The sequence below is a fragment of the Pseudomonas sp. NFIX10 genome (genome assembly GCF_900111955.1).
GTDB lineage: Bacteria > Pseudomonadota > Gammaproteobacteria > Pseudomonadales > Pseudomonadaceae > Aquipseudomonas > Aquipseudomonas fluorescens_AA.
Genome location: NZ_FOKH01000011.1, coordinates 125,085 through 180,228, shown reverse-complemented (window position 1 = coordinate 180,228; position 55,144 = coordinate 125,085). Strand labels below are relative to the sequence as shown.

Sequence of the window (55,144 nt, the reverse complement as noted above, 5' to 3'; positions counted from 1 at the left end):
CGGCGGATCTCATAGCCGGTGAACGCGCCACGGGCCTGTGGATAAAACGCGTGCAGGCGGATCAGCACCTGGTCGACCATCTGCTTGTCGCCGAAGGCCTGCATCACCCGGGCGTTGTCGCCGGACAGGTTGATGACCACGTTGGCGCCGCCCTTCATGGCCGGCTCGATCCACATCATGCCCAGGCCGGCGTTGCTGTAGATTTCGCCCGACATGCGTGCCTTGCTGTCCCAGACGGGGTTCTTGAACTTGAGCATGATCTGGTCGCGCCAACCGTAGTTGGTGCCCTTGATCGCGCCTTGATGCTGGGCGTCCAGGGCCGGGGTCAACTGGATCTTGTTCAGCGCCCGCAACGGCACCGCCAGCACCACGTAGTCGGCCTGGTAACCCACGCTGCCGACCTTGACGGTCACGCCGTCCTTGTCCTGGGAGATGGCCGACACCGGCGAGTTGGTCTTGATGGTTTTCAGTTGCTTGACGAACGCCTGGGCCAGTACCGGACTGCCGCCGAGCAGGCGCGAGGCACGCAGGTCGCGGTCGGACACGCCCCGATAGACTCGGCTCTGCTGTGCGAAATACAGCAGTGACAAGCGCGAAGGCTCGTCATAACGGGTGCGAATCTCCTGGTTCACCAACTGCCGCGCCGTGGCTGGCAGTTGCAGACGATCGAGCCAGTTGGAGACGGTGATCTGGTCCAGGGCGTGCAACGTGTTGTTGGCCGCCGGGTTCTGCGGGTCTTCGATGGAGCGCGCCAGGTCGTCCAGGGTGGTTTCGTAGCGCTTGAGGGCTTCGGCGGTGGCCGGCTGCTTGGTCGCCAGGTCGGCGGCGGTGAAGTAGGTGCCGTCGATCAGGTAGCTGGGGGTACGCACGAATTCCGGGGCCGGCGTGGTGCTCAGCTTGAAGGTCGAGACGTACTTGTTCAGCACCGGCTGCGTCTTCTCATTGCCGATCCACTCGCTGGTGGCCATGCCCGAGCGACCGCCCAGGTCCGGCTTGGCTTCCAGCAGCGTCACGGCCCAGCCTTTGTTCTGCAGCTCATAGGCCGCGGTGAGTCCCGCCAGGCCGCCGCCGATGACGATGGCCGTCGGTTGCTTGTCCTTGGCCAGCGCCGAAACGCTGAACAGCCCTATCATCACCAGCGCACAGGCGCGCAGCCAACCAGCAGACATTCAACGAACTCCGGAGTAAACGTAGGTAGTTTCAGTTTTTCGAGCCAGACAGCTCAGAAGAGCCGCGAAGAATACGACAGCCATCAAAGCGCCGCCAGCGGCGTCTATCGCCTCGCTCAAAGTAGCGTCAACGACACAATGGGTTGTCCCCAGGGCCGCCATTGCATAGGCTTGCGCGATTGTTTTGCCCGCGCCCGCCGCGAGCCGCCTCGAGGAGACTGTAAATGGGCCTGAATAACCAGTGGATGCAACGCGACCTCGCGGTGCTGTGGCATCCCTGCACCCAGATGAAAGACCACGAACAGCTGCCACTGATCCCCATCAAGCGCGGTGAAGGCGTGTGGCTGGAAGATTTCGAAGGCAAGCGCTACCTCGATGCCGTCAGTTCCTGGTGGGTCAACGTGTTCGGCCATGCCAACCCGCGCATCAACCAGCGCATCAAGGATCAGGTCGATCAGCTGGAGCATGTGATCCTGGCCGGCTTCAGCCATCAGCCCGTGATCGAACTGTCCGAGCGCCTGGTGAAGATGACGCCCGAGGGCCTGACCCGGTGCTTCTATGCCGATAACGGCTCGTCCTGCATCGAAGTGGCGATGAAGATGAGCTTCCACTACTGGATCAATCGCGGCCGGCCGGACAAGAAGCGCTTCGTCACCCTGAGCAACAGCTACCACGGCGAAACCATCGCGGCGATGTCAGTGGGCGATGTGCCGCTGTTCACTGAAACCTACAAAGCGTTGCTGCTGGACACGATCAAGGTGCCGAGCCCCGACTGCTACCACCGTCCCGAAGGCATGGGCTGGGAAGAACATTCGCGCAACCTGTTCGCCGCCATGGAGCAGACCCTGGCCGAGCACCACGACACAGTGGCGGCGGTGATCGTCGAACCGCTGATCCAGGGTGCCGGCGGCATGCGCATGTACCACCCGGTGTACCTGAAGTTATTGCGCGAGGCGTGCGACCGCTATGGCGTGCACCTGATCCATGACGAAATCGCCGTCGGCTTTGGCCGCACCGGGACGATGTTCGCTTGCGAGCAGGCCGGTATCACCCCGGATTTTCTCTGCCTGTCCAAGGCCCTGACCGGCGGTTACCTGCCGCTGGCGGCGTGCGTGACCACCGACGAAGTCTACAGCGCGTTCTACGACGACTACCCGACCCTGCGCGCCTTCCTGCACTCCCACAGCTACACCGGCAACCCGCTGGCCTGCGCGGCGGCCCTGGCGACGCTGGATATCTTCGAAGAAGACAACGTCATCGAGAACAACCAGGCCCTGGCCCAGCGCATGGCCAGCGCCACCGCGCACCTGGCCGATCACCCGAACGTCGCCGAAGTACGCCAGACCGGCATGGTGCTGGCCATCGAGATGGTCAAGGACAAGACCAGCAAAACCGCGTATCCGTGGCAGGAACGGCGCGGCCTGACGGTGTTCCAGCATGCCCTGGAGCGCGGTGCATTGTTGCGGCCGTTGGGTAGCGTGGTGTATTTCCTGCCGCCGTATGTCATCACCCCCGAGCAGATCGACTTCCTCGCCGAAGTGGCCAGTGAAGGCATCGACATCGCCACCCGGGACAAGGTCAGCGTGGCGGTGCCGAAGGACTTTCACCCTGGGTTCCGTGATCCGGGCTGAACCCTGAACTGCTCGCTCCCACGCTCTGCGTGGGAACGCATCCCGTGACGCTCTGCGTCACTTTCACAGCGGACGCAGAGCGTCCGTGGCGGCATTCCCACGCGGAGCGTGGGAACGATCGAGAGAACACACATGAGACTGTCCCGCTTCTTCATCAACACCCTCCTGAGCCTCGGCGACCACGAACTGCCCGAAGCCCAGGCCCACTACATCGGCCGGGTGCTGCGCATGGCCGAGGGCGATGCGGTGCAGGTGTTCGATGGCTCCGGTCAGGAGTTTCGCGGCACGTTGGCCGAAGTCGGCAAAAAGCGCGTGCGGGTGCAGTTGGACGAACAATTCGCCGGACAACTTGAATCGCCGTTGCGTATCCACCTCGGCCAGGGCCTGTCCCGGGGCGAGCGCATGGATTGGGCGATCCAGAAAGCCACGGAGCTGGGGGTCAGCGAGATCACGCCGATTTTCAGCGAGCGCTGCGAAGTGCGCCTCAAGGACGAACGCGCCGACAAGCGCCTGCTGCACTGGCGCCAGGTGGCGATCAGTGCTTGCGAGCAGTGCGGGCGCTCGACCGTGCCGGTGATCCATCCGCCGCTGCTGCTGACTGACTGGTTGAAGCAGGCCGAGGCCGAACTGAAGCTGGTGCTGCACCCGGTGGCCGAGCCGCTGGTCAGTCATGAAAAACCGTCGACCCTGGCCTTCCTGATCGGTCCCGAAGGCGGTTTGTCGGATGCCGAGGTCGAGCAGGCCAAGACCGCCGGCTACCAGGCCGCCCGCCTCGGCCCTCGCGTGCTGCGCACCGAAACCGCCCCGGTGGTGGCCCTGGCCGTGGCGCAGCAGTTGTGGGGGGATTTCTGAAGTCAGATGCCCCCTGTGGGAGCGAGCTTGCTCGCGATGGCGGTGGGCCAGTCAACATCGATGCTGACTGATCCGACGCTATCGCGAGCAAGCTCGCTCCCACATTGAATCCAGGTTGCTCAGGGATCAGAGCACATAAAACAGAATCGCCACGAAATGCAGCAGGCTGCCGGCGATCACGAACAGGTGCCAGATACCATGGGCGTGGCGCAACCGGTGGTCGAGGGCGAAGAAGATGATGCCGACGGTGTACAACACGCCGCCCGAGGCCAACCAGACGAACCCGGTGCTGCCCAGGGCCGCCAGCAGGGGCTTGACCGCCACCAGCACGATCCAGCCCATCACGGCGTAGATCACGATCGACAGGATCCGCGCTTCGGAACGCGGCTTGATTTCCTGCAAGATACCAATCACGGCCAGCCCCCAGACGATCCCGAACAACGTCCAGCCCCACGGCCCGCGCAGGGTCACCAGGCAGAACGGGGTATAGCTGCCGGCGATCAACAGATAGATCGAAAAGTGATCGACCTTCTGCATGATTTCTTTTTTGCGCCCGCGCACGCTGTGATAAACCGTCGAAGCGCTGTACAGCACCAACAAGGTGAACCCGTAGATCGCCACGCTGACGATCTTCCACGGATCGCCCGCCATCCCGGCGATCACCAGCAACCACACTGCGCCGATAAACGCCGCCACCGCCCCCACCAGGTGCGTCCAGGCGTTGAGTCGTTCCCCGTGATACATCCAATACCACCTCACATTTAGAAACAGGTGCCCAGGCTCAGGCTTGGCGCTGCAAAGTGCAATGGTTTGCTGCTACCCCTGAGCCCACCACTGATTAACTCCTCCAAAAAGAGTCGATTGGGGCACAATCAAACCATACGAATAAGAGTCCGCCCCATGCTGATCGACGAAGAATTGACCCTGAAGAAACTGGAGGTGTTCCTGGCCTTCATGCGCACCGGCAACCTGGCGCGGGCGGCGGCCGAGTTGCAGACCAGCAACGTCAGTGTGCACCGGGCCATTCACTCGCTGGAAAGCGCCCTGCGCTGCCCATTGTTCAAGCACGAAGGTCGCAACCTCACACCGCTGGAAAGCGCTTACGTGCTGGAGGAGCGGGCGCAGAAGCTGATCCAGGACGTGGTCGAAAGTGTGCGCCTGACCCGCGAGGCCGCCGGGTTCTCCGCCGAGCGCTTCAAGCTCGGTTCGCTGTATTCGCTCACGGTCAAGACCGTGCCGCAGCTGATCATGGGCCTGAAGATCCGCCGCAGCGAACTCAATATCGACCTGATCCTGGGCTCGAACATCGACCTGCTGTACAAGCTCAAGAACATGGAGGTAGACGCGATCCTGATCTCCCTGGACGACAGCGTCAACGACCCGGACTGCGAACATATCGGGCTGTTTTCCGACGACATCTTCCTCGCCACGCCAGCTGATTCACCCTTTGCCCAACGCAGCGAAGTCGACCTGGCCGAAGTGCGCGACGAAACCTTCATCACCCTCACCCAAGGCTTCGCCACCCACCAGGACGGTAACCGGGTGTTCAAGCAGGCGGGGTTCGAGCCGAAGGTGGCGATGCAGGTCAACGACATCTTCACCCTGCTGAGCATGGTCAGCTCCGGGGTGGGCTATGCCTTGCTGCCGGGCCGGATTGCGGCGGTGTATGAAAACCGGGTGAAACTGATCCCGCTGCAGGAAAAGTACCGGTTGCAACAGCACATCGGCGTGGTGTTCCTGAAGGCCAAGGAGCGGGATCCGAACCTGCTGGCGCTGTTGGCCGAGTGCCGGATGTATGCCAATCGCCAGGCATGAAATCGCGCCGCCCCCATCGCGAGCAAGCTCGCTCCCACAAGGTGCGTGGTATACCCAGCATCCAGGTTCACCCCGATCCATTGTGGGAGCGAGCTTGCTCGCGATAGCGTCGGCCCGCTCAGAGCCGATCTGGAGACTTAACCGACAATCCCGCGAACAATGAAGTACAACAACGAAGGCCCCAGCAAACACCCCAGCCCGGTATGGAAGGTCGCCGTCAACGCGCCATACGGCACCAGCCGCCGGTCCGTCGCCGCCAAGCCGGCCGTCACGCCACTCACCGTCCCGGCCAAGCCACCGAATACCATGGCCGAGCGCGGGTTATCCAGGCCCATCCAGCGGGCCGCCATGGGGGTGCCGACCATCACGATGATCGCCTTGATCAAGCCGGTGGCAATCGACAGCGCCATCACATCGGACGTGGCGCCAATCGCGGCCCCGGTCACGGGCCCGACGATATAGGTCACTGCACCCGCGCCGATGGTGGTCATGCTTACCGCGTCGCGATAACCGAACAGCCAGGCAATGCTCGCGCCGACGATGAACGGCAGGATCGTGCCCAGCAGCAACGCGACGGCCCCGATCATCCCGGCCTTCTTCGCCTCGGTGGCCTGCACTTCGAATGCCGTGGCAACGATGGCGAAGTCACGCAACATGGCGCCGCCCATCAAACCGATACCGGAGAACAGAGACAAGTCCGCCAGGCCTTTCTGCCCGCCGGTCATGGTTCCCCCGACCCAAGCCAGCACCAGGCCGATGACGATGGCGATCGCCGAACCGTGGACCCGGCCATACGTCAGGCGCTTGGACAGCACCACTGACACCCACATGATCACGCCCACGAACGCGAATGCCGTGATCAGACCGTTATGCTCCAGGCCTTTCTCGATGAGATCCCACATATCAGCGGCCTCCTGCCGGCGTGCCCAGCGGGGTCAGTTCCGCCGGCTCATCGGGCAATGGCTCTCCTTTATGGGTCCGGCTGATCAGCGCAATGGTGCAACCACAGAGCACCACCGAACCGATGGCCGCCAACACCGCCACCGGGCCACCGTGCAGGGCCGTAACCACGTTCTGCTGCGCGGCCATCGCCACCACCACCGGAATGTACATGGCGCCCCAGAAGGCGACGCCCATCTCACAGTCCTTGGTCATGCCGCCGCGTTTTTGCGTCCACAGCCGTGCGCAGATCAGCAGGATCATCGCAATGCCGACCCCGCCCACGTTGGATTTGACGCCCAGCAACACGCCGAGCATGTCGCCCAGGATCACCCCTGTCAGCGTACAGATCGCCAACAGCGCCACACCGTAAATAATCATTGTCGTAGTCCTCAAAGTGCATCGTCGAAGTTGTTGTTTTTGTGCTTCGCCAGCTTGAGTCGGTGTCTAGGGTTGGCGGTTTCCCTCCTCACGCAACAGCGCCTGCAAGGTATCGAGCCGGGCACCGTCGAAGGCAATGACGGTGCCCTGCTCGAACACCCGGCGCGCCAGCCCGGTGAGTACCGCGCCGGGTGGCAGTTCGATCTGTAGCCGCACGCCACGCTCGTAGGCGCTTTGCACGGTGCCACGCCAATCGACGACGCGGCACATGTTGAAGGCCAGGTCGTCGCGCAGGGCCTCAATGCTGATCACCGGCCGGGCGCGGCTGCCACTGAGATAGCCCAGTGTGGGGGCTTTCAACGGTACCTCGGCAAATGCCTGGGCCAATGTCCGCGCCGGAGCCTCCAGCAACGGGCAATGGGACGGCACGCTCACCGCCAGCCGACAGGCTTTGCCAGCCCCTTGGCGCCGAGCCTTTTCGGCGACCAGGCCCATGGCTTCGTCGCTGCCGGCAATGACCACTTGGTTGTCGGCGTTGATATTGGCCAGGTAGACCGGCGTTGCTTCACCGTGCACCTGCTCCAGCAAGGCTTCCACTGCCGCCAGATCCAGGCCGATGATCGCGCTCATGCCGTAGCCGTGCGGATACGCCTGCTGCATCAGTTCACCGCGCAGGCTGACCAGCCGCAGCGCATCCTCGAAGCCCAGCGCCCCGGCAACGACCGCCGCCGGATACGCACCGATGGACAACCCTGCCACATAATCCGGCGCCGGAGCTTGCTCCAGCAATCGGCGGGCCGCCGCCACGCCGGCGATCAGCAGGCACAGCTGCACAGCACGGGTCGATTGCAACGCCTCGGCGCTGTCCAGCCGCAAGACGTCTTCACCGAGCACATCCCCCGCCTCGTCCAGGACCAGCGGCGCCAGCCCATGGAGCATGCCCACGCGCTGCGCACCCTGGCCGGGAAAAACGAAGAGGCTGCTCACGCGACCTGCTCCACGCAAGGCTGCCAAGGATCACTCACCAGCCGGGCCTGGACGTCATCCTTGAGCAAGACCCGAGGCGACGAACCCGCCCATTCGCGCAAGGCGACGCCGCCACAGGGGGTTTGCAATTGCATGTCCACGGTGCATGCCGAGCCGTCCAGCTGCGCCAGCAACTCCCTGGCCTGAAGGCGATCCAGCGGTTGCGGCGTGCGCAGGATCAGGTCCAGGTCGCTGCGCTCGTGCAGCACCTCGATACCGCTGGCCAGTTCGAACCCGGCGCTGCCACTGATGCCCCAGGTCCAACCGCTGGCGTCGAGCAACGGACGCAGTCGGGACAGCGCGTGCAAGGCCGGCAGGTCGCGACGGGATTCGACGTGACATAGGTCTTCGGGGCGCACCCGGCGTTTGATCGCCGCCACCAGAATCGACGTGGCGTAACGTTGTTCCCGCGATTGCCCGCGCACGCCCACCGCAACGTATCCCGCAGCGCTCATCGCCCTTCGCACCACCACCGGTTGCCCGAGACTCAAGGCTTCAACGACCCAGGCCGGCGCATCCGCAGGCAACCGCTCCGGGGTCAGCCCCCAGAGCAGGTCATGGGCCATAAGGTTGTTCACCACTGCGCGCTCAACAATTGGCGAACGGTGCTGGAGGCTGCCCGATGGGCCGCACCGAGGCGGCTGCTCAGGTCTCGAGATGCACCGGCAACATCGTTGATCGCCTGTTGCAGGCAATCGGTCACCCGCGCCAGATCAGCCGCCGTCGGTTGTTCGATCTGCTCCACCGACAAGGTTTCCCACAACAACCCCAGGCTGGCAAAACTGTCGATGTCGTAAGCCATCGGCGGCACGCTGGCGGCCAAGGCTTCAAGCTCTTCGACACTGCGCAAGGTCACCCGCGCCGCCGAGGCTTTGCCCATGGCGTGGACCATCACCCCCGGGTCGCGCAGGGCGATAAGCCGGTTGGCCTGGTAGCCGTGGGCCAGGAACGCCCCCGACATCGCCTTGCCCACCAGCAAGCCAATCACCGGATGCCCGGCCAGCCGCGCACGGGCATAGCTGTCCGCCGCACCGGCCAAGGCCTGATGAATGCCCAGGGCTTCTTCGCGCCGGCCATAGGCCTGGCTCGGTACATCGACAATGGCGATCAGTGGGCGCTTGGCAGACGCATCGCGGTCGGCGGCGATGGCGTCATCCACCGCCCTGGCCAGGCCCCAGCCTTCCAGCAAGCCGACTTCGCCGTTGCGCGCCCGTGGGAAACGGTTGTCGGGATCGGCCACCACCGCCAGCAGGCGCGCGGTCTGCTCGCCCAGGCGGACATCGGCGACTTTCAACGAAGCAGGCAATCCCTCCAACGGCTTGGCACCGCCACTCAAGGCTTCGAACCAGCGCAAGCCTCTCAATGAATACGCACTCATGGGCGTTCTCCCTGATACAACTGACGAACCGCTGCCGGTTCGATTTGCACGTCAGTGTCCAAGCGGGCCAAGCGCCGCAGGAACAGTTCGGCCTGGCCGCTACGGTGTTGCACGGGCACGCCCAGGTGCAGCAATTGGCTGACCTGTTGGCGGATCTGCGTCACATCGTCGGTCGCATAACGATCCACCAGTCCCGTGGCGAAACGCTGCTCGCCACCCGTCAGGCTCCAGATGAACGGCCGGTCACGGGAGTCGTATTCGTCGAGGCCGGCTTCCTGTTCGATCACTTGTGGACCGTTCAGGCCCAGCCGTGCCTCCTGGGTCACCAGCAGATAACTGCACAGCCCGGCGGCGATGGACATGCCGCCAAAGCAACCGACGCTGCCGGCCACCACGCCAACCACCGGCTGGTACTGACGCAAATCGACAATCGCCGAATGAATCTCGGCAATCGCCGCCAGCCCCAGGTTGGCCTCCTGCAACCGCACGCCACCGGTTTCCAGCAGCAGCACGGCGCGGGTCGGAATGCCTTTGCGGTTGTCTTCGGCGGCCAGCTCCAGCGCACCGGCAATCTTCGCCCCGCCGACTTCGCCGAGGCTGCCGCCCTGGAACGCACCTTCAATGGCGGCGATCACCACGGGCAGGCCATCGAGCGAGCCTTTGGCGATCACCACGCCGTCGTCGCTTTGCGGCACCACGCCCTGACGCAACAACCATGGCGACATGACCCGCTGGAACGGGTCGAGCAACTCACGGAAAGTGCCGTCATCGAGCAAGGCCTTGGCCCGCTGCCGGGCGCCGAGTTCGACAAAGCTGTGCTTGTTGAGCAACGCTGCGCTGTCAGTCATGGCCGATCTCCTCGAAACCTTGCTCCAGTCGCAAGCGCACCACGCCGGGGGTGGCGCCGAAATCATGGATGTCGATGGACAGGGCCGGTGGCGTCTGGCCGTCGAACATGCGGGCAAACAGATGTTGCCAGCGTTGTTCACTGCCATTGACCGAGGTCTGCACCTGGATGGTCAGCTTGCCCGCCAGGCCAGGTTCGATCAGCACTTCCAGGTCGCCCGAGCCGACGCAGCCCACCAGCGCCCGGCCCCGTGGCGGTTGCCCGGCGGGGAATTCAAAGGATAGGGTTTCCATCAGCACACTCCAGGGAAGAGGCCATCGCCGCGCTCGATACGATCGAGGAACAGGCAGGCGGCGAGCAGGTCGGCAGCGCCGCCGGGCGAGGCGTTCAAGGCAATCAGTTGTTGGTCCAGCGCGTGCAATTGGCGACGACCGCCCAGGCTCGCACTGCCACCGGCATCGAGCACCGCTCTGGCGCCTTGTTGCATGGTCTGTAGACCCGCTTCGCCGGCCCGGTAGAGCACGCAGGTGTCGGCCAGGCGAGTCATGATCGCCAGCAAGGCATCGAGCCGGGCGTTCTGCTCGCCCGCCCCCGCCGCGCGGCTGCGCTTGAGTTGCGGCAGGCCCAGGCCAGTCACCGCCGGAAACGCCAGTTGCGCTTCTTCCCGGGCACCGCGCACGCCGTAGCGCTGGGCGACCTGGGCACCGTGGCTCAAGGGTTGGGGCGCATGACGGTCGTTGAGCAAAGCCAGGCGGGCAGCGCGCAAAGTAACGGCGCTGGCAACACTGGATTCAGGTGCCAGCGCCGCTGCAGCGACCAACAGGCCCAAGGCCCAGATCGCACCACGATGGGTGTTTACCCCGCCTGTGGTGGCGAGCATCGCCGCTTCCCCCTCACGGCCGATCCGCCCAAGGGCTTCGCGCAACGGCAAGTCGATTTCGCCGCATTCAAGGGCGGCCTCGGCCATTTCCTTGAACGCCGGCCACAGCGACAGCGCCGACGCATGCATCAGGCCCAGGTGCAGGTCGGTGTGGGCGCCATTGCCGCGACGGTCCACCAAGGCCGGTTTAGGCGACAGGTCGGCTTCGTCGATCAGCGCCTCCACCGCCATGTCCGCCAGATGTTCGGCCAAGGACAGTTTTTTCGGTTGCAGGTTGAAGGCGTGCATTTACCAGCTCCTGAACTTGGCGGGCGGGTTGTAGAGGCCACCGGACCATTCCACCAGATCGGCCACGCTCTTGGCCGCGAGCAACTCGCGGGTGGCGTCGGTGCGACGGATGCCGAGGTCTTCGGGCAAGGCGATCAGCCCTTCGCGGCGCATGCGCGCGGTGTCTTTCGGATCATGGCGCAAACCGATGGCGGTGACCCCGGCCACGGCGGCGATCATCGCCTGGCGTTCTTCCAGGGAACGAGCCTTGTACAGGTAGGCGATGCCCTCTTCGGTCAGCAGGTGGGTGACGTCGTCGCCGTAGATCATGATCGGCGCCAGGGGCATGCCAGCTTTCTTCGCCACATCCACCGCATCGAGGGTCTCGACGAAGGTCGGTTTGCCGCCCTCCTGGAACGTCTCGACCATCTGCACCACCAGCTTCTTGCCGCGCTCGAGCAACGGCGCCTCGCCATCGCCATGGCGCATGTCGAGCCAGGCTGGCGTGCCATGACGGCGACCGCGTGGGTCGTGGCCCATGTTCGGCGCACCGCCGAAGCCGGCCAAGCGGCCACGGGTCACAGTGGAGGAATGGCCGTCACCGTCCACTTGCAGAGTGGCGCCGATGAACAGGTCCACCGCGTACTGCCCGGCCAGTTGGCAGACCATGCGGTTGGAGCGCAGAGAGCCGTCGTGACCGGTGAAGAACACGTCGGGGCGGGCGGCGATGTAGTTTTCCATGCCCAACTCGGTGCCAAAGCAATGCACGCTTTCGACCCAGCCGCTTTCGATGGCCGGGATCAGGGTTGGGTGCGGATTGAGGGTCCAGTTACGGCAGATCTTTCCCTTCAGGCCGAGGGATTCGCCGTAGGTCGGCAGGATCAATTCGATGGCGGCGGTATTGAAACCGATGCCGTGATTGAGGGACTGGACGTTGTGTTTTTCGTAGATCCCACGGATCGCCATCATCGCCATCAACACGTGCACAGGCTTGATGTGGCGCGGGTCGCGGGTGAACAGCGGCTCGATGTAGAACGGCTTGTCGGCCACCACCACGAAGTCCACCCAGGACGCCGGGATGTCCACCCGTGGCAGGTCGCTGACGTCGTCCACCAACTGGTTGACCTGGACAATGACGATGCCGTCGCTGAAAGCCGCCGGCTCGATCAGCGCCGGCGTGTCCTCGGTGCTGGGGCCGGTGTAGATGTTGCCGGCGCGGTCGGCCATGAAGCCGGCCGAGAGCACCACGTTGGGAATCAGGTCCACCACTAGCCGGGCGTAGAGTTCGATGTAGGTGTGGATCGCCCCGACTTCCAGCAGGCCGTCTTCGAGCAACTGGCTGATGCGCAGGCTCTGGGTGCCGGCGAAGGAAAAGTCCAACTTGCGAGCGATACCGCGTTCGAACAGGTCCAAATGTTCGGAACGACCGACACTGGGCATGATCATGTGCAAATCGTGGAGCTTCGACGGATCGGCTTTCACCAGGGAGCGCGAGAGAAAATCCGCCTGCTTCTGGTTATTGCCTTCCAGCACCACACGGTCGCCCGGCAGAATCAACGCCTCCAGCGCCGCGACGATCCTGTCGGTGGGCAACACCACACCGTCGGCAAGCCCCTTCACCAGCCCGAGACGCCGCTGCTTTTCGCTGCGCCGCCGCGTCCAGCGCGAGTCGGGGGATATTGTTGTTGTCATGACCACTCCACGGGTTCGCTGTCGTGGGGGTTACCTTAGGAGTGTTGTGGCGAGGGCATCAATCAAGCTCAGCGGCGGATCGTTACGGTTGGAGTAATGGTGAGGAAAAAGACCCAGTCCCCTGTGGGAGCCGAGCTTGCTCGCGATGACGGTGGATCAGTCAACACTGAGCCGGCAGACAGTCCGCTATCGCGAGCAAGCAAGCCCCCACAAGGATTGCGTTTGGCTTTGGATTTTGTAGCGGCCAGCAGGGATCAACTCATACTCATCAATTGCCGAACCCGCTTGAGCAGTTCTACCGCACTCTCAATCAGTTGGATAAGAAGCGCGTCATCTTCATCCATGTAGCCCTCGTACTCGGCAAGGTTGCGCCGCTCATGGCATAGGGCGAATAGCCGGACCTGCACTTTGGTGACATCCGCCGTATGAACCAGGCATTGAAAGACCAGATAACGCTTGTCCGAACGATAGCCGCTCAAACGTAACGCCGTAAGGGCGGCGGCATGGGCGGCGTTGTACGCCAGGTCGAATCGACTGGCAAACGAAAGAGACACTGTTTGCGCATCTGTCAGGCGGTCCATTGCAGAACGCACCAAGCCCTCGCATTCCTGGCGATCCGGCGGTTCTGCTTTGAGGCTGCCGCTACGTAACAGATTTTCCAGGCTTTCCTGCTTGCCCATCCTTGGACTCCAAAGGGTCTTCACCCAGCAAGTTGATCTTGTCCTGCTGCGCTACCCGAACCACGAAGCTGTTACCCGCCGCAAATTTTGCGGCCCAGTCCTGGGGCGTGTAGAGCGTAGGGTTAAGAGGACGGCCCAGTTTCTCTTCCAGAGGCATAAGCCGCTCCATCACTTCACTGTAGTGCAGGCCTTCGCCGATCAGCATGAGATCTATGTCACTGGATGCGTTCGCCTGGCCTTTGGCGACGGAACCGTAGACGAATGCCCAACTCAACTGCCTGGAAAACGGCTGCAAGGCTTGGCGCAACGGTTCCGCTATACCCATGGTTTTTTGAACGATGCCCAACAGTTCCGCGTAAATCGGGCAGTTCACATTGGCTTGGTAATGGGTTTGATTGCCCTGGCGAGTCATCATCAAGATCCCTGAGTTTTGCAAACGCTCCAACTCCCGCATGAGACTGCCCTTGCCGACTTGAGCCCAGCGAGCAATTTCATTGGCATAGAAACTTTGATCCGGTTTACCGAACAACAGACCCAGGACCCGTTGCTGAGTGGCCGTGAACAAGGCATCGCTTAGAGAGAGATGATTCATGGAAAAGGCCAAAAGTCCCAAAAAGGGAACGATAGGTCCCTTTTTGGGACTTATCAAGTTGGAAGTGGCATTAAACGTAAGCGCCTGGACTTCTGTGAAGCGAGCTTGCTCGCGATGACGGTGGATCAGTCAACACTGAGCCGGCAGACACTCCGCTATCGCGAGCAAGCTCGCTCCCACATGGGCGCTGCATAGACTTCAGAATTTGTGCTGCTGAACCAACCCGGTCGCCACCACCAACTCCTCCAACGCCAGCAAGTCCGGCACTTTCGCCACATGTTCCCCCACTTGCACCGCCGCCTGCTCCAGCCCGCACAGCGGCACGTCAACGTAGCTCAACTGACTGTCGAGCTTGTAGGAGCGCGGGATCCCTTGCACCAGCAATGCGATGAAGCGCAGCTCCGGCCGGCCACCCAGGGCGTTGAGGATGACGATGCGTGCTCGCTCGCCGATCACGGTTTTCTGACCGCAGGCCGACTCGAAGCTCAGTAGCGGAATCTGCCGTTCGCGCCAGCTCACCCAGCCCAGGAACCACGGCGGGGTGTCCATATCGAAGGCGCTGCTCTGGTAGTCGATCAGTTCGGCCACCGCCACGTTGGGCAGGATCAGGTGGCGGTCGGCCAGTGGCAGCAGCAGCCCGGTGAGGTGGCTGGCGCGTGAGTGATGCAGGTCATGCATGGGTTCTGCTCCAGTAAGCGATGCTGTCGAGCAGCACCGATTCCTGGTACGGCTTGCCCAGGTAGTCGTTGACGCCGATGGCCATGGCGCGGTCGCGATGTTTCTGGCCAGTACGGGAGGTGATCATGATGATCGGCAGGTGCGCCAGGCGTGGGTCGTTGCGCACTTGCGTGGCCACTTCGAAGCCGTCCATGCGCGGCATCTCGATGTCCAGCAGCATCAGGTCAGGCGCGTGCTCGGACAGCAGCGCCATGGCGTCCACGCCGTCCTTGGCGGTCAGGACGTGCATGCCATGGCGCTCCAGCAGGCGGCTGGTGACCTTGCGCACCGTCACCGAGTCATCCACCACCAGCACCAGCAGTGGCCGTTGCGGCTCACCCTCGCCTTCCACCGGCACTTGGCGGCGCGGGACCTGGTGGGGCAAGGCGCGGATCGGCGCCAGCAGGTCGAGAATCAACACCACCCGGCCATCCCCCAGGATCGTCGCCCCGGACAGGCCCTGCACCGCCGAGAATTGCGGGCCAAGGCTCTTGACCACGATCTCCCGGGTCCCGGCGATAGCGTCCACCTGCACGGCCACGTGCCGCTCGTTGCACTGCACCAGCAGCAGCGGCAACGGCTGGCTCTGGCCCAGCAGCTTCGGCCGGGGGCCAGTTTTCAGCAGCTCGCCCAGGTAGCACAGTTCATAGCGTTGTCCGGCGTAGGTGTAGGTCGGCGGGTCGAGTTGGTAATAGCCGTCCAATTCGGCCGGCAATACCCGGACAATGCTTTCGATGGCGTTCAACGGGATCGCGTACTGGTCTTCGTGACAATGCACCATCAACGCCCGGTTCACTGCCACGGTAAATGGCAGGCGAATGCGGAAATGCACGCCCTGCCCCGGCGTTGAATCGATGGTCATGCTGCCGCCCAACTGCCGCACCTCTTCGTGGACCACGTCCATGCCCACGCCACGCCCGGAGATCTGGGTGATTTTTTCCGCCGTGGAAAACCCCGGTTGCAGGATGAACTGCAGCACGTCGCGGTCGCTGATATCGCTATCCGGCGCCAGCAGGCCCCGCTTGATCGCCTTGGTCCGCACCGCCTCCAGCGGCACGCCGGCACCGTCGTCGCGGATGTCGAAAATGATGTCGCCGCCTTCCCGCGACAGGTCGAGGCTGATGCGCCCTCGCGCCGGCTTGCCGGCGGCGACGCGCACGTCGGCCGGTTCCAGGCCGTGGTCGACGGCGTTGCGCAGCATGTGCTCCAGGGGCGCGGCCATCCGTTCCAGGACGTTGCGGTCCATCTCGCCGTCGGCATTGCCCACCACGAACTCCACGTCCTTGCCCAGTTCCTGCGCCACTTGCCGGACGATGCGCTTGAGCCGCGGCAGCATGCGCTCGAACGGCACCATGCGCGTGCGCATCAGGCCTTCCTGGAGCTCGGTGTTGATCCGCCCCTGCTGTTGCAGCAGGAGTTCGGCATCGTGATTGCTGCGATCCAGGGTTTCCTTGAGTTCGAGCAAGTCCGAGGCAGACTCGAACAGCGCCCGGGACAGCTGCTGTAACTGGGAATGCCGATCCATCTCCAGCGGGTCGAACTCTTCGTAGCCCAGGCGCTCGGCCTCCACTTGTTGACGACTGAGAATCCGCCCCTGGGTTTCGGTATCCAGGCGCCGCAACTGGTCGCGCATGCGCTCGATGGTGGTTTCCATTTCGCTCAGGGCCACGTGTGCGTCGTTGACCTGTTGTTCGATGCGCCCACGAAAAATCGACGTTTCCCCCGCCAGGTTCACCAGGTCGTCGAGCAGTTCGGCGGAGACCTTGACCATGTCCGCACCGTCGCCCGTTGCGCCGGGGTCTTGTCTGGCGGGCGCCGCGGGCGGACTCGCGATGGGGGGCGTGATCGGCTCCGGCGCCGGGGCAGCCTGGGACACCGCACTTGCCGGGGGATGATTCACCGCCTGGATCTGCGCGATCAGCCGATCGGCCAGCGGGCACGGATGGCCGGCGCGCACCGCATCGAGCATCTGCGCCAGTCGGTCATGACTGCTTTGCAGCAAGGCAAACAATGCCGGGGTCGGCTGGAGCAGGCCCGCCGACAGGCCTTCGTAGAGGTTTTCCAGCTCATGGGCCAGGTCGCCGATAGGGACGATTTCCACCATCCGCGCTCCCCCCTTGAGGGTGTGCAAATCCCGCAGCAGGGTTTCCACGGCCTGGCGATTCGACGGTTCTTCCTGCCAGCGCAGCAGCGCCGCGCCTGAGCTGTCGAGGATGTCGAAGCCTTCTTCAAGGAAGATTTCCAGCAACTCGGGATCATGGCCGGCGCCGTCGGCCTGGGCCGCTGCGCTCGCCTCGATGGCGTTCGGCTTGTCCTGGCGGAACCTTCGGATAGCGTCGATCAGCGCAACGGGATCGCCCAACGGTTGGCCCTGTTGCAACTGCCCGAGCAACAGGTCGAGGCGTTCGTGGCTGCTGCCGAGCAGTTGCGCCAGCTCCTCGCTGTAGCTGTAGCGCCGGTCCACCAGCCCTTCGTAAAGGTTTTCCAGCTCCTGGGCCAGGTCGCTCACCGGTCGGATGTCGGCCATCCGCGCGCCGCCCTTGAGGGTGTGCAAGTCGCGCTGCAGCGAGGACAGCGGCGCACCGTTGTCCGGATCGGCCAACCAGCGCTGCAAGGCCTGGGCGGCACTTTCGAGGATGTCCTGGGCCTCTTCGAGGAAAATCGACGCAAGGTCATCGTCCACCGAGGTCTCGGCGGGCGCGTCGCGTGCCATTTCCGCCGTCGCGTGGCCCAGTTCGCGGATACTCAGCGTGCGGCTGCCGTCGCTACGGATCAGGCCAGTGGCCGACGGGTCGAGGCTCTCCTGAAGCAGGCGACGCAGGGCCGCTACCCGCTCAGGCCGCGGACGCACGTGCTGCCCGGCCGCCAGCTCATCGAGCATGTCGATCAGTGCTTCATGGGCGAGCTGCGCCTGCTGGAAAAATTCATCGCTGACCGCCAGGCTGCTTTCTTCCACCGCGCCGTAGAGGTCCAGCAACGCCTCGCAGAGTTCGTCCACCGGGTGCAGGTCGGCCAGGTGCGCGCCTTCGCCGAGGGTCGTCAGTTCATCCAGCAGCGCACTCAGTTCCTGGCCTTCGCCGGGGTGCTGCTGCCAGCGCTGCAAGAGGCTTTCGGCGTCCAGCAGGATGTCCATGCCCTGGGCGAGGAAGTTGTTGATCAGCTGTGGATCGCGCTTGGTCCGCATCGCTTTGTCGGGCGCACTGTTGGCGGCATGCAGACGCTCGGCCAGCAGGGCCTGGGCGCGCTGGATCAGATCCCCGGCGCCGGGGATCGGCGCCAGCGGCTCGCTGTGCAACTGGCGCAGGCCGCGGCGCAGCAGCCCTTCGGCCTCCAGCAGCAACTCCACCTCATCCAGGTCGAGGGCAATCAGGTGCGCCCGGTACTCCCGGGCCAGTTCATCCATCGCACCGGCCAACTCGGCGATGGGTAGCACGCCGGCCATCGAAGCGCTGCCCTTGAGGGTGTGCAAAGCCCGCTGCAATTCATCGCTGGCCTGCAACGGCAGGTGGTCGGCCGCCTGGTCGAGAAAACGATTGAGGCTGGCGAGGTGACCCTGGGCTTCGTTGTCGAAGATCTTCAACAACAGCGGATCGAGGGCGGCCACGTCCTGCTCGTCGTCTTCATCGTCTTCATCGCCGCCCTTGGCCAGGGCATGGGCGCAGGCGGCCAGGCGGTCGACGTCATCGCGCTGGCGCTGCCGATTGGCCGCGAATTCGGCCACCAGGGCCGGCAACAACTGCACCGTGTCTTCGATCAACTGACGGACCGACGCCTGCGGCTCGACGCTGCGCTCCAGTACCCGGTTGAGCAGGTTTTCCACGGCCCAGGCCAGTTCACCCAGCACCAGCGCCCGCACCATCCGACCACTGCCCTTGAGGGTGTGGAAGGCCCGGCGCAGTTCGCTCAGGGCGCCGTGGTCGTCGGGATGCGCACTCCAGCGCGGCAAGTATTCACGCAGGACGTCGAGCACCTCGGCGGTTTCCTCGAGGAAGACCTCACGCAACTCGTCGTCCACCGGGCTCTCGTCCAGTGGTGGGGGCAACAGGCTGCCTGGGGTGCTCCTGGCCGGTGGATTGACCGCCGAAACCGGACTGGCCAGCACCTGTGCCAAGGACTGCACCGTCTGCGGGTCATCCAGTTCCTGCAAGTCCTGCATGACCTGGGCTTCGTTGGGACTCAACACATCGTCAAGCACCGGTACCCGCGCTTCGTCAGGGTAATAACCGAGCGCGGCCAGGCTCCGTTCGACCCCATCGAGCAAGGGCTCGCCAGGGGTTTCCGGGTCCTCGCTCAAGCGCTCCAGGTAGTATTCGAGACCGGTGATCACGTCGGCCAAATGATCGAGCTCTTCCCAACCCGGCTGGGCCCGCTCCAGCAACAGATGGTCACGGATGAAAGCATTGCAGGCCTCCACCAGGCTGGCGGCACGGCTCAGGGGAATCATCGCCAGCGCACCGCGCACCTGGGTCAGCAGCGCCGGCAACGGTTGCAGCTGCTCGCTGTTCCAGTCCGCGTCGATGTAGTCGACGATCATATCCTTGGCCTGTTGCAGGCAGGTGTGGGCTTCCTTGATGACGATCTGGTGGATCTGGGTCAGGTCGGTGGTGGGCAAGTGCGTGTCTTCGCGGCTCTCGGGCTCGACGGTGCCGACCATGCCGGCCAGGGTCGCCTCGACATAGAGCAAGGCCCCGGCAACGTCCATGAGGGTCGCGTCATCCGGCTCGCGCTGGCCCTGGGCGAGGCTCAGGACCACGGCCAGTTGATCGATGATGACCTTGCGCGGCTGGCCGAAACCCAGCACCGCCAAGGTGTCGGCGATCTGCCGCAACGGCGCCAACAGGCTGTCCAGTTCCGAGGCGTGCTGGCGATCGCTGCGCACGAACAGGTCCAGGCGCTCCTTGACCCGTACCAACTCCTCGCACAGCGCGGCGAGCACCGAGCGCATCGCATCGCGGTCAGGCCCGGCCAGGCGCGCGCGTTCTTCGTCGACCATGGCGCTGTCGGGCAGCGCGTCGTCCAGTGAGTAGCGTTCTTTCATGATCTGCATCTGCCCGCTGGGATGTTCGGCCTTGGCAATATAGAACAACAAGCTCTTGAGCAGGTGGGGCGGTGCCGGTTGATTGATGCCAGGCATGCCTTGGTCCAGCAGGCGCTTGAGCTCCTTGTCGGCTTCCTTGAACAGGCTGCGCAGCGCCGGGCTGTTGGCGATGCGCCCGTCACGCATGCCTTCGACCAGCGCTGAGGCCACTTGCCATAAGGCATTGAGCGGCGCCCCGGCACACAACGTTTCCAGGCGCTGGAAAACCTTGGCCAGGTAACCGAGGTGCGTCGCGTCATCCTGTTCGCGCAGCAGGCCCACCAGGGCCATTTGCAGGGTCTGGCGCCATTTGCGCAAGGTGTTCGGCAGGTCAGCGGGTTCGAGGCGCTGCAAGGCCTCGTCGCTGAGCGGCGCAATATCGGGCAATTCGGGACTGAACAGGCTGGTTTCCGACAACAGGCTCTCGCCCCGGGCACTGCGCAGGTCATTGATCAGGGGCAGTACCACCAGCGGCAGGTCGCGGCGGGCGCCTTGTATGCGGTCCAGGTAGATCGGCAACTGCCCCAGGGCCTGGCTCAACAGACTGATGGCTTCATCGCGATGGGTGACGCGGTTGTCCTGCAGGGCGGCGCACAGCTGCTCCATCTCCTCGGCCAGCAACGCCGCACCGTAGAACTCGACCATCTGCAGGCCGCCGTGGACCTGGTGAATGCAGGCCAGGCATTGCCCGAGGGCGTCCGACGCCTGGGGATCGTCCACCAGGCGGTTGAGGGCCAGATGGGCCTGCTTCAGCGTTTCGGCAATCTCGCCCTTGACCCATTCCAGGGCCACGTAGTCGTGCCGATCACCCATAACCACTCCAAATCAACCTGTGGCGAGGGGATTTATCCCCGCTGGACTGCGAAGCAGTCCCAAAATAGCCAGCCTGGTACATAGAGATTGGGTTCTGCATTGCTAGGGGCCGCTTCGCGCCCCAGCGGGGATAAATCCCCTCGCCACAGAAGGTCTCTGCGGCCAGGAAAGTGCGGCCAGTCACTCCTTGTCCTCATCCGCCACAGGTGCGGCCGGCAAGGTAAACCCCGACACCGAACGGCGCAGCTGGCTGGCCATTTTCGCCAGGTTGCCGATGCTTTCGGCGGTGGCGGTGGAGCCCGACGAAGTCTGCGTGGTGATCTGCTGGATCACGTTCATGGTCAAGGAAATCTGCCCCGCCGAGGTGGTCTGTTGCTGCGCCGCGTTGGAGATGCTCTGGATCAGCGCCGCCAGGGTCTTGGACACACCCTCGATCTCTTCCAGGGCGACGCCGGCATCCTGGGCCAGTCGCGCACCGCGCACCACTTCAGTGGTGGTCTGCTCCATGGAAATCACCGCTTCGTTGGTGTCGGCCTGGATCGCTCGCACCAGGGTTTCGATTTGCCGGGTCGCCGCCGAAGAACGCTCGGCCAGGCGTTGCACTTCATCAGCCACCACCGCGAACCCGCGCCCGGCATCGCCGGCCATGGACGCCTGGATAGCGGCGTTGAGGGCCAGGATGTTGGTCTGGTCGGCGATGTCGTCGATCAGGCTGACAATGTCGCCGATTTCCTGGGATGACTCACCCAGGCGCTTGATGCGCTTGGCGGTGTCCTGGATCTGCTCGCGAATGTTGTCCATGCCATGAATGGTGTTGTGCACCACCTCGTTACCCTTGTTGGCAATTTCCACCGAACGCTCGGCCACCGCCGACGATTCGGCGGCATTGGCCGACACCTGGTCGATGGACTGGGCCATTTCATTAATTGAAGTCGAAGCTTCGGAAATTTGCTGGGCCTGGTGCTCGGACGCCTGGGCCAGGTGCATCGCCGTGGCCTGGGTTTCCTGCACGGCCGCGGCGACCTGGCCGGCGGTGAGGTTGATGGTCGCCACCAAGTCGCGCAGCTGGTCCACCGAGTAGTTGATGGAATCGGCGATGGTGCCGGTGAAATCCTCGGTGACCGAGGCCGTGACGGTCAGGTCACCGTCGGCCAGGTCCTCGATTTCATCCAGCAGCCGCATGATCGCGTTCTGATTGCGCTCGTTCTTTTCCGCGGTTTCGTGCAACTGGCGGTTGGTCTCGCGGACCATCACCAGCCCGATCAGGATGATCGACATCAGCGCCAGCAGGCCCAGCACATAGCCGCCGATGGTATTGACGGAACGCCCGCCGGCCAGGTTTTCGAAGGCCGTGGCCAGGCGCGAAGCCTCGTCGAGCAAGGTCTGCGACAAGTTGAAGATATTGCCGGCCGATTCGCGGACCTTGAACAGCTCCGGCGAGGTTTCGAGGATTTCATCCACCGAGCCGGAGACGAACTCGAACAGCTCGCTGATTTCGCTCAGCCGCGCCCGGGCATCGCGGTCCTGGACCTGGGAGATTTTCAGGGCCGGGTCACCTTGCAACATGCCATTGAGCACCTGGCCAAAACGCGCCGCGTCGCGACCGAAGGTATCGGCGGCCTGGCTGGCGTTTTCGTCCCCCGCCAGCACGGTGTTCACCGCGCCGAGAATCCGCTCGGCCAGCAGGGACTGGCGCTGGGCCATGGCCACTTGGGTGGCTGGCGCGCCACGTTGCAGCAGGATCTCGACGACTTTTTCGTACTCGACCTGCAACTGCGGCACGGTTTCGGCCAGGGTGGCCGCCACCTGGTGCAGCGACAACACGGTCTGTTCGCTGGAGAGAATGGCATCGGTGTTCTTGAGCAGGCGCTCCCAATCCAGCTGCACGGCGCGCATCTGCGGGCGCAGGGTGGCGGGCGCAGGGGGCAGGCCGGTCACCGGATCGCCCTGTTTCAGGTAGCCCCAGCGCTGGGCGAAGTCATTGCGCGCATCGCTCAGCAGCTTGAACGCCGCAGGCTTGCCGGCGGCGGCCTCGGTGGCATTCTTGGCGATCCGCTGGGACAGCACCCGCAGCTCACCGGCATGGCCGATGTATTGTTTGTCGTAGGTGGACTGGGTGTTGAGGTAAGCGAAGTTGGCGAACAGCAGCACGATGAAGACGATCAGCGCGACGAACAGCACGATGATCTGCGAACGACTGCGCGACGCTTCCAGTGGCTTGCCTGTTTTTGCTTTGATCATCGGTTCTCGCCTGTGCTGCCCAATCCAACTCACTCACCGTGGTCCCCATGTGGGAGCGAGCTTGCTCGCGATAGCCTTGGATCAGTCAGCATTGCCCTGACTGACCTACCGCAATCGCGAGCAAGCTCGCTCCCACAAGGGGCCTGCGCTGCATCTCGTCAAATCGCCACATCCATGAACCCCGGCGACCGCGCCAGGGCAAATGGGCTGAACACTTGCCACTCGCGCTCGCCGCCGAACCGGCCCTTGACGAAGGCCGCTTCCGGGCCGTCGTGGTCGTCCACCGGCATCGGTTCCAGGCTGTCCTGGGCAAAGTGTTGCAGCCCGAGGACCTCGTCCACCAGCAATCCGGCGAACACCTCGTCGTGGTCCACCACCAGCACCCGCCGCTGCTTGCGCACGGTGGACAGCTCATGGCCGAAGAACCCGCACAAGTCCATCAACGGCAACAAGCGCCCCCGCAGGTTAGCCACGCCACGCACCCACGGCTTGACCCCGGGCAAATGCGTGTGACGTGGCTCGTGCAGCACTTCGCTGACTTCGCCCATCGGCGCCACGTACCAGTGCTCGCCCAGGCGAAAGCCGATGCCGCTCCAGCCGGCACGGTGGGTCGGCTGGGAGGGCAGGTCCGCCCCCAGCAGCCGGCAACGCCGGTCGATCTGCAACAGCAGTTCGAAGGCCGTCAGGGATTGGCTCATGGCCGCGCCGTCAACCCGCCAGTACTTTGTTCAGGGTCGCGATCAGGGTTTCTTCGTCCACCGGCTTGGTCAGGTAGTCCTTCGCCCCCTGGCGCGTACCCCAGACCTTGTCGGTGTCCTGATCCTTGGTGGTGATGATGATCACTGGGATATGGCCGGTGTCCGGGTCCTTGGTCAACTGGCGCGTGGCCTGGAAACCATTGAGGCCGGGCATGACGATGTCCATCAGCACCGCATCGGGTTTTTCCTGGCGGGCCAGCGCCACGCCATCGGCGCCATTCTCGGCCTTCAGGACCTGATGGCCGTGCTTTTCCAGCATGCCGGTCAGTTTGTACATTTCAGTCGGCGAATCATCGACGATCAGAACTCGTGCCATGGTATTCCCCATTTTCTTGTTGACCCCAGGCCCGTTGGCCGAGTGTCATTAATGTGCCTGGTGCGGCTGGACAGCGGCAAAGCCCGGGACGTGGGCCTGTATCGCCCCCAGCAGTTCTTCCTTGCTGAACGGCTTGGTCAAAAACTGATCGGAACCGACGATGCGCCCCTTGGCCTTGTCGAACAACCCATCCCGGGACGACAGCATGATCACCGGCGTGGCCTTGAACGCGCTGTTGTTCTTGATCAGGGCACAGGTCTGGTAGCCATCGAGGCGCGGCATCATGATGTCGACGAAGATGATGCCCGGATGATGGTCGGCGATCTTGGCCAGGGCATCGAAGCCGTCGATCGCCGTGATCACCTCGCAGCCCACGTTGCGCAGCAAGGTTTCGGCGGTGCGGCGGATGGTCTTCGAGTCGTCGATGACCATGACCTTCAAGGCACTGGGTTGCTGCTGCGTGAGATGCTCTGCCATTGCCACTGCGAACCGGTTTTTAACGCGTAAGTGTGATCGACAGCGCAAACCCTTGATGTTCAAGGCCCGCACGTCACATGGCAGCCTTTTTAGCACAGTCTCCATCGCCGATCTATCGGCCGCTCGGCGCGGTGGTTTTTCCTTGACCGCCAATCTTCCGGGCGCCACTCTGACGCCACTTTTTCACGCCATTATGTGCCCATCACATTTCGAGGAACCAAGCCATGAGCGTACGCGTCGGCATTGTCATGGACCCTATCGCCAGCATTTCCTATAAAAAGGATAGCTCGCTGGCCATGCTGCTGGCCGCTCAGAAGCGCGGCTGGGAGCTGTTCTACATGGAGCAGCGCGACCTCTACCAGGCCGAAGGCCAGGCACGGGCGCGGATGAAGCCGCTGAACGTCTTCGCCAACCCCGAGAAGTGGTTCGAGCTGGGCGACGAGCGCGATGCACTGCTCAGCGACCTGGACGTGATCCTGATGCGCAAGGATCCGCCGTTCGACATGGAGTTCGTGTACTCCACCTACCTGCTGGAACAAGCGGAAAACGCCGGCGTGCTGGTGGTCAACAAGCCCCAGAGCCTGCGCGACTGCAACGAAAAGCTGTTTGCCACGCTGTTCCCGCAGTGCACGCCGCCGACCATCGTCAGCCGTCGCCCGGACGTGTTGCGCGAATTTGCCGACCATCACGGCGACGTGATCCTCAAGCCCCTGGACGGCATGGGCGGTTCCTCGATCTTCCGGCACACCGCCGGCCACCCGAACCTGTCGGTGATCCTGGAAACCCTGACGCTGCACGGCAAACAGCAGATCATGATCCAGGGCTACCTGCCGGCCATCGTCGATGGCGACAAACGCATCCTGATGATCGACGGCGAGCCGGTGGATTATTGCCTGGCGCGTATCCCGGCGGCCGGTGAAACCCGGGGCAACCTGGCAGCCGGCGGCCGTGGCGAGGCACGACCGTTGACCGAGAAGGACCGCTGGATCGCTGCCCAGGTCGGCCCGACCCTGCGGGAAAAAGGCCTGTTGTTCGTGGGCCTGGACGTGATCGGCGAGCACCTGACGGAAATCAACGTCACCAGCCCGACCTGCATCCGCGAGATCGATAACGCCTTTGGCACCGACATCGGCGGCCTGTTGATGGATGCCATCGATCAGAAGCTCAAGGCTCGTTGATCCAGATCTGCTGAAGGAAACCCACATTGCGTTATCATGCCCGGCCTGAAAAAAACGCGATGTTGGTTTCCTTGTCATGACACTCCCGTCCGATCTGCCCCAAGAGCTCGCCCATCGTGGCGTGCGCCCGGCTGATCGCCTCGGTTTTACCCTGTTCCTGGCGGCGCTGATCCACCTGGCCTTGCTGCTGGGCGTCGGGTTTGCCACGGTCGAGCCGAAACAGATCAGCCAGACCCTGGAAATCACCCTGGCCACCTTCAAGAGCGAGACCAAGCCCAAGAAGGCCGACTTCCTCGCCCAGGAAAACCAGCAAGGCAGCGGCACCCTGGAAAAGAAGGCGATCCCCAAGACCACCGAGATCGCGCCCTTCCAGGACAACACGGTGCAGAAAGTCACCCCGCCGCCAGCGGCCAAGCCCGAAGTGCAGGAAGCGGCGCCCAAGGCGGCCGTGACCACCGTGGCGCCGAAGCCGAAGAAAGCCCCGGCCAAGGAAGAGGTCAAGCCTGATCCCAAGCCCCAGGCCCCCGCGCCCACCTTCGACAGCTCCCAGCTGTCCAGCGACATCGCCAGCCTGGAAGCCGAACTGGCCCAGGAGCAACAGCTCTACGCCAAGCGCCCGCGCATCCACCGCCTGAGCGCCGCTTCGACCATGCGCGACAAGGGTGCCTGGTACAAGGACGAGTGGCGCAAGAAGGTCGAGCGCATCGGCAACCTCAACTACCCTGACGAAGCGCGGCGCAAACAGATCTACGGCAACCTGCGGCTGATGGTCTCGATCAATCGTGACGGCTCGCTGTATGAAGTGCTGGTGCTCGAATCCTCCGGCCAGCCGCTGCTGGACCAGGCCGCCCAGCGGATCGTGCGCCTGGCTGCGCCGTTCGCGCCGTTTACCGGGGATTTGTCGGACATCGACCGGCTGGAAATCATCCGCACCTGGAAATTCGCCCGCGGCGACCGGCTGTCCAGCAATTGATCACTGGTTTGTGCCGGACATAACCTCGGCGCCCGCCGCAGATCCCTTGTGGGAGCGGGCTTGCCCGCGAAGACGGCGGTCCTGCCGCAAGAGATCTGTCGGTTGCACGGGCCCCTTCGCGAGCAAGCCCGCTCCCACATTTGATCGGTGTCGCCAGCCAGATCGGGGCATTTCCTGCACATCCCCAGCTTGTCAGTTCGCCCCTGCGCCGCCACACTAGCGCCTATGAAAAACGTCAGCCCCACCTACCTCAAGCATCACTTCCTGATTGCCATGCCGCACATGGCCGATCCGAATTTTGCCCATACCTTGACCTACATCGTCGAGCACACGGCCAATGGGGCCATGGGGCTGGTGATCAATCGCCCGCAAGAGCTGAGCCTGGCGGACATTCTTGAGCAACTGCGACCCGAGGTCGAACCGCCACTCTTGTGCCAGCACGTGCCGATTTTCGTCGGCGGCCCGGTGCAGACCGACCGCGGCTTCGTGCTCCATCCGTCGGGCCCCAAATACCAGGCCACGGTGGACCTGGACGGCTTGTCGCTGTCCACCTCCCAGGACGTACTGTTCGCCATCGCCGACGGCGTCGGCCCGCAGAAAAGCCTGATCGCCCTCGGCTATGCCGGTTGGGAACCCGGGCAACTGGAAGCCGAGCTGGCCGACAACGCCTGGCTGACCTGCCCGTTCGACGCCGACATCCTGTTCAATACCAGCAGCGAACTGCGCCTGGAAGCGGCGGCCAGCCGGTTGGGGGTCAACCTCAGCCTGCTCACCAGCCAGGCAGGACACGCCTGATGGCCCTGCGCTTGCTGCTGGGCTTCGATTACGGCACCAAACAGATCGGCGTAGCGGTCGGCCAGGTCATTACCGGCCAGGCCCGCGAGTTGTGCACCTTGAAGGCGCAGAACGGTGTTCCGGACTGGAACCAGGTCGAAGCGCTGATCAAGGAGTGGAAACCCGATGCCGTGGTGGTCGGCCTGCCGCTGAACATGGACGGCACGCCCAGCGACATGTGCCTGCGCGCCGAAAAGTTCGCCCGCCGGCTCAATGGCCGCTACAACCTGCCCTTCTATACCCATGACGAGCGCCTGACCACCTTCGAGGCCAAGGGCGAGCGCCTGGTGCGCGGCGGGCAGAAAGGCAGTTACCGCGACAATCCGGTGGACGCCATCGCCGCCGCCCTGCTGCTGCAAGGCTGGCTCGATGCCAACGCCGCCCTGTTCGAAACCTGATTTTTTACAAAGCGCCGCCAAGGCGCTTTCTTTTAGCGATAAGCCGCGCCACTCACCACCGGCCCGGGAACCTGAAGGAGCCAGCATGAGCCTGCCCAATCCTGCCGAACTGATCAGCCAGATGGCGATTCGTCTCACGGCACACCTGGAACACCGCGGCATCAGCGAACCGCGCTACATCGGCATTCGCACCGGTGGCGTCTGGGTCGCCCAGGCCTTGCTCGAAGCACTGGGCAGCCAATCGCCGCTGGGCACCCTGGATGTGTCCTTCTACCGCGACGACTTCAGCCAGAACGGCCTGCACCCGCAAGTACGCCCCTCGGCGCTGCCGTTCGAGATCGAAGGCCAGCACCTGGTGCTGATCGACGACGTACTGATGAGCGGCCGGACCATCCGCGCCGCCATGAACGAACTGTTCGACTACGGTCGCCCGGCCAGCGTGACGCTGGTGTGCCTGCTGGACCTGGACGCCGCCGAGCTGCCGATCCGGCCGAACGTGGTCGGCGCGACGCTGACGCTGGCCGCCCATGAGCGGGTCAAGCTCTCCGGGCCGTCGCCGCTGCAACTCGAACTGCAAGACCTTGCCCTTTAACTGCCCTTGTAAGAGTCCATCGCGATGACGCCTCTCGAAACCAAGCGCCCGCTGCAGCTCAACGATCAGGGCCAGCTGCGGCACTTCCTGTCCCTCGACGGCCTGCGCCGCGAGCTGTTGACGGAAATCCTCGACACCGCCGACTCGTTCCTCGAAGTCGGTGCCCGGGCGGTGAAGAAAGTCCCGTTGCTGCGCGGCAAGACCGTGTGCAACGTGTTCTTCGAAAACTCCACCCGCACCCGCACCACCTTCGAACTGGCGGCCCAGCGCCTGTCGGCGGACGTGATCACCTTGAACGTGTCCACGTCCTCGGCGAGCAAGGGCGAAACCCTGCTCGACACCTTGCGCAACCTCGAAGCCATGGCCGCCGACATGTTCGTCGTGCGCCACGGCGACTCCGGCGCCGCGCACTTCATCGCCGAACACGTGTGTCCGCAAGTGGCGATCATCAATGGCGGCGACGGCCGTCACGCCCACCCGACCCAGGGCATGCTCGACATGCTGACCATCCGTCGGCACAAGGGCAGCTTCGAGAACCTGTCGGTGGCCATCGTCGGCGACATCCTGCACTCGCGGGTCGCCCGCTCGAACATGCTGGCCCTCAAGACCCTCGGTTGCCCGGACATCCGCGTGATCGCGCCGAAAACCCTGCTGCCCATCGGCGTCGAGCAATACGGCGTGAAGGTCTACACCGACATGACCGAAGGCCTCAAGGACGTGGACGTGGTGATCATGCTGCGCCTGCAACGCGAGCGCATGACCGGCGGCCTGCTGCCCAGCGAAGGCGAGTTCTACCGCCTGTTCGGCCTGACCACCGTCCGCCTGGCCGGAGCCAAGCCGGATGCCATCGTCATGCACCCGGGGCCGATCAACCGCGGCGTGGAGATCGAGTCGGCGGTGGCCGACGGCCCGCACTCGGTGATTCTCAACCAGGTGACCTACGGCATCGCCATCCGCATGGCCGTGCTGTCCATGGCCATGAGCGGGCAAACGGCCCAGCGCCAATTCGACCAGGAGAACGCCCAGTGAAGCTCAGCATTCTCGGCGCACGCGTGATCGATCCGGCCAGCGGCCTGGATCAAGTGACTGACATTCATATCGATGCCTGCAAGATCGTCGCCCTTGGCGCGGCGCCGACGGGCTTTGTCGCGGTCGACATCCTCGACGCCCAGGGCCTGGTGGCCGCGCCCGGCCTGGTGGACCTGAACGTCGCCCTGCGCGAACCGGGCTACAGCCGCAAAGGCAGCATCGTCAGCGAAACCCGGGCCGCCGCGGCCGGTGGCGTGACCAGCCTGTGCTGCCCGCCGCAGACCAAACCGGTGCTGGACACCTCGGCCGTGGCCGAACTGATCCTCGACCGCGCCCGCGAAGCCGGCAACACCAAGGTCTTCCCGATCGGCGCACTGAGCAAAGGCCTCGACGGCGAGCAACTGGCCGAACTCATCGCCCTGCGGGACGCCGGTTGCGTGGCGTTCGGCAACGGCCTGAACAGCTTCCGCAACACCCGTACCCTGTGCCGCGCCCTGGAATACGCGGCGACCTTCGGCCTGACGGTGATTTTCAACTCCCAGGATCACGACCTGGCCGAAGGTGGCCTGGCCCACGAAGGCCCGACCGCCAGCTTCCTCGGCCTGCCGGGCATCCCGGAAACCGCCGAGACCGTGGCCCTGGCCCGGGACCTGCTGTTGGTGGAACAAAGCGGCGTGCGCGCCCATTTCAGCCAGCTGACCAGCGCCCGCGGCGCGGCGTTGATCGCCCAGGCCCAGGCCCGCGGCTTGCCGGTGACCGCCGATGTAGCGCTGTACCAGCTAATCCTGACCGACGAGGCGCTGATCGACTTCAACAGCGTCTACCACGTCCAGCCGCCGCTGCGCACCCGCGCCGACCGCGATGGCCTGCGCGAGGCGGTGAAGTCCGGGGTGATCTCGGCCATCTCCAGCCACCACCAACCCCATGAGCGCGATGCCAAGCTGGCCCCGTTCGGCGCCACCGAGCCGGGTATCAGCAGCGTCGAACTGCTGCTGCCGCTGGCCCTGACGCTGGTGGAGGACGGCTTGCTGGACCTGCCGACCTTGCTGGCCCGCCTGAGCGCCGGCCCGGCCCAGGCGCTGCAATTGCCGGCGGGGAAACTGGCGGTGGGCGCCGCGGCGGACCTGGTGCTGTTCGACCCAGCCGCGTCCACCGTGGCCGGCGAAGCCTGGCGCTCCAAGGGCGACAACTGCCCGTTCCTCGGCCACAGCCTGCCGGGGGTGGTGCGCTATACCCTGATGGATGGGCGGATCACTCACCAGGCCTGACACGGCGCCGTTCCTATCGCGAGCAAGCTCGCTCCCACAAGGGATCTTCGGTGAACACATGATGTGTGAACACCTCGATCCATGTGGGAGCGAGCTTGCTCGCGATCAGGCGACTCGGTCTTACTGAAAAGCCCCCCGCTTCTGCGCATTACGAATCGACACCTGATCGTTCAATGTCCAGAAGTCATACAGCACCCCGAGGAAAAACACCCCGCCGGTCAGCAGGTAAATAATCCCGCTGATCCACTTGCCCTGATACATCCGGTGTACGCCCAGCACCCCGAGAAACGTCAGCAGAATCCACGCCACGCTGTACTCGATTGGCCCAGGGGTGAAACGCAGGTCCGCCTCGCGATCCATGGCGGGGATCAAGAACAGGTCGATCAGCCAACCGATGCCCAGCAGGCCGAAGGTGAAGAACCAGATCGTGCCCGTGACCGGCTTGCCGTAATAGAAACGGTGGGCGCCGGTAAAACCGAAAATCCACAGCAGATACCCGATGACTTTGCTGTGGGTATCGTGGATGGCGTCCTGCTGATAGCTGTTCATGAATGGCCTCTTTTGCCTCGATAGAAAAATTTGTTCGGACTTTTTGTGACTTTTTTATGTCTCGCCGACAAGCGGTCCTGAGCGACTTGAACCAAGCAAACCCCCGTGGTGTCGGGGTTCTGTCGAAAAATCGGGTCAATTTGTCGCATTTATGCGGGGTTCGTAGCGACTTCCGAATCGACAAACGGCCTCAGGAACGAGAAAAAAGCTGTTATAAAGTTGCGCGCTAACCTTTAAGAGCCTTGCCTAATGCGTCCATTTTTCAAGACATGGCTAACCATTTGCCTATTATTGCCACTGGCCGCCCACGCCACCAATCGTGAGCAACGTCTTCCCAACGTCAACGGCTACACCCCGAAATCCCATGTTTCTGCTCCTTCGAGCAAGAACAAGCCAAGCGTCCAGCGCGTGAGCACGGCCCACAGCAAGCTGGTGCCGCCCATGGCGACCAAAGCGAGCAGCAACGTGCTGAGCCGCGCCGTGAATGTACTCGGCACACCTTATCGTTGGGGCGGCAGCAGCCCAAGTAAAGGCTTCGATTGCAGCGGATTGGTGAAATACGCTTTCAACGACGCCACGTTCGACCTGCCACGCACGTCCAATGCCATGGCCGCCGGTCATGGCGAGAAAGTCGAGCGCAAGGATCTCAAGCCCGGCGACCTGATCTTCTTCAAGCTCAAGAGCCGTCGGGTCAACCACGTGGCCATCTACCTGGGCAACGACCGCTTCATCCACGCCCCACGCCGCGGCAAGTCGGTGACCATCGACACCTTGAACAAGCCGTACTGGGACACCCACTACGTAGTGGCCAAGCGGGTACTGCCGAAAGAACCTGGTGCGCTGCGCGTGGTTCAGCGCTGATCAGGAGAGCCTGCTAGCCCCCTTGTGGCGAGGGGATTTATCCCCGCTGGGCTGCGAAGCAGCCCCAAATGGCCAGCCTGAAATAAAGGTGAAAGCCTTATATTGTTGGGGGGCGCTTCGCGCCCCAGCGGGGATAAATCCCCTCGCCACAGATCACACCGCTTGCCCCTCTAGAAGTTATCCGGCGTCCGCGCCTTCTCCCGCGCATGTTCGCGGCTGATCAGGCCCTTGTTCACCAAGTCCTTCAAACACATATCCAGCGTCTGCATCCCCAGCGAACCGCCGGTCTGGATCGATGAGTACATCTGCGCGATTTTGTCTTCGCGGATCAGGTTCCGGATGGCCGAGGTCCCCAGCATGATTTCATGCGCCGCGATCCGGCCGCCGCCGATCTTCTTGATCAACGTCTGGGAAATCACCGCCTGCAACGACTCCGACAACATCGAGCGAACCATGGATTTCTCGTCACCGGGAAACACGTCCACCACCCGGTCGATGGTCTTGGCCGCCGAGGTGGTGTGCAAGGTGCCGAACACCAGGTGCCCGGTTTCGGCGGCGGTCAGCGCCAGGCGGATGGTTTCCAGGTCGCGCATCTCGCCCACCAGGATCACGTCCGGATCCTCCCGCAGGGCTGAACGCAGGGCCGTGGAGAAACTTTGGGTGTCGCGGTGCACCTCACGCTGGTTGATCAGGCATTTGCGCGGTTCGTGAACGAATTCGATAGGGTCTTCGATGGTGAGGATGTGATGGTGCTTATGGCTGTTGAGGTAGTCGATCATCGCCGCCAGGGTGGTGGACTTGCCCGAACCGGTCGGCCCGGTCACCAGCACCAGCCCCCGCGGCGATTCGGTCACCTTGCGAAACACCTCGCCCATCCCCAGGTCTTCCATGGTCAGCACTTTCGACGGAATGGTGCGGAACACCGCCCCCGCGCCGCGATTCTGATTGAAGGCGTTGACCCGGAATCGCGCGACGCCCGGCACGTCGAAGGAAAAGTCAGTCTCCAGAAACTTTTCGTAATCCACCCGTTGCCGGTCGTTCATGATGTCGTAGATCAGTTCATGGACCTGCTTGTGGTCCAGCGCCGGCAGGTTGATCCGCCGCACATCGCCATCCACGCGGATCATCGGCGGCAGCCCGGCGGACAGGTGCAGGTCCGACGCCCCCTGTTTGGCGCTGAACGCCAGCAGTTCAGTGATATCCATAGCGCTCCTCAATTCCAGTAGAATGCCGCGAACCTCACCGCTGGCGCTTCCTTTATGTCCACGATAGCAGACAACATTGCTCAGGTTAGTTCGCGTATCCGTACGGCGGAGCAGACCGCCCAACGTGCCGAAGGCAGTGTCCAACTGCTGGCCGTGAGCAAGACCAAGCCTGCCCAGGCCCTGCGTGAGGCCTATGCCGCCGGCCTGCGGGACTTTGGCGAGAATTACCTGCAAGAGGCCCTGGGCAAACAGGCCGAATTGTCCGACCTGCCCTTGATCTGGCACTTCATCGGCCCCATTCAATCGAACAAGACGCGCGCTATCGCCGAACACTTCGATTGGGTGCATTCCGTGGATCGTTTGAAAATTGCACAGCGCCTGTCCGAGCAGCGCCCGGCCGAGTTGCCACCGCTGAACATTTGTATCCAGGTCAACGTCAGCGGTGAAGCCAGCAAATCCGGCTGCACCCCGGCGGACCTGCCCGCCCTGGCCAGCGCCATCAGCGCTTTGCCGCGCCTGAAGCTGCGCGGGCTGATGGCGATTCCCGAACCCACCGAGGAACGTGCCGCCCAGGATGCAGCCTTCGCCGCCGTTCAACGCCTGCAAGCCAGCCTGGCACTGCCGCTGGACACACTTTCCATGGGCATGAGCCACGACCTCGAGTCGGCCATTGCCCAAGGCGCCACCTGGGTGCGCATCGGTACTGCCCTGTTTGGTGCCCGCGACTACGGTCAATCCTGAACCATGACCGACTCATCTCTTTATAAGGACCTGTCATGAGCAACACGCGTATTGCCTTCATCGGCGCCGGCAACATGGCCGCCAGCCTGATCGGCGGCCTGCGGGCCAAGGGCCTGGACGCTTCGCTGATCCGCGCCAGCGATCCGGGTGAAGAGACCCGCACCCGAGTGAGTGCCGAGCACGGCATCGAAACCTTCGCCGACAATGCCCAGGCCATCGACGGTGTCGACGTCATCGTGCTGGCGGTCAAGCCGCAAGCGATGAAAACCGTCTGTGAAGCCCTTCGCCCCAGCCTCAAGCCCCATCAACTGGTGGTGTCGATTGCCGCCGGCATCACCTGCGCCAGCATGAACAACTGGCTCGGCGAGCAGCCGATCGTACGCTGCATGCCCAACACGCCGGCGCTGTTGCGCCAGGGCGTCAGCGGCCTGTTCGCCACGCCACGCGTGACCGCCGAGCAACGCCAGCAGGCCGAAACGCTGCTGTCGGCCGTCGGCCTGGCCCTGTGGCTGGACACCGAACAGCAACTGGATGCGGTCACCGCCGTCTCCGGCTCGGGCCCGGCGTACTTCTTCCTGCTGATCGAAGCCATGACCGCCGCAGGCGAAAAGCTTGGCCTGACCCGGGAAACCGCTGCCCAGTTGACCTTGCAGACCGCACTCGGTGCCGCGCACATGGCGGTGTCGAGCGACGTCGATGCGGCCGAGCTGCGTCGTCGCGTGACCTCGCCGGCCGGCACCACCGAAGCGGCCATCAAATCGTTCCAGGCCGGGGGCTTCGAAGCCCTGGTGGAAAAAGCACTCGGCGCCGCCGCGCACCGCTCGGCCGAAATGGCCGAACAACTGGGCCAATAAGGAGCCATTCATGATTGGATTGAACACCGCAGCGGTCTACGTGCTGCAAACCCTTGGCAGCCTGTACTTGCTGATCGTGCTGCTGCGTTTCGTGCTGCAACTGGTGCGCGCCAACTTCTACAACCCGCTGTGCCAGTTCATCGTCAAGGCCACCCAGCCGCTGCTCAAGCCGCTGCGCCGGATCATCCCGAGCCTGTTCGGCCTGGACATGTCGTCGCTGGTCCTGGCGATCCTCGTGCAAATGGCGCTGATGGCCCTGACCCTGCTGCTGACCTACGGCACCACCGGCAACCCGCTGCAATTGCTGATCTGGTCGATCATTGGCGTGACCGCGCTGTTCCTGAAGATTTTCTTCTTCGCCATGATCATCAGCGTGATCCTGTCGTGGGTCGCGCCGGGCAGCCATAACCCGGGGGCCGAACTGGTGAACCAGATCTGCGAGCCGGCCCTGGCGCCGTTCCGCCGCATCGTGCCGAACCTGGGTGGCCTGGATATCTCGCCAATCCTGGCGTTCATGGTGCTCAAGCTGATCGACATGCTGGTGATCAACAACCTGGCGGCGATGACCCTGATGCCGGAAATCCTGCGGCTGCTGATCTGACCCAATACCGGCCTGATCAGTCAGCACCTCTCTGTGGGAGCAAAACTTGCTCGCGAAACAGGCACCTCGGTCCCCAAAAGACCGCATCGTTCCTATCGCGGGCAAGCCTTGCTCCCACAGGGTCTACGTTCACCGGACAATCAGCGCCGCCCGTTGCTTGCCGCCTGCCACAGCGGTCTTTAGACTTACGCCTCATTTCAACGCGAGCAGGGTCGATGCCAACTGCCTTTCCCCCCGATTCCGTTGGTCTGGTGACGCCGCAAACGGCGCATTTCAGCGAGCCCCTGGCCCTGGCCTGCGGCCGTTCGTTGCCAGCCTATGACCTGATCTACGAAACCTACGGCACCCTCAATGCCACGGCGAGCAACGCCGTGCTGATTTGCCACGCCTTGTCGGGCCATCACCATGCCGCCGGCTACCACAGCATCGACGACCGCAAGCCCGGCTGGTGGGACAGTTGCATCGGCCCGGGCAAGCCCATCGACACCAGCAAGTTCTTCGTGGTCAGCCTGAACAACCTGGGCGGCTGCAACGGTTCCACCGGCCCCAGCAGCCTCAACCCGGACACCGGCAAGCCCTTCGGCGCCGATTTCCCGGTGCTGACCGTGGAAGACTGGGTCCACAGCCAGGCCCGCCTGGCCGACCGCCTCGGCATCGGCCAGTGGGCCGCGGTGATCGGCGGCAGCCTGGGGGGCATGCAGGCCCTGCAATGGACCATCACCTACCCGGACCGCGTGCGCCACTGCCTGGCAATCGCCTCGGCCCCCAAGCTGTCGGCGCAAAACATCGCCTTCAACGAAGTGGCGCGCCAGGCGATCCTCACCGACCCCGAATTCCACGGCGGTTCGTTCCAGGAACACGGCGTGATCCCCAAGCGCGGGCTGATGCTGGCGCGGATGGTCGGGCACATCACCTACCTGTCCGACGACTCCATGGGCGAGAAATTCGGCCGCGGCCTCAAGAGCGAAAAGCTCAACTACGACTTCCACAGCGTCGAGTTCCAGGTCGAAAGCTACCTGCGTTACCAGGGCGAGGAGTTTTCCGGGCGTTTCGATGCCAACACCTACCTGTTGATGACCAAGGCCCTGGACTACTTCGACCCGGCGGCGAACTTCGACGATGACCTGGCGAAAACCTTCGCCAAGGCCACCGCCAAGTTCTGCGTGATGTCGTTCACCACCGACTGGCGCTTCTCCCCGGCGCGCTCGCGGGAGCTGGTGGACGCGCTGATGGCCGCGCGCAAGGACGTCTGCTACCTGGAAATCGATGCGCCCCAGGGCCACGACGCCTTTTTGATCCCGATCCCGCGCTACCTGCAGGCGTTCGGCAACTATATGAACCGTATAACGCTGTGAGGACGCCATGAGAGCCGATCTGGACATCATCCAGGAATGGATTCCCGCCGGCAGCCGCGTGCTCGACCTGGGCTGCGGCAACGGCGAACTGCTGACCTGGCTGCGGGACAACAAGCAGGTCACCGGCTACGGCCTGGAAAACGACCCGGACAACATTGCCGAGTGTGTCGCCAAGGGCATCAACGTCATCGAGCAGGACCTGGACAAGGGCCTGGGCAACTTCGCCAGCAACAGCTTCGACATCGTGGTCATGACCCAAGCCCTGCAAGCGGTGCACTACCCGGACAAGATCCTCGACGAAATGCTGCGGGTCGGGCGCCAGTGCATCATCACCTTCCCCAACTTCGGTCACTGGCGCTGCCGCTGGTACCTGGCGAGCAAGGGGCGCATGCCGGTGTCGGATTTCCTGCCCTACACCTGGTACAACACGCCGAACATCCACTTCTGTACCTTCAAGGATTTCGAGGCGCTGTGCCGCGAACGTGAAGCCAAGGTCATCGATCGCCTGGCCGTGGACCAGCAGCACCGCCACGGGTGGGCCAGCAAGCTATGGCCTAATCTGTTAGGTGAAATAGGCATCTATCGGGTCAGCAGCCCAGGCCTTGCCGATTACCAGGTCGCGGTGTAAGCCCCGGCCTCACCAGGAGCACGACATGAAACGTCTAGCATTGTTTCTCATCACCGCTTGCCTGAGCGTCGGCGCCATGGCCGCCGACGTCATCAAGGGCGAGCGCAAGGAAGTGTTCGGTGATATCACCGTGCACTACAACACCTTCAATTCCACCTTCCTGACGCCGGACATCGCCAAGGCTGCCGAGCTGATTCGCAGCAAGAACCAAGGTGTGATCAATGTCTCGGTGATCAAAAACGGCAAGCCATTGATCGCCGACGTCAGCGGCACGGTAAAGGACCTGACCAGCAAGGCAGTCCCCCTCCCCTTCCGCCAGGTCACCGAACAAGGCGCGATCTATTACATTGCCCAGTATCCAGTGGACCAACAGGAAACCCGCACCTTCGAGATCAAGGTGAAAACCGGCGACAAGATCAACACCCTCAACTTCAACCAGGAACTGTTCCCGGGCCAATGATGAACCTCACCCAACTCGTACTGGCCAGCCACAACGCCGGCAAACTCAAGGAACTGCAGGCCATGCTCGGCGGGTCGGTGCAGTTGCGCTCGATTGGCGAGTTCAGCCAGGTGGAGCCGGAAGAGACCGGCCTGTCGTTCGTCGAGAACGCCATCCTCAAGGCCCGCAATGCCGCGCGTATTTCGGGCCTGCCGGCGCTGGCCGACGATTCCGGGTTGGCCGTGGACTTCTTGGGCGGTGCACCAGGCATTTATTCGGCCCGTTACGCTGACGGCAAAGGTGACGCGGCGAACAACGCCAAGCTGCTCGACGCCCTCAAGGACGTGCCCGAAGCCGAGCGCGGCGCGCAGTTCGTCTGTGTGCTGGCCCTGGTACGCCACGCCGACGATCCGCTGCCGATCCTCTGCGAAGGCCTGTGGCACGGGCGCATTCTCACCCAAGCCAGCGGCGAGCACGGTTTTGGCTACGATCCGTTATTCTGGGTACCGGAGCGCGATTGCTCCAGCGCCGAGCTGGGGCCGGTGGAAAAGAACCAACTGAGCCACCGCGCCCGCGCCATGGCCCTGCTGCGTCAACGCCTGGGCCTGCAATGATCGATGACGCTCCCGCACCGCTGATCCATGGCGGTGTACAAACGCCCCGGGCGCCACTGCCGGTGTTGCCGCCCCTGGCGTTGTACGTCCACATCCCGTGGTGCGTGCGCAAATGCCCGTATTGCGACTTCAACTCCCACACCGCCAGCCCGCAGCTGCCGGAGGAGGAATACGTCGATGCTTTGCTGGCCGATCTCGACCAGGATCTGCACGCGGCCCATGGTCGCCCGCTGAGCTCGATCTTTTTCGGGGGCGGCACCCCGAGCCTGTTCAGCGCCCAGGCCCTGGGCCGATTGCTCGAGGGGGTCGAGGCGCGGATACCGTTCGCCCAGGACATCGAAATCACCCTGGAAGCCAACCCCGGCACATTCGAGCAAGAAAAATTCGTCGCTTACCGGGCCTTGGGCATCAACCGCCTGTCCATCGGCATCCAGAGTTTCCAGCAGGCCAAGCTCGAAGCCCTGGGGCGCATCCATAACGGTGACGAAGCGGTACGCGCCGCCGGCATGGCCCGCCAGGCCGGGTTCGACAACTTCAACCTGGACCTGATGCACGGGCTGCCCGACCAGTCCCTCGACGACGCCTTGAGCGACCTGCGCCAGGCCATTGCCTTGAAGCCGACCCACGTGTCCTGGTACCAGTTGACGCTGGAACCGAACACGGTGTTCTGGAATCAGCCGCCGACCCTGCCCGAAGACGACACGCTGTGGGATATCCAGGAAGCCGGGCAGGCCTTGCTGGCCGAACACGGCTACGTCCAATACGAAGTCTCGGCCTACGCCCAGCCCGGTCGGGCGGCGCGGCATAACCTCAACTACTGGAGCTTCGGCGACTTCATCGGCATCGGCGCCGGCGCCCACGGCAAGCTCAGCTATCCGGACGGGCGCATCGTGCGCACCTGGAAGACCCGACTGCCCAAGGACTATCTCAATCCGGCCAAAAGCTTCCAGGCTGGCGAGAAAACCCTGGCCAATGAAGAACTGCCGTTCGAGTTCCTGATGAACGCCCTGCGCCTGACCGCAGGCGTGGACGCGCGGCTGTACCCGGAACGCACCGGGTTGCCCCTGCAAAGCCTGGCCGAAGGCCGGCGCGAGGCCGAACAAAGCGGGTTGTTGCAGGTCGAACCGACACGTCTGGCGGCCACCGAGCGCGGACAGCTGTTTCTCAATGACTTGCTGCAGACATTTCTGAGCTGATCAACACAAGGAAATCGAATGGATCTGGTACTCGACCTGCTGGCCACCGTGTCCCGCTGGAGCCGCAGCAACCTGTCGGAAATCTCCCTGGCATTGGTAGGCTGCCTGCTGGTGCTGTTTGGTGCCGACATCAAGGGCTGGGTCGACCAACGCCTGGGCAGCATCGCCGGCGCCTTGCGCGTCCCCTTGATCGCCCTGCTGTGCATGATCGGCAGCGGTGCCGCGCTGATCTATGCCACGCCATGGATCGTCAGGGGCTTGAGCCAGTTCAACAACTACAGCCTGGCGCCGGTGTTGTTGGTGGTGCTGGTGTTGATTGGCGTGGTGGCGGATCGGCGCTGATTTCGACCATCACACAAAACAAATGTGGGAGCAAGCTCGCTCCCACAGTTTTTACCGCCTGATGCTTACGCCACCTTCTCGAACTTCAAATCCCAAACCCCATGCCCAAGCCGTTCGCCACGGCGCTCGAACTTGGTGATCGGCCGTTCGGCCGGACGGGGCACGCACTTGCCGTCTTCGGCCAGGTTGCGATAACCCGGGGCGACGTTCATCACTTCCAGCATGTACTCGGCGTAGGGCTCCCAGTCGGTGGCCATGTGCAGCACACCGCCGACCTTCAACTTGCTGCGCACCAGTTCAGCGAACGACGCCTGGACGATACGGCGCTTGTGGTGCCGGCTTTTGTGCCAAGGATCCGGGAAGAACAGCATCAGCCGGTCGAGACTGTTGTCGGACACGCAGCGGTTGAGCACTTCGATGGCGTCGCAATCATAGACCCGCAGGTTGGTCAGCCCTTGGGTCAACACGCCGTTGAGCAGCGCACCGACGCCGGGACGGTGGACTTCCACCCCGATGAAATCCTGCTCCGGCGAAGCGGCGGCCATTTCCAGCAACGAGTGGCCCATGCCGAAGCCGATTTCCAGCGAGCGCGGGGCCGAGCGGCCGAACACCTGGTCAAAATCCACCGGCGCATCGGCCAGGGGCAGGACAAACAGCGGCGCGCCCTGCTCCAGGCCGCGCTGCTGGCCTTCGGTCATGCGCCCGGCGCGCATCACGAAACTCTTGATGCGGCGGTGCTGGCGCTCTTCGCCTTCTTCCGGCAGGACCGGCGTGTCGTTCAATTCAGTCATCAATGGCTCTTACTTGATCAGACCATCCAGCGGCGAGGAGGCGCTGGCGTAGAGTTTTTTCGGCATGCGGCCGGCCAGGTACGCCAGGCGACCGGCGACGATGGCGTGCTTCATGGCTTCGGCCATCAGGACTGGCTGCTGGGCGTGGGCGATGGCCGAGTTCATCAGCACCGCTTCGCAACCCAGCTCCATGGCGATAGTGGCGTCGGAGGCGGTGCCGACACCGGCATCCACCAACACCGGGATCTTGGCTTCTTCCAGGATGATCTGCAGGTTGTACGGGTTGCAGATCCCCAGGCCAGTGCCGATCAGGCCGGCCAGCGGCATGACCGCGATGCAGCCGATTTCCGCCAGTTGACGGGCAATGATCGGGTCATCGCTGGTGTAGACCATCACGTCGAAACCTTCCTTGACCAGGGTTTCGGCGGCCTTGAGGGTTTCGATCACGTTGGGGAACAGGGTTTTCTGGTCCGCCAGCACTTCCAGCTTCACCAGGTTGTGGCCATCGAGCAGTTCACGGGCCAGGCGGCAGGTGCGCACGGCCTCGATGGCGTCGAAGCAACCGGCGGTGTTCGGCAGGATGGTGTAGCGATCCGGCGGCAGGATATCCAGCAGGTTCGGTTCGCCCGGGTTCTGGCCGATGTTGGTCCGGCGCACGGCGACGGTCACGATCTCGGCGCCCGAGGCCTCGATGGCCAGGCGGGTTTCTTCCATGTCGCGGTATTTGCCGGTGCCTACCAGCAAGCGCGACTGGTAGGTACGACCGGCCAGGACGAAGGGCTTGTCGCTACGAACGATGCTCATGGGAAATCCTCTGTTGGGGTGAGGTTCTTGCGAAATGCTGCGAAACCGAGGCGACTAGCCGCCACCGATGGCGTGGACCACTTCGACCGAATCGCCGTCGTTCAACGTGGTTTCGGCGTGCTGGCTGCGCGGGACGATATCCAGATTGAGCTCCACCGCGACGCGACGTCCAGCGAGTTCCAGACGGATCAGCAGGGCCGCAACGGTTTCACCGTCGGGCAGTTCAAGGGGTTCGCCGTTCAACTGAATGCGCATGCCGGATGCCGCCATCATTTTTAGGGGCTGGCATTCTAGCCCGATCAGTCAGGGCGACCCAAGCCATTCGTCATGAAATGGACTGCCCGGTCAGCCCAGCCGCCAGGCGGCAAGCCCCAGGCACAGCCAACCGATCAGGAACGCCACGCCGCCCAACGGGGTGATGATGCCCAGCTTGCTGATGCCGGTCAGGGTCAACAGATACAGGCTGCCGGAGAACAACAGGATGCCGATGACAAAGGAGATCCCGGCCCAGGTGACGATACGACCGGGAATGTGCGTGGCCAGCAGCGCAACGCCCAGCAACGCCAGGGTGTGCACCAGTTGGTAGGTGACGCCGGTGTGGAAAATCGCCAGGTAATCGGCGCTCAGGCGATTTTTCAGGCCATGGGCGGCAAATGCCCCCAGCGCCACGCCCGTGAAACCGAAAAAAGCCGCCAGCATCAGAAAGCTACGCAACATGGGAACTCCAGTCAGACTCGGTGGACAGGGTCTGTATAATGGCCCGCTCGACGGGTTCGGCCAAGCCATCTCTATGCTGCGTTTATTGTTTCGACGATTCCTTAAAGCCCTGCTCTGGTTCGCCGTCGGCAGCGTCGTGCTGGTGCTGCTGTTTCGCGTGGTGCCACCGCCGTTCACCGCGCTGATGATCGAGCGTAAGGTTGAATCCTGGTTCGGCGGTGAGCCGATCGACCTGCAACGCACCTGGCAGCCTTGGGAGCGGATTTCCGACAGCCTCAAGGTGGCGGTGATCGCGGGGGAAGATCAGAAATTCCCCGAGCACTGGGGCTTCGACATTAGCGCGATCCAGGCCGCCTTCGCTCACAATGGGCGTGGCGGTTCGATTCGCGGCGCCAGCACCCTCAGCCAGCAAGTGTCCAAGAACCTGTTCCTGTGGTCGGGCCGCAGCTGGCTGCGCAAAGGTCTGGAGGCCTGGTTCACCGCGCTGATCGAAGTGCTCTGGCCCAAGCAGCGAATCCTTGAGGTGTACCTCAACAGCGTCGAGTGGGATGACGGTGTGTTCGGGGCGGAAGCAGCAGCACGCCATCACTTCCACACCAGCGCCGATGCCTTGTCCCGGCAACAGGCCAGCCTGCTGGCAGCGGTATTGCCCAACCCGCGGAAATGGAGCGCCAGCCGACCGAGCCCCTATGTGCTACGGCGGGCGGGCTGGATTCGCCAGCAGATGAGCCAGCTGGGGGGCGACAGCTACCTGCTGGAGCTCGATCATTCGCGGCGGGTGCCTTGGGCGCAATAGCCACCCGCTTTATGATCGTCCCCACGCTCCGCGTGGGAATGCAGCACGGGACGCTCCGCGTCCCAAAGCGTGACGCGGAGCGTCACAGGATGCGTTCCCACGCAGAGCGTGGGAACGATCACATCAGGGGTTTTGCCCACACAAACAAAAACGCCCCGATCATCGCTGATCGGGGCGTTTTTATGGCTGCTATCGCAGATCAAGCAGCAATCGACACCTTGAGCTTGTTCATCGCGCTCTTCTCGAGCTGGCGAATCCGCTCGGCCGACACGTTGTACTTCTGCGCCAGGTCGTGCAGCGTGGCTTTTTCCTCGGCCAGCCAGCGCTGGTAGAGGATGTCGCGGCTGCGTTCGTCCAGCACTTCCAGGGCTTCGTGCAGGTTGGTGTTGGAGTTGTCGCTCCAGTCGGCGTCTTCCAGTTGACGCGCCGGGTCATACCGGTGGTCTTCCAGGTAGTTGGCCGGCGATTGGAAAGCGCTGTCGTCGTCCGCTTCGGCGGCCGGGTCGAAGGCCATGTCATGGCCGGTCAGGCGGCTTTCCATCTCGCGCACTTCCCGGGGTTCGACGCCCAGGCTTTCAGCCACGCGGTGGACTTCTTCGTTGTTCAGCCAGGCCAGACGCTTCTTCTGGCTGCGCAGGTTGAAGAACAGCTTGCGCTGGGCCTTGGTGGTCGCGACTTTCACGATGCGCCAGTTGCGCAGGATGAACTCGTGGATTTCCGCCTTGATCCAGTGCACGGCGAACGACACCAGGCGCACACCCATTTCCGGGTTGAAGCGCTTGACCGCCTTCATCAGGCCGACGTTGCCTTCCTGGATCAGGTCGGCCTGGGCCAGCCCGTAGCCGGAATAGCTGCGGGCGATATGTACGACAAAACGCAGGTGGGCGAGCACCATCTGCCGAGCCGCCTCAAGATCCTGCTCATAATAGAGACTCTCGGCCAGTTCACGCTCCTGCTCGGGCGTCAGCAAGGGGATGCTGTTCACCGTGTGCACATAGGCCTCCAGGTTCGCACCCGGGACCAGAGCATAAGCAGGTTGCAAAGAAGTGGTCATACGAAAAAACCTCCGACTCACATAACTCGTGCAGTTCAGCACTGCGAAAATTGACCGGGAACCCTAAGACAAGTTCCCACAAAAACCGAAAGGTCAATACGCGCAAAAAAACACTATTTTGGCGCAAGCTCACGCAAGTGGCGTGCGACCGCAATCCATGCACCGATATAACCCAACAGCACCGCGCCAAGCAAGAGCGACAGACCGTCGGCGACTGGCACTCCGGCCAGCGCAAAATCACTGCCGTACAAACCGGCCAGCCCCACTACCGCATCGTTCAGCCAGTCCAGGCCAAACGCCAATACGCCCCAGGACAGAATCCCCGCACCGAAGCCATACAGCGCCCCCATATAAAGGAAGGGCCTGCGTACATAACTGTCCGTGCCGCCCACGAGTTTAATCACTTCTATCTCGGTGCGGCGATTTTCAATATGAAGACGAATGGTATTGCCTATCACCAAAAGTAATGCAGAAACCAGCAGCACCGTCAGACCGAAGACAAACCGGTCGCCGAGCTTGAGGATCGCCGCAAGACGCTCGACCCAGACTAGATCAAGTTGCGCCTGTTGTACCTTCGGCAACTCGGAAAGTCTTTGTCTTAATGCTTCAAGGGCGGGCTTGTCGACCTCGTTCGGCGTCACCAGCACTACGCCCGGCAGCGGGTTCTCCGGCAGCTCCTTGAGCGCGTCGCCCAGGCCGGACTGTTGCTGGAACTCTTCCAGCGCCTGCTCGCGGCCGATGTACTCGGCTTCGGCCACACCCGGCATCGCCTTGATCTGCTCACCCAAGGCCTGGCCTTCGGCAGGACTGGCGTCCATTTGCAGGTACAGGGAAATCTGCGCCGCGCGCTGCCAGGAGCCGCCCAGGCGCTCCACATTGTTCAGCAATAATGACAGGCCCATGGGCAGGCTCAAGGCAACCGCCATCACCATGCAGGTAAAGAAGCTGCCGATGGGCTGCTTGCCCAGGCGCCGCAGGCTGTCCAGCAGGCTGGCGCGATGGCTTTCGATCCAGGCGCGCAGCAACGTGGCGAAATCCGGGCCGTCGTCATCGTCGCGCTTTTTCTTCTGCGGCTGCGGATCGGAGGCCTTCGGGGCCACGCGTTCGGCCACTTTCGGGCTGCGAGTAGCACTCATACCCCAGCCTCCCCGTCACCAATCAGGCGTCCGCGCTGCAAGGTGAGCATGCGGTGACGCATGCGGGCGATCAGGGCCAGGTCGTGACTGGCGATCAGCACGCTGGTGCCCAGGCGGTTGATGTCTTCGAACACGCCCATGATTTCCGCCGCCAGGCGCGGGTCGAGGTTACCGGTGGGCTCGTCCGCCAGCAGCAAGGCCGGGCGATGGACGATGGCACGGGCGATGCCAACGCGCTGTTGCTGGCCGGTGGACAGGTCGCCCGGGTACAGGTCGGTCTTGTCCGACAGGGCCACGCGCTCCAGGGCCGAGTCCACACGCTTGATGATCTCGGCCTTGGACAGGCCCAGAATCTGCAACGGCAACGCCACATTGTTGAACACCGTGCGGTCGAACAGCAACTGGTGATTCTGGAACACCACGCCGATCTGCCGTCGCAGGTAGGGGATCTGGGCATTGCTGATGGTGCTCAGGTCCTGGCCGGCCAGCAGCAGTTTGCCGGTGGAAGGCCGCTCCATCGCCAGCAACAGGCGCAGCAAGGTGCTTTTACCGGCGCCGGAATGGCCGGTGACAAACAGAAACTCGCCCCGACGGACCCGAAAGCTCAGCTCATGCAAGCCGACGTGACCGTTCGGATAGCGTTTACCGACCTGCTCGAAACGAATCATGAATGCTCCCGTTCGGCAAACAGTGCCTGGACAAAGGGCTCGGCTTCAAAGGTGCGCAAGTCGTCGATGCCTTCGCCCACGCCAATGTAGCGAATGGGCAGGCCGAACTGCTTGGCCAGGGCGAAAATCACCCCGCCCTTGGCGGTGCCGTCGAGCTTGGTCAGGGCCAGCCCGGTCAGTTCGACGGTCTGGTTGAACTGCTTGGCCTGGTTGATGGCGTTCTGGCCGGTACCGGCGTCCAGGACCAGCAGCACTTCATGGGGCGCGTCGGCGTCGAGCTTGCCGATCACCCGGCGCACCTTCTTCAATTCTTCCATTAGGTTGTCTTTGGTGTGCAGGCGACCGGCGGTGTCGGCGATCAACACGTCGATGCCACGGGCCTTGGCCGCCTGCACGGCGTCGAAGATCACCGAAGCGGAGTCGGCGCCGGTGTGCTGGGCGATCACCGGGATCTTGTTGCGCTCGCCCCACACTTGCAGCTGTTCGACCGCGGCGGCGCGGAAGGTGTCGCCGGCGGCGAGCATGACTTTCTTGCCTTCGAGCTGCAGCTTCTTGGCCAGCTTGCCGATGGTGGTGGTCTTGCCGGCGCCATTGACGCCAACGACCAGGATCACGAATGGCTTGTTCTGCGAGGCGATCACCAGCGGCTTTTCCACCGGTTTGAGCAGGCTGGTCAGCTCGCCCTGTAGGGATTTGTACAGGGCGTCGGCGTCGGTCAGCTGCTTGCGCGCGACCTTCTGGGTCAGGCTCTGGATGATCACCGAGGTGGCCTCGACACCGACATCGGCGGTCAGCAGGCGGGTTTCGATGTCTTCCAGCAACTCGTCGTCGATGACTTTCCTGCCCAGGAACAGGCTGGCCATGCCTTCGCCGATGCTGGCGCTGGTCTTGGACAAGCCCTGCTTGAGGCGGGCGAAGAAGCCGACCTTGTTTTCCTCAGCGCTACGGACGGGCTCGGCTTCCGACACGGCAGGTACCGGCTCGGGGGCGGCAGGCGCAACCACGGGTGCAACGACGGCGGCTGCCGGCTCAACGAAAGCTTCGACGACTGGCGCCTCGACAACCTGTGTCGGCGCTGGAATCGGCGGGGTGATATGGGGCGCCGTTTCCTCGACCAGCGCGACGGGTTCTTCCGCCACCGGCAAGGTCAGCCAGGGCGTTTGCTCGGCGGGCGGGGTCAGCGGCTGCTCGGCTATCGGCTCGGCAACGGGCTCAGGCTCGACCGGTTGCAGCACCGGCTCGGCGATCGGCAGGACAATGGGCGCGGCTGCTTCGGCCACTGCCTCGGCGGCGGGCTCAGGCAGCGCTTGTGGCTGTTCGACGACGGTATCCTGCGGCTTCTTGCGCAGCCATCCGAACAGGCCTTTTTTCTCGCCAGCCGGGGCTGGGGTCTTCTTGTCGTCGTTGGAACCAAACATGGAGGACGGCTATCTCACGGTAGCGACGCGCCACGAGGGCGCCTCGGTGATAAATATTCAATGCTGAACAGACTGCGTTTCATCCAGCTTGTTCACGCGCAACATTTTGTCGAAGCGTGCCCAGGACGCCTCAAAGTCGATTTTTTCGAAGGACTGGTACGGCATCATCGGCGAAAACGCCGGGATCAACGAGCAAACCCAAGGTTTCTCCGCGGAACCCAGACAACCCCGGGCCGATAAAAGGCCCAATAGGCGTGGCCGCCAGTAAAACGGATCAGTATCCTAGCACCTCCTCGCCTGCCGAGGCTAAGACCTAGCAGGCAACCCAACAGGTTTAAACACGAATGAATGCTCTTGCCCGCCGCGCCGCAGGCCTGCTGCTCAGCACAGTTTGTCTGCCTCTTTCAGCCTTGGCTGCCGACCCACAACCCACCCATGAATTCACCCTCGACAACGGCCTGAAGGTCGTCGTACGCGAAGACCATCGTGCGCCGGTGGTGGTGTCCCAAGTCTGGTACAAGGTGGGTTCCAGCTACGAAACGCCAGGCCAGACCGGTTTGTCCCACGCCCTTGAGCACATGATGTTCAAGGGCAGCGAAAAAGTCGGCCCCGGCGAAGCGTCGCTGATTCTGCGCGACCTCGGTGCCGAAGAGAACGCCTTCACCAGCGACGACTTCACCGCCTACTACCAGGTGCTGGCCCGCGACCGCCTGGGCGTGGCCTTCGAACTGGAAGCCGACCGCATGGCCAGCCTGCGCCTGCCGCCGGAGGAATTCAGCCGCGAGATCGAGGTGATCAAGGAAGAGCGCCGCATGCGCACCGACGACAAGCCCATGTCCAAGGCGTACGAGCGTTTCAAGGCCATGGCTTATCCGGCCAGCGGCTACCACACGCCGACCATCGGCTGGATGGCCGACCTGGACCGGATGACCGTCGAGGAACTGCGCCACTGGTACGAGTCCTGGTACACCCCGAACAACGCGACCCTGGTGGTGGTTGGCGACGTGACGCCGGAGGAGGTCAAATCCCTGGCCCAGCGTTATTTCGGCCCGATTGCCCGGCGCGCGGTGCCGGTCGCGAAAATCCCCCTGGAACTGGCCGAACCCGGCGAACGCCAGATCACCTTGCATGTGCAGACCCAACTGCCCAGCGTGATGCTGGCCTTCAACGTGCCGAGCATCGCCACCGCGACGGACAAGGCGTCGGTCAACGCGCTGCGGCTGATCTCGGCCCTGTTGGACGGCGGCTATAGCGGCCGGATCCCGACCCAACTGGAGCGCGGCGAGGAGTTGGTGTCCGGCGGCTCGTCGAGCTACGACGCCTTCACCCGCGGCGACTCGTTGTTCACCTTGTCGGCGACGCCCAACACGCAGAAAAACAAAACCCTCGCCCAGGCAGAAGCAGGTTTGTGGCGCTTGCTCGAGCAATTGAAAACCACCGCCCCGACCGCCGAGGAACTGGAACGCGTGCGTGCCCAGGTCATCGCCGGCCTGGTGTATGAGCGCGACTCGATCACCAGCCAGGCCACCGCCATTGGCCAGCTGGAAACCGTCGGCTTGTCCTGGAAGCTGATGGACACCGAACTCGCCGAACTGCAAAGCGTGACCCCGCAAGACATCCAGAAGGCAGCCCAGCTGTATTTCACCCGCTCGCGCCTGAGCGTTGCGCACGTCCTGCCCGAGGAGAAAGCTCATGAATGAGCGCAAATCATCGCGCCTGGTGCCGATCGGCCTGGTATTGATCGCCCTGGCCGGCGCCCTGGCCTTTTACCTGTCGCCGTCCAGCGACTCCAACGCCAGCCAGGCACTGGACAAGGCCAAGTCCGGCAACAAGCTGCAATCCTTGGCCGAACTGAACGACAAGGCGCCCAGTCGGCGCCAGCTCGACGTGCAAACCTGGACAACCGCTGACGGCGCCAAGGTGCTGTTCGTCGAAGCCCGGGAATTGCCGATGTTCGACCTGCGCCTGACCTTCGCCGCCGGCAGCAGCCAGGACGGCGACGCCCCCGGCCTCGCCCTGCTGACCAACGCCATGCTCAACGAAGGCGTGGCCGGCAAGGACGTCAGCGCCATCGCCCAAGGCTTCGAAAGCCTCGGCGCGGACTTCGGCAACGGCGCCTACCGGGACATGGCCGTGGCGTCCCTGCGCAGTCTCAGCGCAGTCGACAAGCGTGAGCCGGCATTGAAGCTGTTCGCCGAAGTCGTCGGCAAACCGACCTTCCCCGCCGACTCCTTCGCCCGGATCAAGAACCAGATGCTCGCCGGGTTCGAATACCAGAAGCAGAACCCCGGCAAACTGGCGGGCCTGGAACTGATGAAGCGCCTCTACGGCGATCATCCTTACGCCCACTCCAGCGACGGCACCGCCGAGAGCATTCCACCGATCACCCTGGCCCAGGCCCGGGCGTTCCATGCCAGGGCCTATGCCGCCGGCAACGCAGTGATTGCACTGGTGGGGGACTTGTCCCGCGCCGAAGCCGAAGCGATTGCCAACCAGGTGTCCGCCGCGCTGCCCAAAGGTCCGGCCCTGGCGAAAACCCCGCCACCGGTGGAACCGAAGGCGAGCATCGGCCACATCGAGTTCCCTTCCAAGCAGACCAACCTGATGCTCGCGCAACTGGGCATCGACCGCGACGATCCGGACTATGCCGCGGTGTCCCTGGGCAACCAGATCCTCGGCGGCGGTGGCTTCGGCACGCGGCTGATGACGGAAGTCCGCGAAAAACGCGGCCTGACCTACGGCGTGTATTCCGGCTTCACGGCGATGCAAGCCCGCGGCCCGTTCATGATCAACCTGCAGACCCGTGCCGAGATGAGCGAAGGCACCTTGAAACTGGTGCAGGACGTGTTCGCCGATTACCTCAAGAACGGCCCGACCCAGAAAGAACTCGATGACGCCAAGCGTGAGTTGGCGGGCAGCTTCCCGCTGTCCACCGCCAGCAATGCCGACATCGTCGGCCAGCTCGGCGCCATGGGGTTCTATGACTTGCCGCTCAGCTACCTGGAAGACTTCATGCGCCAGTCCCAGGAACTGACGGTCGAGCAGGTCAAGGCCGCGCTGAACAAACACCTGAGTACTGACAAAATGGTCATCGTCACCGCCGGCCCGAGCGTGCCGCAAAAGCCGTTGCCGCCCCCTACTGACAAACCTGCCGAGCAGCCGCTCGGGGTTCCGGAGCACTAATGGCCCGTCCATCGAATTCCAGCAAGAAACCCGTGCACAACGGTGTGAACCAGTTGCGCATCATCGGCGGCGAATGGCGCAGCCGACGCCTGAGTTTCCCGGATGCCCCGGGGCTGCGCCCCACCCCGGACCGCGTGCGGGAAACCCTGTTCAACTGGCTCGCGCCTTATGTGGCAGGCGCCCGGGTGCTCGACCCGTTCGCCGGCAGCGGCGCGCTGTTTCTCGAGGCCCTGTCCCGTGGCGCCGCCATGGGCCAGGCGCTGGATGCCAGCAACCTGGCGGTCTCCAGCCTCAAGGAACACCTGGGCACCCTGCGTTGCACCGTCGGTCAGGTGCAGACCGCCGACGCGCTGCGCTACCTGGACAGCCAACCGGCAACGCCTTTCGACCTGGTGTTCTTGGACCCGCCTTTCAACCAGAACCTGTTGCCGACGGTCTGCGCCTTGCTCGAGGAGCGTCAGTGGCTGGCCGAGGATGCCTGGGTCTACACTGAAAGCGAGACTGCCCCGTCCAGCCTGGGCTTGCCGGGCAACTGGCGCTTGCACCGCGAGCAGAAATCCGGACGGGTGTATTACGCGTTGTGGCAGCGTTTGCCAAAGGACATTGGCTGAAGGGCTGACCAGTGCATCGAGAATAATAATGATGTCCGCCGCATCCGAACGTTTCGTCCCTGCCCCTGGCCTTGGCAACCCGCACCTGCAAACCTTGTGGGGCCCCTTGTGGCGCCAGACCACCCACATCGAGCGTCAACGCGAACGCCTGTGGCTGGAAGACGGTGATTTCCTCGACCTCGACTGGCACGGCCCCCACAGCGCCGAGGCACCGCTGGTGCTGGTGCTGCACGGGTTGACCGGCTCTTCCAACTCACCTTACGTAGCCGGGTTGCAGCAGGCGCTCGGTCGCCAGGGCTGGGCCAGCGCGGCCTTGAACTGGCGCGGCTGCTCGGGCGAGCCGAACCTGTTGCCCCGCAGCTATCACTCGGGCGTCAGCGAAGACCTGGCCGCCGCCATTACTCACTTGCGCGCCAAGCGGCCCTTGGCGCCGCTGTTTGCGGTGGGTTATTCACTGGGCGGCAATGTGTTGCTCAAGCACTTGGGAGAAGCCGGCCGCGACAGCCAGTTGCAAGGGGCGGTGGCGGTCTCGGTACCGTTTCGCCTCGACCAGTGCGCCGATCGCATCGGCCAGGGATTTTCCAAGTTCTACCAGGCGCACTTCATGCGACAGATGGTGGCCTATGTGCGCAACAAGCAACGCCAGTTCCAGCACGACGGGCGCCACGAAGGCCTGGCAACCCTGGCGGCCCTTGGCCCGCTGGAAAACATGCGCACCTTCTGGGACTTTGACGGTCGGGTGACTGCGCCGCTGCACGGGTTCTCCGATGCCGCGGACTACTACCGCCGCGCCTCCAGCCGCTATTTCATGGCGGGCATCAGCACACCGACCCTGGTCATCCAGGCTGCCGACGATCCTTTTGTGTTTCCCCACAGCCTGCCCGAACCCGGCGAGTTATCCACCTCGACCCAACTTGAACTGCACGCCCGGGGCGGACATGTCGGGTTTGTCGACGGAACCCTGCGGCGCCCGGGGTATTACCTGGAGCGGCGGATTCCCGATTGGCTGGCCAGCCTGGGGCGCGGCTGACGATTCGCAGACAACACAAACCCCCTGTGGGAGGTGTTCACCGGTTCAGCGTTCGCCAGCAATCCCCCTGTGGGAGCGAGCTTGCTCGCGATAGCGGTGGGGCAACGACATTGAAGCTGTCTGGCACACCGTCATCGCGAGCAAGCTCGCTCCCACATTGGTTTTTTGGGGATGAGCTATTCGCCCTTCGCCACGCCCCGCAGGGGATCATTGATCCATTCACTCCACGAGCCGGCGTACAGCCGCCCCAAGGGATACCCGGCCAGGCACAGGGCGAACAGGTTATGGCACGCCGTCACGCCGGAGCCGCAGTACGCCACCAGTTCGGTGGGCGAGCGCTCGCCCAGTTTTTCGGCAAAGCGTTGCTTGAGCTGGGCGGTCGGCAAGAAGCGTCCATCGGCGCCCAGGTTGTCGGTGAACGCTGCGCACTGGGCGCCCGGGATATGCCCGGCCACCGGGTCGATCGGCTCGACTTCGCCCTTGAAGCGCGGCAACGCCCGGGCATCCAGCAGGGTCATGGCCGATTCGCCGAGGCGTTGTTGCAGCGCTTGCGCATCGATCAACAAGCTCGCATCCGGCGCCCCCGTGAAAGTCCCACGACTGTGCTGCGGCGGATCCAGGCTCAAAGGCAAACCAGCGGCATGCCAGGCCTTGAGCCCACCGTCGAGGATGGACACGCCATCGCGCTTGCCCAGCCAGGCCAGCAACCACCAGGCCCGCGCGGCATAAGCGCCGGGGCCGTCGTCGTACAGCACGACGTCGCTGTCGTTATCGAGCCCCCAAGCCCTGAGGCGCTCGATCAAGGCCTCGGGCTCGGGCAGCGGATGGCGCCCGGTCACGCCTTTGGTCACCGGCCCGCTCAGATCGCGCTCAAGGTCCGCGAACGACGCCCCGGCAATGTGGCCCTCGGCATAACTGCGTTGGCCGTAATCGGGGTCTTCCAGGGCAAAACGACAGTCGAGGATGACCAGCCCGGGCCGTGATCGCCGTTGTTCGAGGGCTTCGGGGCTGATGAGTTGCGCGATGGGCATGGTGAGCTCCTGTGGCTAAGTCGGGGATCGGCCTATTGCCCTTCCTCGAGGGTCTGGGCCAGGGGGACGTAATATTCCTTGAACAGTGCATCCACCGCTTCGCGGGCCTGATCGGTCACGAAACCGGCTTCCAGCACCAGCACCTGATAGACGCCGCGCTTGATGGCCTGCTCGCTCAGGTGGCTGAAATTTTCCCGCGTGGTGCACAAGAATCGCACCCAGGACGTGAGGATGATCCAGGCGTTGAGGGTCAGGGATTCGATCTGCACCCGGTCCATCTTCAGGATGCCGGCGGCAACGAAACCTTCGTAGATCGCGGTGCCGTGGATCAGGCAGCGCTGGGAAAACCGACGATAGCGGGCCGCAAGGTCCGGATCGCTGTCGAGCAGATGCTCCAGGTCTCGGTGCAGGAAGCGATAGCGCCACATGGCCGCCAGCAGTTCCTGCAGGTAGAAGCGCTTGTCATCCACCGTGGCCGCCCGGCCCTGGGGCGGACGCAGGAAGCTGTCCACCAGGTTCTCGTATTCACTGAACAGCACGGCGATGATCGCCTGCTTGTTGGGGAAGTGGTAATAGAGATTGCCCGGGGACATGTCCATGTGGGCGGCGATGTGATTGGTGCTGACGCTGCGCTCACCCTGTTGGTTGAACAGCTCGAGGCTGTTTTGCACGATGCGCTCGCTGGTTTTCATTCGTGGGGCCATGGTTTGGGCTTTAATTCGACGAAGGCATTGATCGGCATCTTACGACCTATCGGTCACAGGAAAAACCCAAAGCCGTTGCGGATGCCATTGACTTTCTAGAGTATAAGCTCTAGAAAACCCTCATTCTAATAACATCCGGTGCCTGACGATGCCTGCCGACGTTGCCTACCTGCACGAGTCTCAACAACAACTGGACGAACTGCGGTCGCTCTTCGATGCCCAGCGCCAGGCCTACGCTGCCCACCCAATGCCACCGGCCGAACAGCGTCGGCAATGGCTAAAGGCACTGCGCGAGGTATTGAGCAACGAACGACAAGCCTTGATCGACGCCATCAGCCAGGATTTCAGCCACCGCAGCGCCGACGAAACCCTGTTGGCCGAGTTGATGCCCAGCCTGCACGGCATCCATTACGCCAGCCGGCACCTCCAGGACTGGATGAAACCCTCTCGACGCAAGGTGGGCATGGCCTTTCAACCGGCCTCAGCCAAAGTGATCCATCAGCCGTTGGGCGTGGTCGGGGTCATCGTGCCGTGGAACTACCCGCTGTTCCTGGCCATCGGGCCGCTGGTCGGGGCGTTGGCGGCGGGCAACCGGGTGATGCTCAAGCTCAGCGAATCGACACCGGCGACCGGCTTGCTGCTCAAGCAATTGCTCGCCCGGGTCTTCCCCCAGGACCTGGTGTGCGTGGTGCTCGGCGAGGCGGAGGTCGGCATGGCGTTTTCCAAGTTGCCCTTCGATCACCTGTTGTTCACCGGCGCCACCAGCATCGGCAAGCATGTCATGCGGGCCGCTGCCGAAAACCTGACCCCGGTCACCCTTGAGCTGGGTGGGAAATCGCCGGCCATCGTGTCGGTCGATGTCCCCATCAAGGACGCCGCTGAACGCATTGCCTTCGGCAAAACCCTGAATGCCGGGCAAACCTGTGTCGCCCCGGACTATGTGCTGGTGCCGCAGAACCGCGTCGGTGAGTTCGTCGAGGCGTATCGCGAGGCGGT

Annotated in this window: 57 protein-coding genes (2 of these 57 only partly in view); 26 read left to right on the top strand and 31 right to left on the bottom strand. The window is 63.5% G+C overall.

The window, feature by feature from the left end; all coding sequences use genetic code 11:
- Positions 1-1,169: the 5' portion of a flavin monoamine oxidase family protein gene (locus BM321_RS12980; RefSeq protein WP_092442772.1), read on the bottom strand. The gene continues 601 nt to the left of window position 1, outside the view; 1,169 of the gene's 1,770 nt are visible here — the first part of the coding sequence; its start codon is at positions 1,167-1,169; its stop codon lies beyond the left edge, outside the window.
- A gap of 224 nt (positions 1,170-1,393) precedes the next feature.
- On the opposite strand from BM321_RS12980, the gene BM321_RS12975 reads away from it, so the two are divergent.
- Positions 1,394-2,800: an adenosylmethionine--8-amino-7-oxononanoate transaminase gene (locus BM321_RS12975; RefSeq protein WP_092442771.1), complete on the top strand. Its 1,407-nt coding sequence runs from the start codon at positions 1,394-1,396 to the stop codon at positions 2,798-2,800.
- Between the two features lie 132 nt (positions 2,801-2,932).
- Complete coding sequence (locus BM321_RS12970; RefSeq protein ID WP_092442770.1) at positions 2,933-3,652, top strand: 16S rRNA (uracil(1498)-N(3))-methyltransferase; 720 nt, start codon at positions 2,933-2,935, stop codon at positions 3,650-3,652.
- Between the two features lie 126 nt (positions 3,653-3,778).
- Here the strand turns inward: BM321_RS12970 and BM321_RS12965 are convergent, their stop codons facing one another.
- The gene (locus BM321_RS12965) at positions 3,779-4,396 is read right to left on the bottom strand and encodes a PAQR family membrane homeostasis protein TrhA (RefSeq protein ID WP_092329732.1); all 618 of its coding nucleotides are present in this window, start codon (positions 4,394-4,396) and stop codon (positions 3,779-3,781) included.
- Between the two features lie 156 nt (positions 4,397-4,552).
- Between BM321_RS12965 and BM321_RS12960 the strand changes: the two genes are divergently transcribed.
- A complete protein-coding gene (locus BM321_RS12960) occupies positions 4,553-5,467 on the top strand; it encodes a LysR family transcriptional regulator (protein WP_092329730.1) in 915 nt (304 codons plus the stop codon).
- Positions 5,468-5,604: 137 nt separating this feature from the next.
- On the opposite strand, the gene madM is transcribed toward BM321_RS12960, so the two are convergent.
- From madM to BM321_RS12875, 17 genes are all read right to left on the bottom strand, one after another.
- Positions 5,605-6,369, bottom strand: a complete 765-nt coding sequence (gene madM / locus BM321_RS12955; protein ID WP_072405886.1) for a malonate transporter subunit MadM — start codon at positions 6,367-6,369, stop codon at positions 5,605-5,607.
- A gap of 1 nt (position 6,370) precedes the next feature.
- Positions 6,371-6,787 (bottom strand): malonate transporter subunit MadL, encoded by a 417-nt coding sequence (madL, locus tag BM321_RS12950; RefSeq protein WP_072405887.1) that lies wholly within the window; start codon positions 6,785-6,787, stop codon positions 6,371-6,373.
- A gap of 66 nt (positions 6,788-6,853) precedes the next feature.
- Positions 6,854-7,774 (bottom strand): malonate decarboxylase subunit epsilon, encoded by a 921-nt coding sequence (gene mdcH, locus BM321_RS12945; RefSeq protein ID WP_092442769.1) that lies wholly within the window; start codon positions 7,772-7,774, stop codon positions 6,854-6,856.
- Positions 7,771-8,394, bottom strand: coding sequence for a malonate decarboxylase holo-ACP synthase (locus BM321_RS12940; protein ID WP_175534937.1), 624 nt, complete (start codon positions 8,392-8,394; stop codon positions 7,771-7,773). The genes mdcH and BM321_RS12940 overlap by 4 nt, the downstream gene beginning before the upstream one ends.
- Positions 8,388-9,191: a biotin-independent malonate decarboxylase subunit gamma gene (gene mdcE / locus BM321_RS12935; RefSeq protein WP_092442768.1), complete on the bottom strand. Its 804-nt coding sequence runs from the start codon at positions 9,189-9,191 to the stop codon at positions 8,388-8,390. Before mdcE ends, BM321_RS12940 begins: the two co-directional genes overlap by 7 nt.
- Complete coding sequence (locus BM321_RS12930) at positions 9,188-10,039, bottom strand: biotin-independent malonate decarboxylase subunit beta (protein WP_092442767.1); 852 nt, start codon at positions 10,037-10,039, stop codon at positions 9,188-9,190. Before BM321_RS12930 ends, mdcE begins: the two co-directional genes overlap by 4 nt.
- Entirely contained in the window at positions 10,032-10,331 is a 300-nt protein-coding gene (locus BM321_RS12925; RefSeq protein ID WP_003206454.1) for a malonate decarboxylase subunit delta, read from the bottom strand. The genes BM321_RS12930 and BM321_RS12925 overlap by 8 nt, the downstream gene beginning before the upstream one ends.
- Positions 10,331-11,206, bottom strand: a complete 876-nt coding sequence (locus tag BM321_RS12920; protein WP_092442766.1) for a triphosphoribosyl-dephospho-CoA synthase — start codon at positions 11,204-11,206, stop codon at positions 10,331-10,333. Before BM321_RS12920 ends, BM321_RS12925 begins: the two co-directional genes overlap by 1 nt.
- Positions 11,207-12,877: a malonate decarboxylase subunit alpha gene (gene mdcA / locus BM321_RS12915; RefSeq protein WP_092442765.1), complete on the bottom strand. Its 1,671-nt coding sequence runs from the start codon at positions 12,875-12,877 to the stop codon at positions 11,207-11,209.
- A 254-nt stretch (positions 12,878-13,131) separates the two neighbouring features.
- Positions 13,132-13,557 (bottom strand): hypothetical protein, encoded by a 426-nt coding sequence (locus BM321_RS12910; protein WP_092442764.1) that lies wholly within the window; start codon positions 13,555-13,557, stop codon positions 13,132-13,134.
- Entirely contained in the window at positions 13,520-14,149 is a 630-nt protein-coding gene (locus BM321_RS12905) for a nucleotidyltransferase domain-containing protein (protein WP_092170787.1), read from the bottom strand. The genes BM321_RS12910 and BM321_RS12905 overlap by 38 nt, the downstream gene beginning before the upstream one ends.
- Positions 14,150-14,347: 198 nt before the next feature.
- Positions 14,348-14,827 (bottom strand): chemotaxis protein CheW, encoded by a 480-nt coding sequence (locus BM321_RS12900; RefSeq protein WP_092442763.1) that lies wholly within the window; start codon positions 14,825-14,827, stop codon positions 14,348-14,350.
- Positions 14,820-20,756, bottom strand: coding sequence for an Hpt domain-containing protein (locus BM321_RS12895; RefSeq protein WP_092442762.1), 5,937 nt, complete (start codon positions 20,754-20,756; stop codon positions 14,820-14,822). The genes BM321_RS12900 and BM321_RS12895 overlap by 8 nt, the downstream gene beginning before the upstream one ends.
- 180 nt (positions 20,757-20,936) lie before the next feature.
- A complete protein-coding gene (locus tag BM321_RS12890) occupies positions 20,937-22,997 on the bottom strand; it encodes a methyl-accepting chemotaxis protein (protein ID WP_092442761.1) in 2,061 nt (686 codons plus the stop codon).
- 158 nt (positions 22,998-23,155) lie between these two features.
- On the bottom strand, positions 23,156-23,695 hold the full coding sequence (locus tag BM321_RS12885; RefSeq protein ID WP_092442760.1) for a chemotaxis protein CheW: 540 nt from the start codon (positions 23,693-23,695) through the stop codon (positions 23,156-23,158).
- Positions 23,696-23,705: 10 nt separating this feature from the next.
- Positions 23,706-24,071, bottom strand: a complete 366-nt coding sequence (pilH, locus tag BM321_RS12880; protein WP_003206465.1) for a twitching motility response regulator PilH — start codon at positions 24,069-24,071, stop codon at positions 23,706-23,708.
- 48 nt (positions 24,072-24,119) lie between these two features.
- Positions 24,120-24,548, bottom strand: coding sequence for a response regulator (locus tag BM321_RS12875; protein WP_092170757.1), 429 nt, complete (start codon positions 24,546-24,548; stop codon positions 24,120-24,122).
- 224 nt (positions 24,549-24,772) lie between these two features.
- Here BM321_RS12875 and gshB point away from each other — a divergent pair, with 224 nt between their 5' ends.
- The 7 genes from gshB to BM321_RS12840 all read left to right on the top strand — a co-directional run bounded on the left by gshB (position 24,773) and on the right by BM321_RS12840 (position 30,820).
- Positions 24,773-25,726, top strand: coding sequence for a glutathione synthase (gene gshB, locus BM321_RS12870; RefSeq protein WP_092204946.1), 954 nt, complete (start codon positions 24,773-24,775; stop codon positions 25,724-25,726).
- A gap of 76 nt (positions 25,727-25,802) precedes the next feature.
- The gene (locus BM321_RS12865) at positions 25,803-26,699 is read left to right on the top strand and encodes an energy transducer TonB (protein WP_092329703.1); all 897 of its coding nucleotides are present in this window, start codon (positions 25,803-25,805) and stop codon (positions 26,697-26,699) included.
- Between the two features lie 225 nt (positions 26,700-26,924).
- Positions 26,925-27,494: a YqgE/AlgH family protein gene (locus tag BM321_RS12860; protein WP_092442759.1), complete on the top strand. Its 570-nt coding sequence runs from the start codon at positions 26,925-26,927 to the stop codon at positions 27,492-27,494.
- The gene (ruvX, locus tag BM321_RS12855) at positions 27,494-27,931 is read left to right on the top strand and encodes a Holliday junction resolvase RuvX (protein ID WP_003177497.1); all 438 of its coding nucleotides are present in this window, start codon (positions 27,494-27,496) and stop codon (positions 27,929-27,931) included. The genes BM321_RS12860 and ruvX overlap by 1 nt, the downstream gene beginning before the upstream one ends.
- An 85-nt stretch (positions 27,932-28,016) precedes the next feature.
- Entirely contained in the window at positions 28,017-28,523 is a 507-nt protein-coding gene (gene pyrR, locus BM321_RS12850) for a bifunctional pyr operon transcriptional regulator/uracil phosphoribosyltransferase PyrR (protein WP_060740208.1), read from the top strand.
- A 24-nt stretch (positions 28,524-28,547) separates the two neighbouring features.
- Positions 28,548-29,552, top strand: coding sequence for an aspartate carbamoyltransferase catalytic subunit (locus tag BM321_RS12845; RefSeq protein ID WP_092442758.1), 1,005 nt, complete (start codon positions 28,548-28,550; stop codon positions 29,550-29,552).
- Positions 29,549-30,820 carry a dihydroorotase gene (locus BM321_RS12840; protein ID WP_092442757.1) on the top strand — a complete coding sequence of 424 codons (1,272 nt, stop codon included), beginning with the start codon at positions 29,549-29,551 and terminating at the stop codon, positions 30,818-30,820. Before BM321_RS12845 ends, BM321_RS12840 begins: the two co-directional genes overlap by 4 nt.
- Before the next feature lie 120 nt (positions 30,821-30,940).
- On the opposite strand, the gene BM321_RS12835 is transcribed toward BM321_RS12840, so the two are convergent.
- Positions 30,941-31,369, bottom strand: a complete 429-nt coding sequence (locus tag BM321_RS12835; RefSeq protein WP_092442756.1) for an NINE protein — start codon at positions 31,367-31,369, stop codon at positions 30,941-30,943.
- Positions 31,370-31,618: 249 nt separating this feature from the next.
- Between BM321_RS12835 and BM321_RS12830 the strand changes: the two genes are divergently transcribed.
- Positions 31,619-32,230 (top strand): C40 family peptidase, encoded by a 612-nt coding sequence (locus tag BM321_RS12830; protein ID WP_092329687.1) that lies wholly within the window; start codon positions 31,619-31,621, stop codon positions 32,228-32,230.
- 170 nt (positions 32,231-32,400) lie between these two features.
- Here BM321_RS12830 and BM321_RS12825 read toward each other — a convergent pair whose 3' ends face one another.
- On the bottom strand, positions 32,401-33,435 hold the full coding sequence (locus BM321_RS12825; protein ID WP_092329684.1) for a type IV pilus twitching motility protein PilT: 1,035 nt from the start codon (positions 33,433-33,435) through the stop codon (positions 32,401-32,403).
- A gap of 54 nt (positions 33,436-33,489) precedes the next feature.
- Here BM321_RS12825 and BM321_RS12820 point away from each other — a divergent pair, with 54 nt between their 5' ends.
- From BM321_RS12820 to BM321_RS12780, 9 genes are all read left to right on the top strand, one after another.
- A complete protein-coding gene (locus BM321_RS12820; RefSeq protein WP_092442755.1) occupies positions 33,490-34,176 on the top strand; it encodes a YggS family pyridoxal phosphate-dependent enzyme in 687 nt (228 codons plus the stop codon).
- Positions 34,177-34,211: 35 nt separating this feature from the next.
- Complete coding sequence (gene proC, locus BM321_RS12815; protein ID WP_092442754.1) at positions 34,212-35,030, top strand: pyrroline-5-carboxylate reductase; 819 nt, start codon at positions 34,212-34,214, stop codon at positions 35,028-35,030.
- A 10-nt stretch (positions 35,031-35,040) separates the two neighbouring features.
- Positions 35,041-35,631, top strand: coding sequence for a YggT family protein (locus tag BM321_RS12810; RefSeq protein WP_092203087.1), 591 nt, complete (start codon positions 35,041-35,043; stop codon positions 35,629-35,631).
- A gap of 215 nt (positions 35,632-35,846) precedes the next feature.
- Complete coding sequence (locus BM321_RS12805) at positions 35,847-36,986, top strand: homoserine O-succinyltransferase MetX (RefSeq protein WP_092442753.1); 1,140 nt, start codon at positions 35,847-35,849, stop codon at positions 36,984-36,986.
- Between the two features lie 7 nt (positions 36,987-36,993).
- Positions 36,994-37,614, top strand: a complete 621-nt coding sequence (metW, locus tag BM321_RS12800) for a methionine biosynthesis protein MetW (RefSeq protein WP_060740200.1) — start codon at positions 36,994-36,996, stop codon at positions 37,612-37,614.
- Positions 37,615-37,639: 25 nt separating this feature from the next.
- Entirely contained in the window at positions 37,640-38,074 is a 435-nt protein-coding gene (locus tag BM321_RS12795) for a DUF4426 domain-containing protein (RefSeq protein ID WP_092442752.1), read from the top strand.
- Complete coding sequence (rdgB, locus tag BM321_RS12790; protein WP_092329667.1) at positions 38,071-38,667, top strand: RdgB/HAM1 family non-canonical purine NTP pyrophosphatase; 597 nt, start codon at positions 38,071-38,073, stop codon at positions 38,665-38,667. The genes BM321_RS12795 and rdgB overlap by 4 nt, the downstream gene beginning before the upstream one ends.
- Positions 38,664-39,863 carry a radical SAM family heme chaperone HemW gene (gene hemW / locus BM321_RS12785; protein WP_092442751.1) on the top strand — a complete coding sequence of 400 codons (1,200 nt, stop codon included), beginning with the start codon at positions 38,664-38,666 and terminating at the stop codon, positions 39,861-39,863. Before rdgB ends, hemW begins: the two co-directional genes overlap by 4 nt.
- Before the next feature lie 18 nt (positions 39,864-39,881).
- Entirely contained in the window at positions 39,882-40,205 is a 324-nt protein-coding gene (locus tag BM321_RS12780) for a DUF3392 domain-containing protein (protein ID WP_060740196.1), read from the top strand.
- A 65-nt stretch (positions 40,206-40,270) separates the two neighbouring features.
- Here the strand turns inward: BM321_RS12780 and trmB are convergent, their stop codons facing one another.
- The 4 genes from trmB to BM321_RS12760 form a co-directional block, all read right to left on the bottom strand.
- Entirely contained in the window at positions 40,271-40,996 is a 726-nt protein-coding gene (gene trmB, locus BM321_RS12775; protein ID WP_092442750.1) for a tRNA (guanosine(46)-N7)-methyltransferase TrmB, read from the bottom strand.
- Between the two features lie 9 nt (positions 40,997-41,005).
- The gene (locus BM321_RS12770) at positions 41,006-41,800 is read right to left on the bottom strand and encodes a thiazole synthase (RefSeq protein ID WP_060740195.1); all 795 of its coding nucleotides are present in this window, start codon (positions 41,798-41,800) and stop codon (positions 41,006-41,008) included.
- A gap of 54 nt (positions 41,801-41,854) precedes the next feature.
- The gene (gene thiS, locus BM321_RS12765) at positions 41,855-42,055 is read right to left on the bottom strand and encodes a sulfur carrier protein ThiS (RefSeq protein ID WP_175534938.1); all 201 of its coding nucleotides are present in this window, start codon (positions 42,053-42,055) and stop codon (positions 41,855-41,857) included.
- A 90-nt stretch (positions 42,056-42,145) separates the two neighbouring features.
- A complete protein-coding gene (locus BM321_RS12760; RefSeq protein ID WP_072405917.1) occupies positions 42,146-42,517 on the bottom strand; it encodes a DUF423 domain-containing protein in 372 nt (123 codons plus the stop codon).
- Positions 42,518-42,590: 73 nt separating this feature from the next.
- On the opposite strand from BM321_RS12760, the gene mtgA reads away from it, so the two are divergent.
- Positions 42,591-43,313: a monofunctional biosynthetic peptidoglycan transglycosylase gene (gene mtgA, locus BM321_RS12755; RefSeq protein ID WP_092442749.1), complete on the top strand. Its 723-nt coding sequence runs from the start codon at positions 42,591-42,593 to the stop codon at positions 43,311-43,313.
- Between the two features lie 199 nt (positions 43,314-43,512).
- On the opposite strand, the gene rpoH is transcribed toward mtgA, so the two are convergent.
- The 4 genes from rpoH to ftsY form a co-directional block, all read right to left on the bottom strand.
- Positions 43,513-44,367, bottom strand: coding sequence for an RNA polymerase sigma factor RpoH (gene rpoH / locus BM321_RS12745; RefSeq protein ID WP_003177476.1), 855 nt, complete (start codon positions 44,365-44,367; stop codon positions 43,513-43,515).
- A gap of 113 nt (positions 44,368-44,480) precedes the next feature.
- The gene (gene ftsX, locus BM321_RS12740) at positions 44,481-45,503 is read right to left on the bottom strand and encodes a permease-like cell division protein FtsX (protein ID WP_060740191.1); all 1,023 of its coding nucleotides are present in this window, start codon (positions 45,501-45,503) and stop codon (positions 44,481-44,483) included.
- Complete coding sequence (ftsE, locus tag BM321_RS12735; protein ID WP_003177474.1) at positions 45,500-46,171, bottom strand: cell division ATP-binding protein FtsE; 672 nt, start codon at positions 46,169-46,171, stop codon at positions 45,500-45,502. The genes ftsX and ftsE overlap by 4 nt, the downstream gene beginning before the upstream one ends.
- Positions 46,168-47,589: a signal recognition particle-docking protein FtsY gene (gene ftsY / locus BM321_RS12730; protein WP_092442747.1), complete on the bottom strand. Its 1,422-nt coding sequence runs from the start codon at positions 47,587-47,589 to the stop codon at positions 46,168-46,170. Before ftsY ends, ftsE begins: the two co-directional genes overlap by 4 nt.
- Before the next feature lie 344 nt (positions 47,590-47,933).
- Here ftsY and BM321_RS12725 point away from each other — a divergent pair, with 344 nt between their 5' ends.
- Genes BM321_RS12725 through BM321_RS12710 form a run of 4 tightly spaced genes read left to right on the top strand, consistent with a single transcriptional unit; the run spans position 47,934 to position 52,413 of the window.
- Entirely contained in the window at positions 47,934-49,289 is a 1,356-nt protein-coding gene (locus BM321_RS12725; protein WP_092170700.1) for a M16 family metallopeptidase, read from the top strand.
- Positions 49,282-50,772 (top strand): M16 family metallopeptidase, encoded by a 1,491-nt coding sequence (locus tag BM321_RS12720; RefSeq protein ID WP_092442746.1) that lies wholly within the window; start codon positions 49,282-49,284, stop codon positions 50,770-50,772. Before BM321_RS12725 ends, BM321_RS12720 begins: the two co-directional genes overlap by 8 nt.
- Complete coding sequence (rsmD, locus tag BM321_RS12715; RefSeq protein ID WP_092258273.1) at positions 50,772-51,383, top strand: 16S rRNA (guanine(966)-N(2))-methyltransferase RsmD; 612 nt, start codon at positions 50,772-50,774, stop codon at positions 51,381-51,383. The genes BM321_RS12720 and rsmD overlap by 1 nt, the downstream gene beginning before the upstream one ends.
- Positions 51,384-51,414: 31 nt before the next feature.
- Positions 51,415-52,413 carry a hydrolase gene (locus tag BM321_RS12710; RefSeq protein WP_092329833.1) on the top strand — a complete coding sequence of 333 codons (999 nt, stop codon included), beginning with the start codon at positions 51,415-51,417 and terminating at the stop codon, positions 52,411-52,413.
- 176 nt (positions 52,414-52,589) lie between these two features.
- Here BM321_RS12710 and BM321_RS12705 read toward each other — a convergent pair whose 3' ends face one another.
- Together BM321_RS12705 and BM321_RS12700 are read right to left on the bottom strand one after the other, a co-directional pair.
- Positions 52,590-53,444, bottom strand: a complete 855-nt coding sequence (locus tag BM321_RS12705; RefSeq protein WP_092442745.1) for a sulfurtransferase — start codon at positions 53,442-53,444, stop codon at positions 52,590-52,592.
- Positions 53,445-53,476: 32 nt separating this feature from the next.
- Positions 53,477-54,148, bottom strand: a complete 672-nt coding sequence (locus BM321_RS12700) for a TetR/AcrR family transcriptional regulator (protein ID WP_060740184.1) — start codon at positions 54,146-54,148, stop codon at positions 53,477-53,479.
- Between the two features lie 148 nt (positions 54,149-54,296).
- On the opposite strand from BM321_RS12700, the gene BM321_RS12695 reads away from it, so the two are divergent.
- Positions 54,297-55,144, top strand: the 5' portion of a protein-coding gene (locus BM321_RS12695) for a coniferyl aldehyde dehydrogenase (RefSeq protein WP_092442744.1). It continues 583 nt past the right edge of the window; only the first 848 of its 1,431 coding nucleotides appear in the window; its start codon is at positions 54,297-54,299; its stop codon lies off the right edge, out of view.

Excerpts from the sequence above, each read along its gene's own strand:
- hemW (WP_092442751.1), top strand. The coding sequence starts at position 38,664 with ATGATCGATGACGCTCCCGCACCGCTGATCCATGGCGGTGTACAAACG.
- BM321_RS12920 (WP_092442766.1), bottom strand. The coding sequence starts at position 11,206 with ATGCACGCCTTCAACCTGCAACCGAAAAAACTGTCCTTGGCCGAACAT.
- pyrR (WP_060740208.1), top strand. The coding sequence starts at position 28,017 with ATGAGCCTGCCCAATCCTGCCGAACTGATCAGCCAGATGGCGATTCGT.
- BM321_RS12900 (WP_092442763.1), bottom strand. The coding sequence starts at position 14,827 with ATGCATGACCTGCATCACTCACGCGCCAGCCACCTCACCGGGCTGCTG.
- BM321_RS12865 (WP_092329703.1), top strand. The coding sequence starts at position 25,803 with ATGACACTCCCGTCCGATCTGCCCCAAGAGCTCGCCCATCGTGGCGTG.
- BM321_RS12825 (WP_092329684.1), bottom strand. The coding sequence starts at position 33,435 with ATGGATATCACTGAACTGCTGGCGTTCAGCGCCAAACAGGGGGCGTCG.
- BM321_RS12780 (WP_060740196.1), top strand. The coding sequence starts at position 39,882 with ATGGATCTGGTACTCGACCTGCTGGCCACCGTGTCCCGCTGGAGCCGC.
- BM321_RS12820 (WP_092442755.1), top strand. The coding sequence starts at position 33,490 with ATGTCCACGATAGCAGACAACATTGCTCAGGTTAGTTCGCGTATCCGT.
- BM321_RS12710 (WP_092329833.1), top strand. The coding sequence starts at position 51,415 with ATGTCCGCCGCATCCGAACGTTTCGTCCCTGCCCCTGGCCTTGGCAAC.
- BM321_RS12860 (WP_092442759.1), top strand. The coding sequence starts at position 26,925 with ATGAAAAACGTCAGCCCCACCTACCTCAAGCATCACTTCCTGATTGCC.
- BM321_RS12970 (WP_092442770.1), top strand. The coding sequence starts at position 2,933 with ATGAGACTGTCCCGCTTCTTCATCAACACCCTCCTGAGCCTCGGCGAC.
- pilH (WP_003206465.1), bottom strand. The coding sequence starts at position 24,071 with ATGGCACGAGTTCTGATCGTCGATGATTCGCCGACTGAAATGTACAAA.
- mdcA (WP_092442765.1), bottom strand. The coding sequence starts at position 12,877 with ATGACAACAACAATATCCCCCGACTCGCGCTGGACGCGGCGGCGCAGC.
- BM321_RS12700 (WP_060740184.1), bottom strand. The coding sequence starts at position 54,148 with ATGGCCCCACGAATGAAAACCAGCGAGCGCATCGTGCAAAACAGCCTC.
- rdgB (WP_092329667.1), top strand. The coding sequence starts at position 38,071 with ATGATGAACCTCACCCAACTCGTACTGGCCAGCCACAACGCCGGCAAA.
- proC (WP_092442754.1), top strand. The coding sequence starts at position 34,212 with ATGAGCAACACGCGTATTGCCTTCATCGGCGCCGGCAACATGGCCGCC.
- BM321_RS12965 (WP_092329732.1), bottom strand. The coding sequence starts at position 4,396 with ATGTATCACGGGGAACGACTCAACGCCTGGACGCACCTGGTGGGGGCG.
- BM321_RS12890 (WP_092442761.1), bottom strand. The coding sequence starts at position 22,997 with ATGATCAAAGCAAAAACAGGCAAGCCACTGGAAGCGTCGCGCAGTCGT.
- gshB (WP_092204946.1), top strand. The coding sequence starts at position 24,773 with ATGAGCGTACGCGTCGGCATTGTCATGGACCCTATCGCCAGCATTTCC.
- BM321_RS12885 (WP_092442760.1), bottom strand. The coding sequence starts at position 23,695 with ATGAGCCAATCCCTGACGGCCTTCGAACTGCTGTTGCAGATCGACCGG.
- BM321_RS12960 (WP_092329730.1), top strand. The coding sequence starts at position 4,553 with ATGCTGATCGACGAAGAATTGACCCTGAAGAAACTGGAGGTGTTCCTG.
- ftsE (WP_003177474.1), bottom strand. The coding sequence starts at position 46,171 with ATGATTCGTTTCGAGCAGGTCGGTAAACGCTATCCGAACGGTCACGTC.
- BM321_RS12845 (WP_092442758.1), top strand. The coding sequence starts at position 28,548 with ATGACGCCTCTCGAAACCAAGCGCCCGCTGCAGCTCAACGATCAGGGC.
- BM321_RS12910 (WP_092442764.1), bottom strand. The coding sequence starts at position 13,557 with ATGGGCAAGCAGGAAAGCCTGGAAAATCTGTTACGTAGCGGCAGCCTC.
- BM321_RS12725 (WP_092170700.1), top strand. The coding sequence starts at position 47,934 with ATGAATGCTCTTGCCCGCCGCGCCGCAGGCCTGCTGCTCAGCACAGTT.
- rpoH (WP_003177476.1), bottom strand. The coding sequence starts at position 44,367 with ATGACCACTTCTTTGCAACCTGCTTATGCTCTGGTCCCGGGTGCGAAC.
- thiS (WP_175534938.1), bottom strand. The coding sequence starts at position 42,055 with ATGCGCATTCAGTTGAACGGCGAACCCCTTGAACTGCCCGACGGTGAA.
- metW (WP_060740200.1), top strand. The coding sequence starts at position 36,994 with ATGAGAGCCGATCTGGACATCATCCAGGAATGGATTCCCGCCGGCAGC.
- BM321_RS12895 (WP_092442762.1), bottom strand. The coding sequence starts at position 20,756 with ATGGGTGATCGGCACGACTACGTGGCCCTGGAATGGGTCAAGGGCGAG.
- BM321_RS12810 (WP_092203087.1), top strand. The coding sequence starts at position 35,041 with ATGATTGGATTGAACACCGCAGCGGTCTACGTGCTGCAAACCCTTGGC.
- ruvX (WP_003177497.1), top strand. The coding sequence starts at position 27,494 with ATGGCCCTGCGCTTGCTGCTGGGCTTCGATTACGGCACCAAACAGATC.
- rsmD (WP_092258273.1), top strand. The coding sequence starts at position 50,772 with ATGGCCCGTCCATCGAATTCCAGCAAGAAACCCGTGCACAACGGTGTG.
- BM321_RS12930 (WP_092442767.1), bottom strand. The coding sequence starts at position 10,039 with ATGACTGACAGCGCAGCGTTGCTCAACAAGCACAGCTTTGTCGAACTC.
- BM321_RS12805 (WP_092442753.1), top strand. The coding sequence starts at position 35,847 with ATGCCAACTGCCTTTCCCCCCGATTCCGTTGGTCTGGTGACGCCGCAA.
- BM321_RS12835 (WP_092442756.1), bottom strand. The coding sequence starts at position 31,369 with ATGAACAGCTATCAGCAGGACGCCATCCACGATACCCACAGCAAAGTC.
- BM321_RS12705 (WP_092442745.1), bottom strand. The coding sequence starts at position 53,444 with ATGCCCATCGCGCAACTCATCAGCCCCGAAGCCCTCGAACAACGGCGA.
- BM321_RS12795 (WP_092442752.1), top strand. The coding sequence starts at position 37,640 with ATGAAACGTCTAGCATTGTTTCTCATCACCGCTTGCCTGAGCGTCGGC.
- ftsX (WP_060740191.1), bottom strand. The coding sequence starts at position 45,503 with ATGAGTGCTACTCGCAGCCCGAAAGTGGCCGAACGCGTGGCCCCGAAG.
- BM321_RS12875 (WP_092170757.1), bottom strand. The coding sequence starts at position 24,548 with ATGGCAGAGCATCTCACGCAGCAGCAACCCAGTGCCTTGAAGGTCATG.
- mdcE (WP_092442768.1), bottom strand. The coding sequence starts at position 9,191 with ATGAGTGCGTATTCATTGAGAGGCTTGCGCTGGTTCGAAGCCTTGAGT.
- trmB (WP_092442750.1), bottom strand. The coding sequence starts at position 40,996 with ATGACTGAATTGAACGACACGCCGGTCCTGCCGGAAGAAGGCGAAGAG.
- BM321_RS12905 (WP_092170787.1), bottom strand. The coding sequence starts at position 14,149 with ATGAATCATCTCTCTCTAAGCGATGCCTTGTTCACGGCCACTCAGCAA.
- madL (WP_072405887.1), bottom strand. The coding sequence starts at position 6,787 with ATGATTATTTACGGTGTGGCGCTGTTGGCGATCTGTACGCTGACAGGG.
- BM321_RS12720 (WP_092442746.1), top strand. The coding sequence starts at position 49,282 with ATGAATGAGCGCAAATCATCGCGCCTGGTGCCGATCGGCCTGGTATTG.
- BM321_RS12770 (WP_060740195.1), bottom strand. The coding sequence starts at position 41,800 with ATGAGCATCGTTCGTAGCGACAAGCCCTTCGTCCTGGCCGGTCGTACC.
- BM321_RS12830 (WP_092329687.1), top strand. The coding sequence starts at position 31,619 with ATGCGTCCATTTTTCAAGACATGGCTAACCATTTGCCTATTATTGCCA.
- BM321_RS12760 (WP_072405917.1), bottom strand. The coding sequence starts at position 42,517 with ATGTTGCGTAGCTTTCTGATGCTGGCGGCTTTTTTCGGTTTCACGGGC.
- madM (WP_072405886.1), bottom strand. The coding sequence starts at position 6,369 with ATGTGGGATCTCATCGAGAAAGGCCTGGAGCATAACGGTCTGATCACG.
- mtgA (WP_092442749.1), top strand. The coding sequence starts at position 42,591 with ATGCTGCGTTTATTGTTTCGACGATTCCTTAAAGCCCTGCTCTGGTTC.
- BM321_RS12975 (WP_092442771.1), top strand. The coding sequence starts at position 1,394 with ATGGGCCTGAATAACCAGTGGATGCAACGCGACCTCGCGGTGCTGTGG.
- BM321_RS12925 (WP_003206454.1), bottom strand. The coding sequence starts at position 10,331 with ATGGAAACCCTATCCTTTGAATTCCCCGCCGGGCAACCGCCACGGGGC.
- ftsY (WP_092442747.1), bottom strand. The coding sequence starts at position 47,589 with ATGTTTGGTTCCAACGACGACAAGAAGACCCCAGCCCCGGCTGGCGAG.